We start from the raw sequence: 57671 nt of genomic DNA on the forward strand, positions 1-57671 counted from the left end.
ATGAACCATAAAAAAGCCATAGCATGTTCGCTATGGCTTTCTTATTTCAATTTGATTACTTGGTTTGAGTATCCAGCATCACTTGCCAGTATTCACACTTTGCCAAGAACTCTTTTAAATAAAGCTCTGGGTTAGCGAGCTTCTCTCCGCCTTTAACGTCAGCTCCAGTCACACGCCAAAAACCACGAGTGACTAAGTTTCGATGATAAATAAAATCGTTGATTTCATTGGTCTGCAAAGGAAGTTGCTCACCAAACGCTTGTTCGTATCGGCTCAACGTCGAGGCTTGCTCGCTTGGCTTCTCTCTTAAAAAAGTATCCAAATCCAAACCTAATGACTGTTGCTGCTCTTTTGGTAGAGCTTTAGCTAATTTAGAGATAACACTAAACAGAGCCAACTCAACTTTTTGAGACGCTAATAACGACGCACCTAAAAGCGCATGTTCATTGGAAATGTGTTGCTCTGTTGATGAAACGGTTGCTGTTGTCACTGTGTTAACCTCAAATAATCATAACGGGTGTTACTGAACTGGATAGAGTCTTTTAATTAAGCTGGATCTTGAGCTTGTCATTAAGAAGAATCTTTTAGCTAAGCAGAGTCTTTCAACTAAGCAGAATCTTTTAGCAGAACGCGGTCAGCATCAATAATGGTGAAGCCCGATGCATCTTCATTCTTTTCAACTTGCACTAAACCTTTAAAACCAATCTGCGACAACTTCTGCGCAAGTTGATCCGGTGCTGTTTCAAAAACAACATTCATAAAAGGCAAAGACTCAGCATCAACAAAACCATGCTCGTTAAACAGCTCCATTGCTTGAGATAAATGGTCTGAGTCGGTTAATTCGATAATTTCTACAACTTCTTCCAACAACATTTTCGATTCCATATTCGCCAGAAAGTGACTGACACAAGCCGATTATCTTGCTTGCATACATCCCGATGCCCATAGACACCCCTTTAGTAGTAGGGAGATCATAACATATTAATAATCGTAAAATATGTTTTATTTTTCCTAAGCTATTGGGAATATTAGAAAACAATAGAAAATGGTGAAACATAAGCAACACCAATCGATATCATCGAGAACAACAACTCTAACTTGAGGTGATCAGGCGACCGTTACTTGAGAGTTGCTCGCTTCCACGATCGATTCCTTCAACAAGCCGGCATAGATACCATTGTGAGCCACCAGCTGTTGATGATTACCTTGCTCAACAATTTCACCCTTTTCCAACACCAAAATCGTGTCCGAGTGACGAACGGTACTTAAACGGTGTGCAATCGCAATCACTGTTTTTTCCTTGAAAAGGCGCTGCATTGCTTTTTGAATCAGGTCTTCGGTGATTGAGTCGACCGAACTGGTCGCCTCATCCAGCATCATCAATTGACCACCCTGCGCAACCGCTCGGGCGAATGAAATAAGCTGTGTTTGCCCCACAGACAGGTTGGCTCCATTTTTTTCCAAACAGAAATCATAACCTTGAGGGAGTTGTTCAATAAACTTATCGGCATAAACATAACGTGCCGCTTGCTCAACCTCAGTTCTAGATAAATGTGTCTTGCCCAATGCGATATTGAATTGGATGGTCTCTTCAAACAAGTGCACATCTTGCATCATCATTGAGAACAAATGAGCAGAGTCTTCGCTTGAGATCTGTGACAGCTCAATTCCATTCAACAGAATGCTGCCTTCATAATCTTGATAGGTTTTAGAGATCAAACGCAGAATCGTCGACTTGCCAGAGCCCGTCGAACCCACAAGTGCGATTTGATGCCCTTTCTCCAATACAAACGAGACATTCTTTAGAACGTATGGAGAATCGTCTTTGTAACGGAAGCTCACGTTCTTAAACTCAAGGCTCACAAACTGTTCTAGCTGTTTTTCAACCTTGTTAGAGGGCAGCAGATTACGTCCTTCCTCTTCAGTCGGCTCAACAAACAGCTCTTCAATATGATCAAACGCTGCAAATGAACTCTGAATTGAAGCGATCTGCGAAGTAAAGTCGCGGATAGGAACAAACACTTTCTCTAAGGTGTTGATGAACGCAATCAACACACCCAAGGTAAGTGCCCCTTCTATCACTTGCTCAGAGCCATACCAGATCATAACTGCGATGGTGATAGAGGTGATGCCAGAGATAAACGAGAACAAAATCGCATCGTATTTATTTATCTTCTTCTGCGCTTTTAAAAACTCATCGGTATAGCCTTGGTAGCGTTGTTCTACTTGCTTTTCCGCTCGATACATCTGAACGGTCTTCATACCAAATAAGACTTCTTGCAGAAAGCCAATACCGCGAGCGAGTGAAGAACGAGTGACCTTATATAGAGCGCGAAGTCGGTTTCTCACATACACCGTCAAGTACATCACTGGCGGCATGATAATCAATACAATCATCGTTAACTGCCAATCAATGAAGAACATCATCACCAAAAGAGCAATGGTATTAATGCTGTCTTTAACGAGTCCCACAACCGACTGAACGAACGTCTCGCCGATGGTTTCCAAGTCACTGGTTAGTCGTGAAAGCGTGACACCAATCGGTGTGTTATCAAAATAGCTGCGTGGGAGTTTAAGCACGCGAGCAAACAATACTGAGCGCATGTCAGTTATCGTATATTGCCCCGTTTTACGCAGGTTATATGAATAAGTGGTATCCACCACATAGCTCGCCACCAGCACGACAACGAGATAGAAGACGTACTCAAGCAATCCATCCATATCGCCATGACTCAGTTGTACATCGATCACTTGAATGATCAGCCAAGGGAACAACAAACTCGTGATAACAGAAAGAGGAAGCATCGCGATACCCAGAATCGCAGAGCCTTTGTATTTCTTAGCAAACTTAAAAAAGTGCTTGAGGTACTTGAGATCAACACCTTTTAACATGCTGCAGCCTCCGTTTCATTCTGCTGTAGTTGCCATGTATCGTAATAGTAATCACACGTTTTCAATAACGTGGCGTGGTCGCCCTTCGCGATCACTTTGCCTTCGTTCAACACGATGATTTCATCCATATATTCAAGGGCATTCACGCGGTGTGAAACCACAAGAACGGATTGGTTTTCCAAACGCTTAAACAAGCCTTCCAAGATTTTGCGTTCTGTTTCATAGTCAACAGCCGATAGCACGTTGTCCATGATGATCAGATCGGTGGGTTGTAATAAAGCGCGAGCAATACTCAAGCGCTGCTTCTGACCACCTGACAACATGATCCCTTTCTCACCAACCAAGGTTTGATCGCCATGTTCAAAACGAGTGACGTCACTGGCCAACTGGCTAAGCTCCAGTACTTCATCCACCTGACTCTTTGCCAAATCCGTATCTAAGCTACCAAAACGGATATTGTCTTCGACGGTTGCAGAAAACAGATAAGGGTCTTGAGTCACGGTTTTCACGTAACGGCGCAAGTCACTGCGCGAGAAGCTTGTGACATCTTTGTCGCCAAGGAAAATTGTACCTTTGGGTACGTCTAAATGGTGGTTCAAGCAGTTCACTAATGTCGTTTTTCCTGCGCCGATTCCACCTAATACACCCACTTTCTTACCTACTGGAATATCGAAGCTGATGTCATCGAGAATGACACGTTCTTCACCTGAATAGCTAAAGCTGAGGTTACGAACAGAAAACGTTTTTCCTTTGAGCAATTCAACATCTCGCTCAGACAGTTTGCTTTCATCAAGCTCTGGCACTTTGGCGTTAAGTATGGTTTGTGCACTTTGAATACCGACCATGCCACGCTGATAAATGGTCGCAATTCGGCCAAGCTGCATCAGCGGCATAGCGAGCAACACGGAGTAAGTTAGAAAAGCGGTTATCTCACCAAGTGTGAGTTCCTGCCTCATCAACATGAAACCACCCAGACCAAGAATGATAATTTTCATCAGGTCATTGGCATAATCGAGCACTGGCATAAAGAAGACTTGGATACGAGTGATCTTAAGACGACATTCAAGCAATAGCTGATTAAGCTTTTCAATTTCCGCCTTCACCCAAGGAGACATCTGTTGGCTCTTAATCAAATCAATCCCAGATAAGTAACTCATCAACTGAGCAGATAAGTTTTGTAGGCGTTTCATGTGCTCTAAATGCAACGTTTTCATACGCTTGAAACCCACACGGAAGATCACAAAAGCGATTGAGATAGGAATAATCGAATACAGTGTGAGTTCAGGCGATATGCGCCACATGTAAAGAGGCGTCAGCGACAAAGCAAGCAATGCATTGAAGAACTGCAAGAAACCGACACCAAACATCAGTCGAATACCACTAAGGTCATTATTGATAATCGAGATCAATCGACCTGAAGCAAAGCGTTCGTGAAAACTGCTCGGTAAGCGATTCAGCTTTTGTAAAAGGGTGCTTTTGAGCGCAGCCTCTGTAATTCGCCCCGGATTAAGCGCATAAATACGAGACAAAATCCTCACTACCACCATTGCAACCGACATACCAACGACAATCCAAACATAAGTTTGAAGCTGTTGGTGGCCTGTTGAAGAGGCATCATCAATCAAATCTATCGCCAATTGAATATAACGAGGGATCTCTACTTGTAACCAGTTGACGAGGAAAATGAACACAATCGCGAGTAAGTACGAGGTGCGATTCATGCGCAGGTAATGGGCAACAAACTGTCTTTTATTCATAGTATTCTTTGTTTAGGGCAGGCTCACAGCGAGATTTAGCGACATGACCGGGCAGTATAACTAGATAGGGCCATCGCTGAGGTAAAGATACATCAAAAACACTTAGTTGACAATATCAACCATATTTAATACTTGATTCCGATATGACATTTTCGCATTGCTAGAAAAAACTTTGCCGCCAAAAATGGCGGCAAGTATTTTACTGATTAAGAACGGTGGCTTTAAAGAACAACGTCTACCTGATCATTGTCGATGTCGATTGAACGTTTTACTTCGCTTCCCATTGCTGATGGATACCACACCTCAACCCAAACTTTATCGACATGGTTTGGAAGAAGCAGCGTTGTTGAGAAATCGCTACTGTCGTTAATTGGAACTCTCAATACTTGGGAGGTGTAATCGACGACATCATCGTTAAAATCAGTGTAAAGACTCATAAAGCCCCTTGAGCTTTGTGAGCTCGCAACATCCACAGTCACTTTCACTTCTCTCTCGGTTGAAAAATCAAAACCTTCGGGTATCGACAGCTCAACTGACTTCATTGCAGGAGCTACACTAGACGTCACTGTTGTATTGCTCACAGTCGTTCTGTTACCTGACGATGGCCCATTTGATGGTGGTGCAACAGAACTAGGTGTTGAAGCGGTTGAGCCACCACCACCTCCTCCACCACAAGCGGTAAGGAAGATGACAGTTACACTGGTTAGCATTAGGTTGGTTAATTTCATAAATCCTCCTTGATTAATCTTCAGTTGACCACGTTTTTTCAGAATTCGGGTTCTGATACCACGTTGGTTTCGAGGTACCACCAGAGGTCGCCCATTCGGCAAATTCTGGGTAAGCTTCACTGATATCGATGTACTCTGATGGATGATTCCAAGGAGATGAAATTAAGATACCCCAAGGCATGTTTTGTGTAGTTCGGTAGTACTTATCGCTAGATGGATCTGAATCGTCTTGTGCAATACCGTAGAAGTCACTGACTAACGTGCCACGTGACGTTGGTGGGAAATCGGCTGTATGGATTTCCAAGTCTTTACCCGGCGATGTAGCAAAACTATCACCGTGATATTGGCCTTCTCCCGGACCGAAGATGAACGGGTCAAAACCACTCAATGGCATCAGTGAACTTACTGTTGGCTCACTACCAGAAGCAAAAGGTAAAGAAATGCTGAATGTCATTTGGTCAGCTTCTAAACTTGGACTGCAAGAAGGGTTAGTGCGGTGGAACATACACTCGCCGTGAATCGGCAGATCATTTTTTAGATTCAACGAAGCAACCACTACAAGATCTCCACCTGGTGATGCTACGCTCTTATCCTCACCAGTAAATGGCGAAATATTAACTCTTGTCGCGCCATTCTTTTGCACTCGAGCCGTTTGAAGATCGATGTCTGACTCAGCAAAACCATCAAGCTTCCACCCCAAACCATTACCGTAAGAAGCGCCGTATGCCATTATGGTACCCGTAATATCCATTCGAAGTACGACATCGTCCTTACTTAAAATGGTTGTGCGGTAATAAACCACAACGTCATTTAGGTCGAAGTCACCCACTTCAGGCCAGTTATCCTCGAAAGCCGCGGTGTAGTAATTTGAGTGTTGAACTGTTGTGCCAGGATCAGTGACATTGAACACGTAGTCCTCAACTTCACCATCGCCAACGTAACCGTCGCTTGGAATATTAGGGCTACTCGCTAGACGGAATCGGGTTTGTACTGCACCAACGGCAGCATCGTCACCTACTCGAATCGGGACAACTTGACTTCCATCGACAACTGAATGGTTTTTCAAAATTTGCTCATCATCTTCAAATGAGCCATTCATATCCCAATCAGCCCAAGCTTGCAGGTAGCCGCTCCCCACAACATTGACATTAATCAGGCTGTCTAGGCCGATTTCCAGATTCGTCAACAATGCGACACCGTCATCATCGTTTCCACCAACATCTAAATCGTCACCGTTTGATGACGCGCCAGGTTGACCATCACTATCGGCATCAATACTAGCGCCTAAATACAAGGTCGAAGAGATAGCATGCTCAGCACCGTTGCTCGCTTGTAACGTCCCATAGCTATTAGGAGCATCACCAAAGTCGGATTCGTCTGAACTTTCAATAGGCGTAGTAAAGCCGGTCAAGTCCCAGTTTCCATCAAATGCTGAGAAAATCGGATTCGGAAAACTACTACTGCTGCTCGTGACTGTTTCAAATTGCAGCGTAACGATGGACGTATTTTTGTAGGTAAATTTAACCGCACCTGATGTGTCAGTTTCGGAATAGTTCGTACCAGGGCCTGTGAACAGCACCGATGTTCCATCAGCACTCTCTTCGGCAGTCAAACTCGCGCTAGCACCACCAAGCTGGTAACTGTAGAAACCTTCACTTTTAAATACTCTGACTTGCTCAGACTGAACAGGTTCACCATCAATGTCGTAACCGATCATATCGAACTCGGGCAACGTGTAAGGTTCAGAGAAGGTACCAGATAGGCTATCAGTCCCATCATAAAATTCGAAAGTGTAGATGAGCCCCGCAGAGCCCGCTGAATTAGTTTGATACAGGAAACCAATGTCTCCAGACGGCTGGGTTGAACCCTCTTTGTAATTTGGAGCATGAAACACAAAGGTAGCATCACCGAAAACGCTACTCGATACCTTGGCGTCAATGATCTTTCCATCGTGTGTACCAACGTTGAGAAAGTGCATTACTGCTCCATCGTAGGTTGAACCTGCCCATCCGCTGCTACCATTCGTAGACTCTATATGGTTGGAGAAGTCCAAATCCACCGACGTTGCGTAGGTTGGGACACTGACTGCTGCCGTCAGGAGATATATAACTTGCTTGTATTTCATAGTAAACCTCGACTTCTTCTTCGCATGAGCGATTTCCTTGAAAAGTACGTGAACTCTGAACGGCAAGTTAAAAATCTTAGTTAACCCTGAAACGAAACAATCTATATGTTCAATTATTGGTTTCGTGCCGATAAAGCGAGTCGCCTCAAGTAAAAAAGCAAAAGAGAAGCCAAGTTTTCATAAACTAAAAATAAAGTTTAACTCTATGAAAAATTAGGATTATTTTATTAATTTAAATTTCCAATGAGATTAATACGATCTTTTCTTCAAAATAAGAATCAAATTGATGGAAGGTCAGTCAACTTGAAAGACAGTGAGATCGAGCTGCGTTTAACGCTTTGTGGAAACGAAGTAGATTTGTTGAGAAAGTGGAGAAATATTGATTAAACACGCAAACTTTAGCGTTCAGAAAACGAACAGAAGTTAGGAAGTAAAAAGGTAGGAATTGTCATTCGCTATAGTTAGCAAAACTGTTTAAAAGTTGGTGAACTTTAAACAGTTTTAACAGTTCAAATCTTCAATTTTACTCGCTTATCTATACAAAGCTTTACCATAAACGAGCTATTTAATTGCAAGGTATTTGATGTGAAGAGCTAGGAGTTACAACATTTCTTTTGCGATTAGGTGGAGTAAAAAGGTTTCACGCTCAATACTCATCCCCTTCTTAGGGCTCTCTGCCATCGTCTTTTCGTTGTGAGCGATAGCTTCATGGATATTCATCCACACCGGTTTCATTCCGTTTTTCACTTCATAGTCTTCGTAGGCCGTTTCACCAAGCTCGCGATCAATTTTGCATGAGTAGCAGTAAGAGATCATATGCATTATATCTGCATCGTCTTTATACCAAGGGCGAAACTCTTCAAAAATACCGAACGGCTTGATGCTGTGGATATTCTTAGCGCCAGTCTCTTCTTCTAGCTCACGAACCATACCTGCGATCACATCTTCCCCTTCATCCAAACCACCACCGGGAATGGTGTAGTCGTGGTAACGCTCTGTATAAAGCATCAGAATATCTTCCCCATCTAACACAATGGCACGGGCAGCGTTACGCTTATAGACCGTTTTATTGTCTAGGTGATCGATATCAGGGTGGATGGTTGTTTTAAGGTGTCTCATGATTCTGACCGCTCTACTAAATTTGGCGGCATCATATCATAACCATCAATAGATTCGAGGTTCACAACCTCCAACAAGAGCTTATCGGACGGGGATGTTCCAACTGAACCTTGAATCAACTTAGCTTGATCTAGCACTCAAAAAGTAGTTAAACATGGAGAAATATCAACCTATTTCAATATCTTGACCAAATTAGAACAACCTTTTCTGAAATCTAAAATATACTAATTTCATAGAGCTTCTCATTTGGTTCTGTAGAACTTTAACGTATTTACTTATCGAGTTATCACGTAGGAGATAAACATGAAGAAAATTGGTTTGATGGCTGTATGTGCCGTTGTATTAGGCGGTTGTGCAAACGACTATGCAGAATATAGCGAAGGCCAACGTGTTTCAGTCGCTAATCCAGCAGCGGTTTATTGTGTTCAACAGGACGGTGAACTAGACACGGTTACTGAAAACAATCAACGTACAACTTACTGTGTATTCGATGACGGTGAGCGCATTGAACAGTGGGAGTACTACCGCAATAACCATGAGCAAGAAACTGAAAAGTAATCACTTCTCTTACAGGTTTCCAATCTCAAAGCTTTAAAGCCCTCCCCTAAAAACTCAATTATGTTACGTAAACTGCCTGCCATAAGGCAGCGGTTTACCGTACATATACACCAATTGAACACTGTTTTATTTCTGACACAGCTCTGACATTAGCCTAACTTAGGCCGATAGAATGCCCGCCTGTTACAAAATTTTACACATAGAATTATTATGAAAGTCCAATCAAAAACGAAAGAACAAACTCAAATGTCATTTGAACTGCCAGAGTTCACCCTTTCTCAGTCGACATCTCAAGTGATCTACAAACGCTGCCAAACCGCTCTCGTTGTTTTAGCTATTGGTATTGTCGCAAACCTTGCGCTTCGAATTGATTTCGTATTGTTGAATGGCAATCTTGGTGAGATCTCGGTGACCGAGATGCTACAACAGTTACTGCTTATTATCGCGTCTGGGTCTTTTGCTTATCTAGCAAGAGAGAAACGCGAAGTTAAGCATGCAGCTATGCTCATCAGTGCATTTTTCAGTGTGATGTTTATTCGTGAAATGGATTTTTGGTTTGACAAGATCGTACATGGCGCTTGGGTTGTCCCTGCCCTATTGGTTGCTGGTAGCGCAATCTTCTATGCGATTAAAAATGGTAAACGAACCATTGATCAGCTTGCACTTATTCTTGCTTCCCCACACATGAATCTACTCGTTACTGGTGTAATGCTACTGTTGGTGTTCTCTCGCCTATTTGGAATGGGCAGCTTCTGGCACAATGTCATGGGTGATGATTACGTTCGAGCGGTTAAAAACATCGCTGAAGAAGGCACTGAGCTTCTAGCTTACTGTCTGATTGCCTTTGCAAGTTTAAAGACCGTTATTGGCATCACGAGAAAGAAATAATCATCTATCGCCACCAGCGAGGCGTGTGATCCGATTCCGGATCTAAATAACGATTCAATAAAGTCAGGTTAGTATCTAGTAGAGCTAAGTATCCCCTGACTTTTTTTATGTCTGTACCCACTGACGTTTGCTGGATACAGCTCTCCAATACTGGGAGTAAAGTGTCTACAATTTCAAAGTTAGATGAACGCCCGACGAGTTCTTTTGCAGCTATCAGTGCTTCCAAAGACAGTCTTTCTGGCTCCCGCCTAACCAACTCCAAATCTCGCTTAAATACACCCGCACAAACACCTTCAAGATAGACTCGGTAGGTCGTCAGTACATCCATTAATAAAAACAACTGCCCTTGAGCACTTTCATGAGGGTATGGCACCGCAACATGAGCCTCTAGCTGAGGATCTATCTGTAAATCTACCCCAAGTTCTGAGCACTTCTCGACGAGGACCTTAAGTAAACCCTGTTCGTCCATTAGCGTTTGAATCTCAAATATGCGTTGTAAGTGATAGTCATTAGAAACGAAGGTCACCTGTACACTCTGTCCGCGAGTAAATAGCCCGCTTGCAATCATCTCTGAGGCCAAGTTTTGAATGTTCTCGACAGTGTTGGTTGAGTGCTGCTCAAGTAAAATAGCCCTTAAGGAAAACGGATGTTCACGTTGATTTTCGAGCTTTCTAAAATACTGATGCATTGCGTCCGCTTCAGAGAGAGTTTGTCCTTTTGTTACCCCACCACAAAATGCTACGGCAGTTTGCGGGCTCGACTCTTCTGCCAAAGGCTCTCCCAGATACTCAACTAAAGCATCAACTCGACTGATTCCTTCATCAGTCAATTTATTCTCATTAAGTCGCTTACCCAGCACAATAAGGAGGTGATTAATGCTCATTTTATGTTCAAGTCTCGTTTTGGCGGTTAGATGAAGTGAATTATGTATACAATACTTGTTAACAAAAGTATTTTGAAATTCTTATATGTTGCTCGCAATAATGCTCACTGTTGATAGCGACATCTTAGGTAATACGAGAATAGACGTGTCGCTTTTAAAGCAAACATAGCACGCTCTTGTATTTCATCGCCTTACGCTTGTTAACACGAGTCTCAACAAAAGAGGCGTTTCAAGCAAAGACGCAGCTCAATCGAAGAACTGTTTCACTCAAAGAAGTGCAACTCAATACAAATTTTACACAGAGTTCGTTCATCGAACCGTCTTCACAGGAAGTTACTATGCTGTCTATTTTTGATATCTACAAAATTGGGGTTGGGCCGTCCAGCTCCCACACAAATGGACCAATGATCGCTGGGTTTAACTTTACCCAAAAAATTGATGCTCAGCTTAAACAAGTGAATCGCATTCAAATCGACTTATACGGCTCGTTATCATTGACGGGTATTGGCCACCACACAGACAGAGCGACGTTGTTAGGTTTACTAGGTAACCGTCCTGACACCATAAAAATTACTAGCGCTAACCAAGCAATGCGCAAGGCAATTGAAGACAAGTCTCTATTGGTGAGCGGTAACCATGAAATTCATTTCGATGTAGAGAGCGACCTACTCTTCCACAAAACCAACCTACCCCTGCATGAAAACGGCATGACCATCTCTGCCTTTGACGAGAGTGGCAGCCTTCTGGATATGGAAACCTACTACTCGATTGGTGGTGGTTTTATCGCGACTGCTGATGAGCTTCAGAATGGCAAGCAAGAGTCAGAAACACAAGTTGAATTCCCTTTTACCTCTGCCGATCAATTGCTTGAATTATCTGACCAGAATGGACTGAGCCTTGGTGGCTTAGTCCTGCGCAACGAAGTGTCATTCCAAGGCATGGATGTGATTGACCAGAAAGCCGACCAAATTTGGAAGGTGATGTCTCTGTGTATGCAGCGTGGTTTTGACACCGAAGGTATTCTTGATGGCGGTCTAGAAGTAACACGTCGAGCACCAGCTCTTTTGAAAAAGCTTGAAGCAAATGCCGCCATTGAAAACGATCCAATGGAGATCATGGATTGGATTAACTTGTTTGCCTTTGCCGTGAGTGAAGAAAACGCTGCAGGTGGTCAGGTTGTAACATCACCAACCAACGGTGCTGCTGGAGTCATCCCTGCGGTCTTAATGTACTACCACCGCTTCATTAAAGAATTGGACACTAAACAGCTTAAAGACTTCTTGGCAGTGTCTGGTGCTATCGGCATCTTATACAAAACCAACGCTTCGATTTCTGGCGCAGAGGTGGGTTGTCAGGGTGAGGTTGGCGTATCTTCATCAATGGCTGCTGCAGGCTTAACTGCCCTACGTGGCGGTAGTAACGAGCAGATCTGTATTGCTGCTGAGATTGCGATGGAGCACTCACTTGGTATGACCTGCGACCCAATTGGCGGGCTTGTACAGGTGCCGTGTATTGAACGTAACGCTATGGGGGCGATGAAAGCCATCAACGCATCACGTATGGCGTTGAAGCGCACCAGCAAGTGTCTTATCTCGTTAGACAAGGTTATTGAAACCATGTACCAAACAGGTAAAGACATGAACAAGAAATACCGTGAAACGTCTCTTGGCGGCCTAGCCGTGATCCACATGGCACCACCGTGTGAATAACAGACAAGAACACGAGTGGAGAAAGCCTCTATAGAGACGGCATTCATGTAAACTTAGTTTTCAATATCTCAACAAAGCCAGCTGCCAAGCTGGCTTTTTTATTGGCAAGAATCCTACTGCTAATTGAAAGTGATACTTACTCAAAAGCATTTACCTTATGGCTCTCGCTAATTTTCCCTTTAATAGTTCATAACTTAGCCACAAATAAAGTCGGTTAATTTTTACACAGACACGCATCCACTAGCAAAATCTAATATTGCAAATATCATTCATGAGAAATATGAATGCACTCATAAGAAAAGATATATCGAGCAAAGTCCGGTTTGGGACACATGTTTCAGTTTATGTATTACCAGCAATGGTATTATAATTGGGTAATTACACTACATATTAATACTAATGTGAGAATAAAATAATGTGGAATAGATTAAACAAATCAATGATGTTCTGCCAAATGATGTTCGGACTTTCGTTCTATGGCGTCATGGTGATCTTGACTCGTTTCTTCCTTGAAGACCTTAACTACAATGAAGCCGACACCATGATGGTTGTTGGTGCGTTCTCTGCAATCGGACCACTGTTTGCTATTGCAGGTGGTTTCATCGCTGACAAATTCTTAGGTGCGTACCGTTCTTTAACCATCGCTTTTTTAGGATTCGCGAGCGGTTACGTTTTACTGGTACTTGGTGCTGCAGCAACTAATGTCCCGATGGCATTATGTGGTATTGCGTTAGCAAGTTATGCTCGTGGTTTGATGTCCCCTTCTTACCCAAGTCTTTACAAACGCACGTTCAAAACTCAAGAAGACTTTGAGAACTGCTACCCAATCAACTACTCAGTGAACAACATTGGTGCTCTGCTAGGCCAATACCTGTTCCCGATGCTGGTGCTTGTTGTTGGTTTCCACGGTGGTTTCCTTCTGTCTGCTGTTCTAGCGGGTGCTGCGCTTCTTATGATGATCTTTGTTCGCAAAGGCCTTGTTGAAGCAAGTGCGGAGATCGACCAACAACCAGTAAGCACTAAAAACTGGGCAGCGTTCCTTGGTCTTTCTGCCGCAATGATTGGCTTGGTTTTCTTCATGTTCTCTAACATGGATATTGGCCAAAACATCGTTTACGCAATTGGCGGTGCAGCGATCATCTACTTTGTCTCTTTGATGATGAAATCGAAGAAGTCAGATATGCTGAAAATGGGCACTATCTTAATCATCACATTCCTAACGACATGTTTCTTCGTGTACTACGGCCAAATGATGACTTCGATGACAATGGTAGCTATCAACACAATGCGTGGCGATCTATTCGGCTTCATCCCTGTTGCACCAGAAGCATCAATGGCGATGAACCCGCTATGGTGTATGGTTGCGGGCCCGATCATCGCGGGTATCTTCTCTAACCTAGAAAAGAAAAACATTAACTTCTCTACTGCAACCAAAGTAGGTTTCTCGTTCATCCTGACGGCTATCGCTTTCGGTATCCTTACGATGGCAGTAACAACAGTTGGTGATGATGTTCTGATCCGCCCAGAAGTATTCCTAGCGATTCACTTCTTCCTAGCGTTTGGTGAAGTGATTGTAGGTTCAATGGTTGTAGCCTTCATCCTGTCTGTTGCGCCTAAGCACATCGAGAACTTCTCTGTAAGTTTGTTCTCTGTTGCTATCGCACTGTCAGGTATTGTTGGTGCGGTATTCTCAACGTCTATTGCACTAGAAAAAGGTCAAGAAATCACACAAGAGATCGTGCAAACGGTTTACGGTGATTACTTCCAAATGCTGACTGTACTTGCGGTCGTGATGGTAGGTATCGCAATGGCTGCATCGTTCATTATTCGTAAGATGCTTGAAGCTGCGAAAGCCGCTGACGAAACGATTGAACTAGAACAAGCAAACAGCTAATTTTACTCATTTAACCACGTTTATCCTAAGAGCCCTTTAGTTTTCTAAAGGGCTCTTTTTTGTCGCTTCCGTTTCAGAATAGAATCTATCGCATCAATTTGGCTGTGCATGTGTAAATCAAAGTAAATGATAACTATTAGTATTGAGTGTTTTTTAGTTCAGGATTATGATGTCAGAATCAAAACCTAAGAGAACCTTATATGAGCAAGCCTAGCCCTATCACATTAACCGTTACTCAAACCTCAACAATTACTCCAAACATGCAGCGTCTAACGCTTAGCGGTGAGGGATTAAGTAAATACCCAACAGAATGTGCCGGTGGCTACATCAAGCTTTTATTCTCGCCACTTGGCACGACTGATTTAAGCCAACTGACTGAAGGCGAGCGCCCAACCATGCGCACTTACACTATTCGTCAGTACAACCCTGTAGAGCAGTGGATTGAGGTTGATTTCGTACGTCACATTACTACAGATTTACAATGTGGTTTTGCGGCTCGATGGGCAATGAACGCAAAAATCGGTGACACAGTTTCAGTGGCTGGCCCAGGTTTAATTCAAGGGTTAAACCTTGAGTCGGATTGGTTCTTCTTAGTTGCGGACATGACATCCCTACCTGCTCTTTCTGCAAAGGTAAAAACGCTTCCAGAAACGGCGACGGGGCACGCTGTCATTCAAATCAATTCCGCAGCAGATAAACAAACACTTGAAGCTCCTCAAGGAATCAAAGTAACTTGGTTGATTGAAGATGAAACCTCAGAATCACTTTCACAAACTGTGCGCAACATAGAATGGTTAGAAGGTCAGGTGTCAGTATGGACAGCGTGTGAGTTTGAAAGCATGCGTGAACTGAGACAATACTTCCGCAATGAAAAAGAAGTAGAAAAAGAGAACATCTACATCAGTAGTTATTGGAAGCGTGGCGTCACTGAAGATGGCCACAAAGTATTGAAACAGCAAGATGCTCAAACTTTAGCAGGTTAAGTCTTTAATTAAATACAGCTTCTTACTAGATAATTAGAAACGCCCTTAACGAAATTCGTATCGCTAAGAGCGTTTTAGTTTGAATCCGATGAAGAGCAAGGCTGAAATGTAAAATTAAATACTCTCACCCACTTCGATCTCATAACCGAGATCCAGCTTAGCCACCCATTCTTTATTACCTTGTAAACGCGCGACAACTTGTTGTGCAGCGACTTTACCAATCTGCTCCCTTGGTGTTACCACGGTCGCCAAACGAGGCGTCATCGCCACTGTAATGTCGTGTCCGTGGAAACCTGCAATCGCCATCTGCTCTGGTACTTGAATACCACGACGTACACATTCGTAGAAAGCACCGATTGCTAAATCATCGTTGGTACAGAAAATGCCATTCACTTCAGGGGACTTCTCTAGTAACTCACCAATCAGTTTCGCACCAAGAGTAAACGAGGACGCGTCTTCAGTTTGCAGTGTTACTGGCGCTTTGTCGGCTTCTTGCATCGCATGTTCGTATCCCGCCATTTTTAAGCGAGTTCGCTCATCCATACGAGCGGCTAAATAAGCTATATTGGTGCGTCCTCTGTCGAGCATGGTTTTGGTCATTGCCCTAGCCGCTTCGAAGTTATCAAAGCCGACGGCTTGTTCAATTCTTGGCGATACCGAGTCCATAATCTCAATCACAGGAATCGAAGCTGTCTGTAGCATCTTACGCGCTCTGTCGGTATGCACATTCTCAGATAGAATAATCGCATCCACATTGTATGAGAGCAGCGAAGCGATGCTTTGCTCTTCCAGTTCTGCGCTATAGCCATAGTGGGCAATCATGGTTTGATAGCCCGCAGGCGCGGTAACTTGTTCAATACCACGGATAACTTCGGCGAAAACTTGGTTAGTTAACGAGGGAACAAGAACACCGATAGCATTACTTTTAGCGTTGGAAAGGATGTCTGGTGCACGGTTAGGGATATAGCCCAGTTCATCGACTGCGGCGTTGATCTTGTCTCGTAGCGCTTCTGATACTTGAGAAGAATCTCTCAGACAGCGACTGACGGTCATTTTGGTGACACCAACTAAGTTGGCAACATCTTGTAATGTGGGACGTTTTCTCTTATTCGACATAGTATTTAATTGTTATAGTTATGAATTATGTTACTGGTAACAGTGTATCCAACTGACGTGGAATTTGAAGTCTAATTTAGTAAAATATTGATATAGCGTCATAAATACAAACGCCCTCAGTAGAGGGCGTTATTGATTATTTAAGCGTTAACTTTTACTTCTGTTCTTGGGGGCTGGCTCCAAGTGACATGGAATTTTTCAGCCTCATCTCTATCGACTCGCGAATAAGTGTGGGAGCCAAAATAGTCACGTTGCGCTTGCAATAAATTCGCTGGTAACACTTCACAACGCAACGAGTCAAAGTAGCTTAATGCTGAACTGATTCCCGGCATCGGCACACCATACAAAGCGGAATTAGCCACGGCAATACGCCAAGCAAGCTCACGCTCTTCCACTTGTTTGATGAAAGCCTCATCAAACAACAGGTTCGTGAGTTCGCGATTTTGTTGATAAGCCGACGTGATGCTTTGTAAAAAGGCCGCGCGAATAATACAACCCGCTCTCCAGATCTTGGCTATTTGAGTGAAGTCGAGATTCCAACCCTCCTTGTCTGACGCTGTTTTCAACAAATCAAAACCTTGAGCATAAACAGACAGCTTAGCGCAGTAGAGTGCGTCATGAAGCTCAGAGACGACCTCCACTTTATCCAACTGGCTGACATCCGCAATATTGCCTTTTAGAAGCTGCCCCCCTTGAATACGTTGTGATTTTTGACCACTCATCGCACGAGCATAAACTGCCTGTGCAATGGTTGGTGTTGGACAACCCTCTTGTAGACTATTAACAGCCGTCCACAGTCCAGTACCTTTCTGCCCGGCTTTATCTAGCACAACATCAACAAAAGGCTTCCCAGTAACAATATCGTCTTGCTGAAGAATGTCCGCGCTGATCTCCATTAGGTAGCTATTGAGAACACCGTTATTCCACTGTTCAAAGACTTGGCCAATCTCTCGAGCTGGCATTTCCAGAACATCACGCATGAACTGATACACTTCGCAGATGAGCTGCATATCGGCGTATTCAATGCCGTTATGCACCATTTTTACATAGTGCCCAGTGCCAGAGGGGCCAACATACGCAGCGCACGCTTCACCCGCTTCAAACTGAGCAACAGGCAAACCGTTCGCATCCACTTTCGCAGCAATCGCTTCCCACATCGGCTTCACATACTGCCATGCTGATGGGTCACCACTGGCCATCAGCGCAGGGCCAACACGCGCTCCTTCTTCACCACCAGACACTGCGGTACTGAAGAAACAAAGTTTACCTTTATAATTCTGTTCACGCGTCTCGGTATCAGTCCATAAGCTGTTACCTGTATCGATAACAATATCGTCGCTCTCCAAACCTGCATCAAGCAGATTATTCACGACGATATCGACAGGTTTCCCTGCAGGAACCGATAACGCGATAACACGTGGTTTCGCTAAGCCCTGTAATACATGTTCAAGGCTATTGCCTTTTGTGAACCGCCCTTTACCTTCAAACGTCTCATTGAGTTGCTTAGCTTCCGCACAAGCGCGATCAATGTTGTCGATGTTTAGATCGAAGCCTGCAACGTTAAAGCCGTTATCCAATAGGTTGAGTGCAAGGCTTTTACCCATCACTCCTAAACCAATCATCGCAATGTCATTTTTTGTCTGAGTCATGGTTTAGCCTATCTGTTTAATTTGTTTGAGTGCACTTTCTACTACCTGTTCGACATCTTGTGAGATATCAACAAACAACGCCTCGCGTTCATTCGGTTCAACCAAGGTTGCGAACTGGCTTTTCAACATTTCTTGACCATTAAAGTAATGGTTTTCACGCGCTTTATGGCGGTTCCAAATGGTGTCGAAGCTACCTTGTAGGTACACGATAACTAAGCCTTCATTGTTCCTTCTTAGAATATCGCGGTATTGCGGTTTCAGTGCCGAGCAAGCAATCACAGCACTTGGTTGTTCAATGTATTGCTTGTTGAGTGTTTCTAGCCACCCTTGACGGTCTTCGTCAGTCAGCGGAATACCTTTGCGCATTTTTTCTACATTGCTTTGCGGATGGAAGTCATCGCCATCAAAGAATTGGAGCTCTAAAGCCTGTGCAATACGGCTACCAATCAGGCTTTTTCCGCATCCAGATACGCCCATTACGAGTATTTTTTTGCTTTTCATAAGGCAAGCCTTCCCTAAGCCCCAACCAAAACTGGGGCTGACAATCGAATCTAATAGTTAAACTTGTGTTGCTGCTGGTCGGTTCCTGAACGTTAAATTTCGCTCTGGAACCTTCGTTGTTATTGCCACCAAAGCGCGAGCTGAGGGAAGATAATAACCAGTGCCAGAACTAATACTTGAAGTGCTATGAACGGCAGTAGTGAAGAGAAAATCTCACCTAAGCTGATGTCTTTCGGTGCTACCGATTTCAAGTAGAATGCCGCAGGGCCAAATGGAGGTGACAAGAAAGACACCTGCATGTTTAGACAGAACACAACACCAAACCAAACTGGGTCGAAACCAAGACCAGTAATGATTGGAACGAAGATTGGCATTGTTAGAAGTGCCACACCTACCCAGTCAAGGAACATACCTAGGACCAGCAAGATAGCCATCATGATTAGCAGTGTTACTGTTGCGTTGCCGCCACTGAGTGCAAGGATGGTTTCTTCAACAAAATCAATACCACCCATCAGGTTGTAGATACCAACCAGAGCACTTGCACCGATACCGATCCACATGATCATGCCGCAAGTACGCATTGTTGCGATGGCACTCTCTTTCAACATGTTGAAGTTCAGTTCACCACGGATTAGTGCACTGATCATGATACCAACCACACCTAAAGCAGACGCTTCTGTTACTGATGCGATACCTGTGTAGATACTGCCTAGAACCGTTGCGACTGATAGCAGTGGGAAGAACAGCGCCTTGAAATAGCTAGGCTGATTCGCGATGTCTTCCTCTGTTTCATCATCACTCGGAATAGGAGCAAGAGACGGATTTAGCTTACAACGAATCAATACATAGCCGATGTAACAACCCGCGAGGATAAAGGCTGGTAAGAAAGACGCTTTAAACAAATCACCAATTGATACACTCGCTTTCATGCCATAGATGATCAGTACGATACTTGGTGGAAGCATAGTGCCTAGCGCACCACCAGCACATGTTGTTCCGATCGCAAGCTTACGGTCATACCCTAAGCGAAGCATCTGTGGCAGAGCAAGAATACCAAGAAGAACGGTTTCTCCACCGATAACGCCTGACATTGAAGCCAATAGAACCGCAACTAATAATGTTTGTACCGCAACACCACCTCGAACCTTACGGCCGACAGATTTCATTGCATCAAACAAATCACGAGCAATGCCCGAACGGTCTAGTAAAGCAGCCATCAATACAAACATCGGTACTGCGAGGAACACATAACCAGAAGCAAAGCTGTAAGTGCGACTTGCGATCAAAGGTAATGCATCTGGGCCAAACCAGCACAGAGTGAAGAAGATCGCGACGAAGCCTGTTACGAACGCAAGCTGCATACCCGTTAGTAGTAAGCCAATCATCATAATCAGCATGAGCAAACTGCCCCATGCGATACCAATAGAAGATAAATCAAACATCGTCATTCTTCCTTAGACCCATCAACTCTTGGATTAGGTGCAATACAAACTGGACAACAAGAACACACAAAACGACAAAGATCAGGCCTTTCAGCAGCGCAGGATAAGGCGCGTTTAACACTGAGCCTGATGTTTCAAGGCGAAATTCGCCCCATGGTGCAAACCACGCTTCTTCTGCAGTGAAGTAAGCCGCGTAAGCAAGCATGCCAGCAAAAGCCAAACCAACAATGTGGTGAACAAGATTAAGATATTTACGTGTTTGGTTAGAGACTGAATCGTAGATAAGAACCACACGTACATGCTTATTCGCGGCAAAAGCATAAATGCCACCAATAATGAATAAAGAACCACCGATAAAAGAAGCTGTTTCATGTACCCATGTGGTCGGGGCATCAAATGCATAACGCATCACAACTTCGTAAAATGAAATCAATACAGTAAAGATAAACAGCCAGCTAACGAGATTACTGAACTTTATAATAAGACGATCAAGCACGTTTCTTGGCTGTTCGTCGTTTTCAGCTGGGGCGTGGGGGATTTTGTCTGTCATGGGCCAAATTTCCTGGGAGAATACGGGAGAGCAATGCCCTCCCCCGTCAGTAAGCTAAGTTTAAGTTACAGTAAGCCGTTTTCTTCTAGGAACACAGTCACTGAGTTATAAACTTTCTGTGCGTTATCAGAACGCTCTGCGAAGACTTTCCACTGACCTTTAGCGATTTCACGGAACTTCTTACGTTCTTCTTGAGACCAGTCGTGGATAGTGATTTCTGGGTTCGCTTGTGCTTCTTTAACTGCCGCTTGGTCAGCCATCTTCAGCTGAGTCGTCATGTCGTAAGAGAAGTCACGAACTGATGTTTGTAGAATTGTTTGTAGATCAGCAGGCATCTTGTCCCACTTCTTCTGAGAAACAGAGATATCGATCAACGGCAGCGAGTGGAAGCCAGGTTGAACTGGGTGTGTCGCAATGTCGTTCATGCCCGCTTTTTGATTGGTAGAAAATACCGTGTAGTCAGCAGCATCAATTACGCCCTTGCTTAGACCAGTAAAGACTTCAGAGCCAGGTAGGTTTACAGGTGTTGCACCTGCAGCGGCAAATACTTGTTGAACTAGACCTTCTGGTGCACGCAGTTTAAGACCTTTCAGATCATCAACACCGTCGATTGGCTTTTTAGAGATGAAAGACTCAACACCTGTTGTTGAAGCACCAACGAACTGAACACCGTAAGGCTTGTAAAGCTCAGTCATTAGCTCGTTACCACCACCGTAGTTCATGTACTGAAGCAGTTGTGTTGTGTCTGACCATGCGCCAACCATGTTGCCGATAAGGCCGAATGCTGGATCTTTACCAGAGAAGTAACCTGTTGCTGTGATATGACCATCAAGGATGCCCATCTTGATCGCGCCCAGCGTTTCCGTGTGTTTAACCACAGCGCCTACAGGCAGAAGGTCGATGTCGATACGTCCGTTAGACATCGTCTCTACACGCTCAGCCCACTTCTGCTGAACCTTGAAATTCAAATCACCAGATGGATCTGAAGATTGAATCTTAAGTTTAAAGTCTGCAGCCATTGCTGATGTAGCAAATAGGCCAGTGAGGGAAGCAGCAATCAGCGTTTTAGTCAGAGCTTTCATTTGGGTATCCTTATGAGTTTCACAGAGTCCGGTTTGTTGTTATATGTTACCGGTAACGTCGAGGTGGATATTACCGGTAACTTTACAGCCTTGTCTATGAGAAGGATCACATCTTTAACATTAGTAAAACGTTTGCTATCAATAAGAAAAATGTGATTTAAAAGTCACATTATACGTTGGAGGTGTGAATTAATTTCTTTTTAAGTCAGTGAGATAACTAAGCCTACAATAATAAAAGAGACGCCTACACCGCGAGTCGCGTGCCACTTTTCCTTTAAAAAGTAGATCCCCATCACTACGCCGAAGATGATGCTCACTTGCCTAAGTGCAACAACCAAACTGACGTTCTCTGTCATAGTCATCGCAAACAACACCAAGCCATAAGTTGATGCCATCATGATGCCAGCAAGTGTTGCTCTTTTGCGCAATAACCAAGCATTATAAAATTCGATGTTTTGATTCGACACGAGCAACCAAACACTCAGCGGAAGCACAATTGCCCAAAACTGAATGCCTAGATAGAAAATCGCGGTGTGCTTGTTAGTTATAACTGGTGTGCTCAAAGGATCGAGTAACAGAAGCGCTTCTTTATCAATGATGGAATAGCCCGTGGTACCTATTGCGGCGATTAGCGCCCACAACACGCCAAGGTTTAGGTAGGCCTTAAGCCTCAACTCAGAGAATTGCTTCAACGGGACAAACAAACAACCCAAGGTAATCAAGGTGAACCCAAGCCATTGATTAGGTGACAGCTCATAGCCTATCAACACCGTGCCTAAACCCACCATTAACACGGGCAGTGCTCTTGCCATTGGGTAAATCACGCCGATATCAGCCTGTTTATAGGCTGCGCCCAAGCCGATCAAATAGATGATTTGGCAGATCCCACTAAAGAAAACCAGTTGCCAAAATGGAAGTGAGATATTTAACAGGCCAACACTGTAAACATACCAAATCAAATATGGCGTCAATATCGCGGCAGCGGCAAAGCCAGAAGCAAGGAAAAAAGATGACCCTGAGCCTTGATTAGACTTACCTAGAACATTCCACCCCGCATGAAGCAGAGCCGAAACTATCACGATAACGATGGCGGAAAATTCCATTTCATTCCTAACTTATTGACTAATAAAAGCAGCCGTAGAAAACAGGGGATAAAAAAGGCCTCCAGATAAGAGACCTTTGATCATTCCAGTTGGGCAAATCCCCAAAGTGAGGTGTGCAAGTGTTCTAACGTTCGACTAACGCTCTAACTGCGCTATCGACTCGATACTGATCGCGTCATGACGCCAATACTCAATATCGCAGTCAATCAAATCGCCGTTTTGATTATAATTTACACGCTCTACCACCATTGCAGGAGAGCCCGAAGTCGCGCGCAATGCTTGCGCTGTTTCGCCCAGCAAGGATGTTGTACTCACGCGGTAACGGATCTTCTGATATACCACACCAAAGTGCTCGCGGTAGATGTCCGTCAGTGATTTAGATAAGTCGTAATCAAGCAAGTTAGGGAACAACTCTGGTCGAATGTAGTTGGTTACATACACAACAGGCCTGTCTTCAAGGTAACGAACTCTATCGACTCGATAAACGTCCGAGAAAGGTGGTAACTCTAGAAGCTTGGTCGCTTCCTTGGTTGCCAACATCCCTTTCGCTGCCACTAACTCAGTTTTCGGCTTACGATTCTGCGCCAGAGCCATATTAGTGAAGTTCAGTGTTTGTGTTGGGTCATAACGAAGCGGCTCGGGAGAGATAAACCATCCACGTCGGTCTTCCCGATAAATGCGCCCTTCCGCTTCAAGTGAAGACAAAGCTTCACGTAAGGTAACTCGGGTCGTATCAAACGATTCAGCCAGCTTACGTTCTGCAGGCAGCTTCTGTCGCGGTGTTAACATCCCCGATTCTATCTGCTCTACGATGACATCTTTGATTTTTACGTACTGCACTTAATTTCCTTTCATTCTTGTTCTTGTCGTCAGCCACTCCTTGGCCAACTGCAATATAAAATGGTTCGCTAGCGTTTGCGCCAAGCTTGGGTGCGCTTTTCGAATAACTTGTTGATTAGCATATGAATCAACTTCGCACTCGCCGCAGATATCATGATCATCACTGCCATGGCTGCTGCTGCCCCCGTTTGACCCGCATCGTCCATATTCAGCACTGAAACTGACGCTGGAATCGTATTGGTAGAATACAAGAATACTACCGCAGATGTCGTGGTAAGTGCATTAATAAACAAGTATGTCGCAATATCTAAAATCGCAGGCAGACAAACCGGCACCGTCACCTTAAAGAACAACTTGTATTGCGGTAAGTTCACCGAAGCCGCCGTTGCCTCAATTTCAGAAGGCAGCTGTTTCAATGCCGTTAATGCCGTCATGTGCCCTACAGTGTAATAGTGAACCACCGTATTGATTACCAAGAACGCCATCGTGCCATATAAGAAATTGAGTGGGTTACTCAAATCATTAAAGTAGAAGATATAGCCCAAACCCAACACCATACCCGGAACAGCCATCGGAACAACGCTGAGCATTTGCATTGCTTGACGAACAGGGCCGAAGGCGCGGCCTTTCTCAATGCAGTATGCCCCTAGGAAAATCAAAACCGTACCAATAATCGCAGTCCAAGCACCAAGCGTTAACGAGTTAAAGAATGGCGCCCAACCATAGGTACTCATTTCCGCAAAGTTGTAATTGTTTAGCGTTAGCGCCTTATTCCAAGGCCAGAAGGTGACCATAGAACCGTATATCGCCATACCCAGAACGATAACCACAGCAGCAGAGATGACAGTGCAATAAAGGAAACACAAGCCATCACGTAACGTGCTAGGTTCAGGTTGGTACGCGACAGAACGAGTATCAAACAAGCTCTTCTGCTTCTTTTGCACCCAGCGGTCAACGGTAAACGCAAGCAACGCAGGCAACAGCAACAAAATACTGGTCACAGCCCCCATAGAGAAGTTCTGTTGCCCCACCACTTGTTTAAAGATGTCAGTCGATAGAACGTTATAACTGCCACCAATCACCTTTGGCACACCAAAGTCGCAAACCACCAACGTAAACACAACGATCAAGGTGCTGATCAAACCGTATTTTGCCGCAGGTAACGTCACCATGAAGAAGGTTTTGAACGACGAGGTATTGAGTGCACGTGCTGCCTCATAAAGGCGAGCATCAGACGTTCTTAACGAGGTGGTCAGAATCATCAAGGCGTGTGGAAACGTCCAGAATATCAAGCCAAGTGATATACCAATCAAACCGTATACCGAGTTTCCACCGAGGATTTCTTTGGCGATACCTTGGTTGCCAAATAAGAAGATAAGACTGATAGCAGGGAGCAGAGACGGAGCAAGAATAGGCGCAGAACCCAGCACTTGAAAAAGCCCCTTGAAAGGCATGCATGAACGAGTCAACGCATAAGCATAACCAAATGCCAAAACACCAACGACAACCGTTACCAGCAAGCCGAGCGTAAAGGTGTTACCAACTGACTGCCACAGGCTTTGAGATGCAAAATACGTTGCGAAATTCTGTAAACCTACAAATTCTCCGTCTGCGTTCTGAACACTCTTTTTCAACATTGCCCACAGTGGCATCAGGATAAACAACGTCATGACCACAGACAAAAAGGCCAACAGCCCAAATAAAATTACGTTGTCCTTGCTTAACCGAGCCAGAAAAGGCTGTACTCGTTGTTGCACTAGCAGCTTAGATTGCATCATTTGAGTCGATTCCATGGTTGTTTACGCCGCCTCGTCTTTCATCACTTGCAGGCTTTTCGATGGATAAGCTCTAAGGCCTTCTTGATCAAACGCCACGTAACGAATATCACTGCGACGCAGCTTTAGTCGATTGAACTCTTTGACGGGTACATCAACGATGATCTCTTTCGCCGTTGAATCATGTTGCAATTGACACTCAACACGATAAAACGCCCCTAAGAATTCGCTTGATACAATTCTCACGGGTAAGGATTCACTAAAACGATCAACAAACTGAACTTGCTCTGGACGAACGGCAATATCAAACACGTCACCCAAATTTGGCGTAAGGTTATCTAAGCCAGGTAACGGCAGCATTGACTCAGCAATACGCATCTTGCCTTGCGCCGCAACAGAAGCTTGAATGAAGTTCATGCTGCCAACAAACTCAGCAACAAAACGGCTGACTGGTTTTTGGTAGATCTCTTGTGGAGCACCTACCTGCTCGATAACACCGTGATTCATCACCACAATGCGGTCGGCCATGGTTAGGGCTTCATCTTGATCGTGCGTCACCATAATAGTAGTGATCCCCAGCTTGCGTTGCAGTTGGCAGATCTCATCGCGCAAGTGTGTTCTTACCTTCGCATCCAATGCAGACAGTGGTTCATCCAGCAACAACAAGCCTGGAGACAGTGCCAATGCGCGAGCAAGAGCAACACGCTGCTGTTGTCCACCAGACAACTGATTCGGATACTTTTGGCCTGACGTTGGTAAGCCGATGGTTTCTAACCAAGACTCAACGGTCTCAAGGGCTTCTTTAGTCGACATGCCTTGGTTTTTCAGACCAATCGCAATGTTTTCTTCCACAGTAAGGTTGGGAAACAAAGCGTAAGATTGGAACACAATACCAAAGTCACGCTTTTCTGGGGGCAAAAAGGTCGTATCATTGCCGTTCTGCTCAATAGAGCCTGAAGTTGGTAAATCTAGGCCTGCAATCGCACGTAATAAGGTGGTTTTTCCACAGCCTGATGGGCCAAGGAAGCAGACGAACTCGCCTTTATCTATCGATAGGGAGATGTCTTTTAACGCTGTAAATTGGCCAAATTGCTTTACAACATTTTCAATATTCAAATAAGTTTGGTTGCTCATACTACAGCACTCTCTATGTGGTATATACCAAATTTAAACTGAGAATATTGCAGTTGAGTGACAAATTTATAGTAGCTAAATGACAGTTATATTGCAGATATAATAAGCATTAAAGATAAGTGTTCACTCAGCATAACGAGCCCTCCGAAACGATAAAAACTTACTTGAGGGCTGAGTTTATGTCTTAATTTAGATAACCAGATTAGCCTATGATTCCACCTTGTCGGCTTTACCCGCTGCGCCTGCGAGTTTGGATAATTGCTTATCGAGCCACAATGGCGTGTTACCCGAATCTTCCGCGTTCTCTTTTCTTCGTACCGCATCACGAACCATCATCGCACCTACCCAACGAAATGGCTCTGGTGGGAAGTGTCCTAATGGGCCTTTAGTTAAACCGCTTCGTGTCCAAGCATTGTCTATATCGAGTACCATTGCTGACAAAATCTTCCCGCCCATACGGGTTTGAGCAACGCCATTCCCTGAATAGCCGAGCCCATAATAGATGTTGCTTTGGCCTTTTAGATTACCGAAAAATGGCAATCCGGTGACCGAACGATCTGAGCCGCCCGACCAGTTGTAATCGAATTCACTTTGCTCCAACTTGGGGAACAGCTTTTGGAAAGATTGATTGAGAATTGGCAAGTAGTGAGTGGTTTGGTTAAACATGCTTTCAACTTGATTGGCAAACGAAAATTTATTACCACCTTTGCCCAACATGAGTCGTCCGTCCTGGGTATCTCGGTAGTAGTGGACAAAGATACGCGAATCCACCACCGCCGCGCCTTTCTCTGGGCCAAACTGCGTGAGCTTTTCAGGAATAGGCTTAGTCACCACCATGTCGGAAGAGACAACCACAATGCTGCGTTTGAACTCTTTAAAGTGATCAAGCATCCACGCATTGAGCGCCAAAATTACTTTATCCGCAAATACGGAACCGCCTTTGGTTTGAATTCGAGCTGGAGAGCCATAGTAGAGTGAGGTCATCTCTGTATTTTCGTGAATTTCGACACCCAGTTCGAGTGCGACTCGGCGCAAACCTCTAGCCAATAACGCAGGTTGTACACTGCCCGCAGCTTCTGAGTAATAACCCTCAATGTGGCGAGCAGACCCAGCTTTATCAGACAAAGAGTTGTCACACTTCTTCCAACTATTGATGCCTTGCTTGACCAACTCATTCACAACAGGCTCCATGCCACCCTTTTGAGCTTCATTGGTCGCTGTATAGTAAGTACCGCTTCGATATAAATGCGCGTCGATGTTATGTTCGCTACAGAAGGCTTCGATCTCGTATATAACCTTTTCTGATTCCTTAACCAACCATTTCGCTTGTTCTTTTCCGTAGAGCTTTTTCAACGTTGGATACTTAGTCGACCACGTCAGCATGCAACCGCCATTCGCGCCAGAAGCACCGCTACCACATAGGCCTTTTTCAATCACGACAACATGTTTTTCAGGTTGCTGCTGTTTGATTAGAATCGCCGTCCATAACCCTGTGTAACCACCGCCAACAATGGCGATACCACAGTTGACGTCTTTTGAGAGCGGCTTAGCCGAACCTAGCCCCGCATTGATGGTACCAAACTCTTGTTCCAACGCTTGCTTGAACCAATATGAATAGTGCTTTGTCATTTCTTGTACCTTACTTAAAACCTAAATGCATAAAATTAAAAAAGGAAGACCGAAGCCTTCCTTTACTGATTTCAAACTTCTAATGAACTGAATAGGTCGTCAGATTAAGATTTTGGCTCTGATTTAGCGTCAAACTTCTCAGACCATGTTTTAAGAACGTCGGCACGCTCGCTGCCCATGCGAGCGAAGTCCATTTTTGCCATGTTCTTTTCTACATTAGGGAAGTTCTCTGCTTTGCCTGTCACATCTTGGTGGCCAACAACTGGGTACATTTCGATGTAAAGCTCATTTGCTGCTTTAGAAATAGACCAATCAACAACGCGTTGTGCTGCATCAGAAGGCTTAACAAGGCCTACCGCTTCAGATTCCCAGCCGATACCTTCAGGCGTAATCACGGAAAGTGGCGCGCCTTGAGTTTTCAGCTTAGCACCACGGCTCGCCATAGAAATGCCTATAGCAACCTCCCCCATACCCGCTTGAACACATGGCTTAGAGCCTGAGTGTGTGTAGTGAGCGATGTTTTGGTCTAGCTTCTGCATGTAGTTCCAACCTTGGTCTTCACCCATGTTTTGTAGCCAAGCCGAAACCTGCATGTAGCCCGTACCAGAAGACGCTGGGTTTGGCATTGCAATGTGGCCTTTGTAGATAGGCTTGGTTAGGTCATCCCAAGACTTAGGTGCTGGTAGGTTCAATTGCTTAGCCACCACTTCGTTAAAGCAAACTGCATTGAAGAATGCATCGTTGCCATACCAAGCTTGAGTAGACTGTGGGTCGTTAAGGTTAGCGCGTAATGCTTCTACACCTTGAGGCGTGTACGGTTTAAGAATGCCCTCTTCCTTAAGCAGAGCCATTGAAGAGCCTGCAAGTCCCCAAACTACCTCTGCGCGAGGGTTGTTTTTCTCAGCCAATAATTTTGCCGTCATGATCCCAGTTGAATCACGAACCCATTTGATGTTGATGTCTGGGTTTTCACTTTCAAAGGCGTTTTTGTATTTCGCCAAGATGTCAGTTTCAAATGCGGTGTAAACCGTCACTTCCTGTGCTGCATAAGCATTGCCAGCCAGTAGAGTGACTAATGCTGCAAGTGATCCTTTCATAAAACGGTTTTTCATCATTTTCTCCAATCAGGCCCGGTGCCAAGGTTAGAAATTGCCAAGGTTAAAGTTGTTCAAGCTAGAAACCTCACCAAGAGGCGTCTATATCCATAAATTCATTTAGGTTGTTAGTACACGTCCTTTTATTGGTATGTACCAGTTTGCGAGTATTAACCTAATCGACTTTTATGACGGTTAAATGAACAAAAAATGGCAGTTTCGAGATCGGAAAATTTCTCAACAAAAATGACAAATTTGAATATTAAGCTTTTGTGAAAATAACGTTTGGGCTATTTACGACCGTTTAAATTGGTTGTTAAAGTAATCGCAAATATTGGTATAGTCCAAAATGAAAATCACGAGAATAGAACATGAGAAATGATTACTTATTACTGACACCTGGCCCACTATCTACTTCTGAAACCGTTCGCCAAGCGATGCTAAAAGACTGGTGTACTTGGGATGATGAATACAACAAAGACGTTGTTGAAGTGATTCGTAGCAAACTAGTCACTTTGGCGACTAAGCAAACGGGTTATACGAGCGTGCTCATGCAAGGTAGCGGCACCGCTTCAGTAGAAGCAACAATCGGTAGTGTTATCTCTAAGAGGGGTAAACTTCTTGTTGTTGACAACGGTGCATATGGTGCTCGTATTGCTCAAATCGCAGAATACTTAGACATTCCATGCCATGTCGTTTCCCCAGGTGAAACATCACAGCCTGACTTGAACGAAATGGAAACGGCATTGGCCATGGATTCAGGCATTACTCACGTTGCGATTGTGCACTGTGAGACCACCACTGGTATGCTGAATCCAATTGAAGATATTGCCAAATTGGCAAAACAGCACAACAAAACCGTCATTCTTGATGCTATGTCGAGCTTTGGTGGCATCCCTATGGATATTGCTGACTTAGGTATCGATTACATGATCAGTTCAGCAAACAAGTGTATTCAAGGTGTACCGGGGTTCGGCTTTGTTATTGCCAAGCAATCAGAACTGGAAAAGTGTAAAGGCCAAGCTCGCTCATTAAGCCTTGACCTGTTTGACCAGTGGCACTGCATGGAAAGCAACCATGGCAAATGGCGCTTCACCTCTCCGACTCATACAGTGCGCGCTTTCTACCAAGCTCTTCTTGAACTAGAACAGGAAGGTGGTATCGAAGCTCGTCATAATCGCTACCAAACCAACCAAACCACATTGGTTGCAGGCATGCGTTCTCTTGGCTTTGAACCACTACTTAATGATGATCTTCATTCACCTATCATTACCTCTTTCTATTCTCCAACTCATAGCGATTACCAATTTAAAGAGTTCTATGACCGTTTGAAAGAGCAAGGTTTTGTGATTTACCCGGGCAAGGTTTCAAACGCAGACTGCTTCCGCATTGGTAACATCGGTGAAGTGTATCCGTCAGATATTGAAGCCCTTATTGGAGCAGTGAAAAACGCTATGTACTGGGATATCAAATAATGACGACGACCAATCAAGACCCCGTTCTTAAGGCGACACACTTTCGAAGTGAAGGCGATGTGAACACCACGCCAGCCCGTGAAAAGTGGAATGAGTCGTTAAACGATGAGGCGACTCAAGCAATGTTAAAACGCGACTCAGACGTGTTTCTTCATCAAGCGATGTCAACACCTTGCCTAGACACGCTTGAAGCCGCTGAAGGCATCTACATTCAAGATGCGACGGGTAATAAGTATATGGACTTTCACGGCAACAATGTTCATCAGCTAGGTTATGGCCACCCACATATTATTAATAAAGTGACTCAGCAAATGGCGTCGTTGCCATTTTCACCACGTCGCTTCACCAATGAAACTGCAGTTCAGTGCGCTGAAAAGCTCACACAGATCTGCGGTGGTGGTTTGAATCGCGTGTTGTTTGCTCCGGGTGGTACATCGGTGATCGGTATGGCACTCAAACTGGCTCGACATGTCACCAACAACTTCAAAGTAGTGTCGCTATGGGATTCATTCCACGGCGCGTCACTGGATGCAATTTCAGTGGGTGGCGAAGCTTGTTTTCGTGAAGGTATGGGGCCGTTAATGGCAGGCGTAGAACGTATTCCACCAGCTGTCTCTTATCGTGGTGCTTTCCCGCTTCGCGGGCAAAGCTCAGACGATAACAATGAGACCGCATGTGATGTGCACTACGCCGATTACCTTGAGTATGTGATTGAAAAAGAAGGTGGCATTGGTGCTTTCATTGCCGAAGCCGTGCGTAACACAGACGTGCAAGTTCCAAGCAAAGCTTATTGGAAACGCATCCGTGAGATCTGTGACAAACACAACGTCATGTTGATCATTGATGACATTCCAAACGGTATGGGTCGCAGTGGCGAATGGTTTACACACCAAGCTTTTGATATCGAACCTGACATTCTTTGTATCGGTAAAGGTTTTGGCGGCGGCTTAGTACCAATCGCAGCTATGATCACTAAAGACAAATACAACACGGCAGCGCAAGTATCACTGGGGCACTACACACATGAGAAAAGCCCCATTGGCTGCGCGGCAGCACTGGCCACCATGGAAGTGATTGAGCAAGAAAATTTACTTGAAAAAGTCCAAGAGGACAGCACATTCGTGCATGAACAGCTGCTTCAAATGAAAGAGAAGTATCCAGTCATTGGTGACGTTCGCGGCATCGGCCTGCTATGGGGCGTGGAGTTGGTTACCGACCATATCACTAAAACCCGAGCATTCGATGAAGCAGAAGCAGTACTTTATCAATGTCTGAACGATGGCCTGAGTTTTAAGGTGTCACAAGGTAATGTGATTCAGTTGAGCCCACCATTGATCATCAGTCGCAGCGAACTAGAAATCGCTCTGTCTGTACTTGAAAATGCGATAGCAAAAGCCTGCAAAGACTTTGAATACCTTTAGTTCATTCTCTAAATCAACATTTAAACCAATAACCCAAAACAATCATTCGTCCTCCCAGAACTTTACAACGGGAGTGACACAAAAATAGGACACTCTTATGAACACAACATCACCTATCCAAGCGGTTATCTTTGACTGGGCTGGCACTATTGTTGATTTTGGATCGTTTGCTCCAACCAGCATCTTTGTTGAAGCATTCAAACAAGGTTTCGACTTTGACATCGACTTAGCTGAAGCTCGTGAACCTATGGGTATTGGTAAATGGGATCACATCCAAGCTGTGGGTCAAATCCCTGCGGTTGATGCTCGTTGGAAGGCTCAATTCGGACGCTCGATGACCAGTGAAGACGTTGATGCGATCTACGCGGCATTCATGCCTCTTCAGAAAGCAAAAGTAGCAGACCACGCTGCGCCAATTTTAAACGCGATTGAAGTAGTCAATAACCTAAAAGAAAAGAATGTAAAAATTGGCTCTTGTTCTGGTTACCCACGTGAAGTGATGGACGTACTGATTCCAGCGGCAGCAGATTACGGTTATCTTCCTGACAACGTAGTTGCAACTGACGACTTACCGCAAGGTGGTCGCCCAGCTCCATTCATGGCGCTTAAAAACGTGATTGACCTAGGTGTAACTGGCGTTGCTGCATGTGTAAAAGTAGATGACGCGGCACCAGGTATCGACGAAGGTCACAACGCAGGCATGTGGACGGTTGGACTTGTATTATCGGGGAACGAGGCAGGCTTAACCTATCAAGAATATTTAGATGCCGATGAAGCAACACTTGCAGCTGCACGTGAAAAAGCAAGCGTGAAGCTAAACAAATCAAACCCACACTACCTAATCGACACCATTGCAGACCTACCAGGTGTCATTGCAGATATTGAAAAGCGTTTGTTAGCCGGTGAGCGCCCATAACGGTAATCACCAAACATTCAGTACACATAAAAGAAACCTCGTATCACCTAAAAATGATACGAGGTTTCTTTATTTCCAACATTTGAGACAACAATTAATTGACAAAAACCTCTGTAAATAGCACCTTAAATATATAAATTACAACAACTTCATTGACCCCAATAAGCAACTAAACTAACAATATAACAATAATAGTACCAAGATAGGTTCGACCTGAAACTACGCCTGAACGACTTACTGTTGCAGTGTCCCAAACAATAAATCGCCGCTTTAAAGGCTAGTTCAGATAACAATAAGAGTTAATCCAAGGATAAGATTATGAAAAGACTGTCAAGAATCATGTGTGCTGTGGTAGCTGCTTCAGGTTTCGCTGCTGCTCCATCAATTGCCGCAACGACATACGTAGGCGCAAAAGTTGGCATGGGTTGGCTCGATAGCGCTTGTGTCGACAACATTGATTGTGAAGATGATTCAGTTGCGGGTGGTATTTACGGTGGTTACAACTTTACCGATAACATTGCTCTAGAATTAAATGCAGATTACTTAGGTGATTATGACACCAGCTTTAACTATAACGGAGCGACTCAAAGATACAGCGATTCTATCGTAGCCATTTCTTTGAGCCCAATGTACCGACTAGCGATTAAACAACAGTTTGATATATTCTTTAAAGCTGGTCCCGCTTACATCATGCACGATGACGAAGACGATGTTGTATTAGCACTAGGTATCGGTGCTGAGAAACAGCTATCCGACGACTGGGCACTTCGAGTTGAATACCAATACTTCGACGATTTTGACGATAAGATCATTCAAGACCTCAACTCTAACCTTGTTACCGTTGGTCTAAGCTACAATTTCGGTACAGGTAACACGACGGCGTCAGCCGCAACAGTAGCTGCTGCTGCCGTAACACAGGCTCCAGCTGAACCTATTGCAGAACCGGAAGCCGTTGTGGTTGAAGAAGAGACTGTTGTAATTAAAGCGCAAACAGAAAGCTTCTCGCAAGGTATGTTTGAGACAAACAGTACTGAATTGTCTACAGAAGGTAAAACAGCACTGACACCATTGGTAGAAGTGCTGCAAACTTACCCTCAATCATCAGTTAATGTTGTTGGTCACACCGATTCAACAGGCTCTGCTGAGTACAACATGATGATCTCTAAAAAACGAGCTGCCGCTGTAGCCGCATACATTGAAGAGCAAGGTATTGAAGCAGACCGTATTACGGCTACAGGTGAAGGTGAGGAAAACCCAGTAGCAACAAACGATACTGCTGAAGGTCGTGCGCAAAACCGTCGTGTTGACGCAACAATCCCAAGCTTCGAATACCAAGAAGAAGCGCAAATGGAAGAAGTTATTGTAGAAACGGCTGAATAATAGCACTCTACTCTAGTTAGAATACTAAAGGGCGGGACACTTTAAAGTGCCCCGCCCTTTTCTTTATCTGACTCTACTCATAAGCCGTAAGAATTAGCCTATCGCCAAAATATACAATCAGAAGGCTAAACGATTTCCCAACTGTGGGTCATCTCTACGCCAGCACCTAGCATTAAGCATACTGAACAGTATTTTTCTAATGAATCAGCACAAACCTTAGCAACAAGCTCAGGATCAAGGTGGTCACCCGTTACTTCGAAATGAATATTAATCACAGTGAAGATTTTTGGTGCTGTTTCACGACGTGTTGTTTCAAGCTTTGCGTTACAGCCTGTGATGTTCTGGCCTGCAGATTTCAAACCATCAACTACATCAACAGAACTACAACCACCAGCAGCCATTAACACCATTTCCATAGGGCTTGGAGCGGTAGCACCACCACTTCCATCCATAACGACAGAGTGACCTGATTGAGATTGACCAAGGAATTTAAAACCTTCGACCCATTTAACTTCTGCTTGCATGCTGTTCCTTAGATGTACGAAAAGCGTCATCATTAACTATTATTTTATATCAATGCCTACACCCTACTACTGGCAGCATTTATGAGCAAGATTTTCTAGGTAACACATTTTTTTTGTGAATGATGCAATTTTTTCCATCTTAAACCTGTCTCTATTCGTACATTCAAAATCGAATGAAAAGAACGTCAAGATGAGGTATCTATGAATAAATTATCTAAAATATTGGTATCACTCGTGGTTGCGCTACCACTGATTTCGCTGTTTGTAAGCCAGACTGGCACTGCCAATACAATGGATAAAACAGCAAATTCAGGTAAAAGTGAAATCGCGACACTGGCTGGTGGTTGTTTCTGGTGTACAGAATCCGACCTAGAAAAACTGACCGGCGTCACCGACGTTATCTCTGGGTACTCTGGTGGTGAATTAGAAAACCCAACCTACAAACAAGTGTCCTCAGGTAAGTCTGGTCACATCGAAGTGATCAACGTGACTTACAATCCTGATATTGTTAGTTATGAACAGGTTCTTGACCAATTCTTCAGACATATTGACCCAACTGATGACAAAGGCTCCTTCGTAGACCGCGGTCCACAGTATCGACCTGCTATTTTCTACCGTAACCAAGAGCAAAAAGCCGTAGCTCAGAACTTCATGATGGAGATCGACAAATCTCAGATTTTTGGTGAACCACTGAAAACAGAACTGATCGAATTTGAAAAATTCTGGCCAGCGGAAGACTATCACCAAGACTATTACAAAAAGAGTAAGGTTCGCTATAACTACTACCGCTATGCTTCGGGTCGTGACCAGTATCTAGATAAGATCTTCGGTGAGGATAGAAAAGAGAATCCGAAAACACTTCGTCAGATCATCGACAGCAAAAATGCGACTGCCAATGCTAAGACCTATGTCAAACCATCTGACGCAGAGATCAAAGCAAAACTCACCTCACTGCAGTACGATGTAACACAAGAAGATGCAACAGAGCGCCCATTTGACAACAAATACTGGGATAACAAACAGGAAGGTATTTACGTCGATATCGTAACGGGTGAGCCACTGTTCTCTTCAAAAGACAAATACAAATCAGGCACAGGCTGGCCAAGCTTTACACAGCCAATTAGCGAAGCTTATGTCGTAACAACGACCGACTACAAACTGATTTACCCAAGAACAGAGGTTCGAAGTAAGTTTGGTGATTCTCACCTAGGACATGTGTTTAAAGATGGTCCTAAACCAACAGGCTTACGTTACTGCATGAACTCAGCTGCAATGCGCTTTATCCCAGCAGATAAACTGGTTGAAGAAGGGTATGAAGAATACGTTGAAATGTTTCAGGGCTAAGTATTAAACAATTGACGCTAGATCTACCGCAAAGCCAGCATGTCGCTGGCTTTGCTTTCTCTAACTCGCAAACAAGTCGCTAATCCTAACCGGTTAGCACGGTATCTTCTGGATATTTGAGTAATGAAGGTTCTGGACGCGCCAACATGTAAGCTAAGGTCAAGGGACCTATCCGTCCAATCACCATAACCACAATCATGATGTATTTTCCTGGCTCAGTCAGATTCGCGGTTAAACCTGCTGTTAATCCCACCGTTGCAAAGGCTGAAATCACCTCAAACATCACTCGATCAAACGCCGCCTTTTCAGTCAGCATTAACAAAAACATTGCGGTGGTTAATAGCGCCCCACTTACCACAATAATGGCCAATGACTTTGTTACCGCTTGCCAAGTCACCGTACGCTTAAACATCACGACATGCTTTTTCTGACGTAGGAAAGTCCACGTTGCGACAAATGCGACCGCAAAGGTCGATACCTTAATACCACCACCAGTGGAAGTCGAACCAGCACCAATCAACATTAGTACTATCATCACCAATAATGCCGGTTGCGTATACTGAGACAAGTCCACACTGTTGAAACCAGCGGTACGAGCACTCGCCGATTGGAAAAATGCGGCTAACCACTGACCTTGTATAGAGAGGCCTTCCATCGTTGCTGAGTTATTCCTCTCCAATAACCAAAACATCACCGTACCCACCAACAACAAAGTTGGCGTTGCGGTCAGCATGATCTTGGTGTGCAGATGCAAGTGCTGGAAGCCTTTACGCCAGTTACTCGATAAGTCCCCCACTACCGTGAAGCCTAATCCACCAAAGATGAATAAACCCGCCAAAGTACAAATCACCAATGGATCATCAACAAAACTCATCATGCTGTCTGAGAACAGCGCGAAACCTGCGTTATTGAATGCAGATATAGCGTGAAAGAGTGCATAAAAGCTTCCCGTTGCCCATCCCATTTCTGGAACCCAACGGAAACAGAGCAATACAAACCCAACCAACTCCGCCACCAACGCAAAGATGATGATCTTCTTAACTAATTTGCGGAGATTGATCTTACGATCTTGACCCAACGCTTCCTTCGCCAATGCTTGTTGCTTGAGACTTAATCTAACGCCAAACATATAGAGCAGCACTGCAGACAGGGTCATCTGCCCTAAACCGCCGACTTGCATCAAAAACATCAGCAGTATTTTGCCCGCCAGAGTGAAATGTTCACCCGTATCGACAACACCCAAGCCTGTCACACTGATTGCGGATGTGGCAGTAAACAGCGCATCTGTAAAACTAAGTCCAGTTACAGAAAAGACTGGCAGCGTCAACAAGATTGCAGAAGGGATAAGAACACCTAAGAAACTCGTAAGGATAATCTTTGGCTCTGAGCCTTTGCGCGGCTTTTTATCTGTCTTGAGCGTGTAGAAAGTACCTTTTCGTTTCAACGAATTCATACGGTTACCTTATTACCAATTACTTATTACCAGTTACCAATTGCGTAGCTTTCTAGACAAGGTCTCTTTCGGCCCTGCAATGATCACCACATCACCGATCTCTAAACTGACATCAAGTTCAGGTGCTTTGGTTAGGTTCGGGCCGCGCTTGAAGCCAAGTACTTCAACCCCTACCTCTTTGCACAGCTTTAGGTCGCGAAGTTGCTTGCCTAAAAACTTTGAGCCAATAACGATTTCTGTCATCGCTAAGCCACTGCCAAGGTCGATAAATTCGAGAACGCGTCTGTCCAGCATCTTACGAGCAACACGAATACCCATATCTCGCTCCGGCATGATGATATGGTCAGCACCAATCTTAGAGAGGATCTTGCCGTGGAACTTATCATTCGCCTTAACCCAAACTGCTTTTGCTCCAGATTCTTTCACCACCAGCGTTGTGAGAATACTGGAGTTAACATCAGAGCCAATAGATACCATCACCATATCGTAATCGTCGAGTCTTAACTCTTTAACTGTCTCTTCGCTTGTACAGTTCGCAACAATCGCTTGTGAAACAAAAGCCGCCGCTTCTTTCACTCGCTCTTCATCAATATCGACGGCTAATACCTGTGCCCCAGAACTTTGCAGCTCTTTGCAAACAGATAAACCAAAACGCCCTAAACCGATAACTGCATATTGTTTGTCGCTCATTTGAAATCCTGTTTAGAAATTTTAATTACACGGGGTAGCTAAACCTACATTAGTTTCTAACTCAAAAAAAGTTAGTTCTGCAATAATAAGGTTATACTATTGTTATAATCGCTTGATTTATAAAGGTAGAGAACATCTCGAGTTTCTGCTAATTTCCAATTCATAATTTCTGCGGCAGCACACACAATGAATGAATTCTTAACCCAAGTACAAACCTACATCAATCAGAGCCATAGTGACTGGGCGAATAGCGTCCTATTCATCACTATTGCGAGTTTTTTAGCTTGGGTAGCTTGGCGAATTATCCACAATCGCTTAGAAGTTTTGGCACAAAGAACCCACTTCCACTGGGATGATTTGCTACTAGAGGCACTGAAAACTCCTGTCAGTACGTTACTTTGGTGTTGGCCCGCGACCGTTTCTATCGGATTAATTCTTCAAGATCAGTTTGGCAACGAAATCAATTGGTTAAAAACGCTCAAGCACATATTGATCATATGTACCTTCGTTTGGTTTACCTTACGAATGATCACTAATGCTGAAGCGTACGTCTTAGAGCAAAACAACAGAGATGAAACGACTGTACAGGCGATTGCAAAAGTCGCTCGTCTGTTCTTTATGGTCATGGGTGGCCTGACCATCATGCAGGCGTTCGGACTCAGTCTTTCCGGCTTACTGACCTTTGGTGGTGTAGGTGGTTTGATTGTCGGTTTGGCAGCAAAAGATCTGCTCTCGAATTTCTTTGGCGGTATGATGATTTACTTCGACCGCCCTTTTAAAGTCGGTGATTGGATTCGCTCTCCCGACCGTCAAATCGAAGGCACTGTCGAACGCATTGGCTGGCGCATGACCATTATTCGCACCTTCGACAAACGCCCGTTGTACGTACCAAATTCGGTATTCAGTAACATTGTGGTGGAAAACCCATCGCGAATGCTGAACCGCCGAATCAATGAAACCTTCGGGCTTCGTTACGAAGACGCGAGCAAGCTGGCTCTCATTGTTGATGACGTAAAAGCCATGCTTGAAACGCATCCAGATATCGATGCTAAACAAACACTCATCGTTAACTTTGATAAATTTGGTCCATCTACACTGAACTTCTTTATCTATACCTTCACCAAAACCGTCAACTGGGTTAGATACCACGAAGTTAAACAAGATGTTTTGCTGCAGGTGTTGACGATCATTCATAAGCATAATGCAGATATCGCGTTCCCAACACAAACACTCAAAATCGACCCACAAGGCTTTAGTGACGCTCAAGATATGGTTACTTCTAATCCAGCAGGTCACCAATAAGCAACTCCTCTGATGTTTATAGATAAGTAAGTGGGTTATCGATAATTAAAAAAGGTGAAGCGTGGTAACATGGGGCCAATATTTTAAGGCACCCAATTACCACGCTATGATTTTACCTGTCATTCTAGCCGGCGGCTCTGGTAGCCGCCTCTGGCCACTGTCTCGCGAGCTTTACCCTAAGCAATTCCTCAATATTGCTGGCGAGCAATCGATGCTTCAGCAAACCCTTTTGCGTTTGCATGGCCTTGAATCGCACTTAAGTGATACCGAGTGTGCTGCTCCCTTCATTATCTGTAACGAAGAACACCGCTTCATTACTGCGGAGCAAACCCGATCGGCTAACATCGAGCACAGTGGTATTTTGCTAGAACCTGTCGGCAGAAACACGGCGCCCGCCATCGCACTAGCAGCATTACAAGTCTTAAGCCACTCAAACAACAACCAACATAACGAACCAGATCCAATATTATTGGTACTGGCAGCCGATCATCACATCGCCAAAACGACCGAATTTCAACAAACGGTGGCGAGAGGCGTTGAATACGCGAAACAAGGTAAACTCGTCACATTTGGTATTACTCCGAGCGCACCCGAAACTGGCTATGGTTATATCAAGCAAGGAGAGCCTCTCTCCCAAAATGCTTATGCGATTGAATGTTTCGTTGAAAAGCCCGACCTAGCAACAGCAGAGCAGTACATTAATTCGGGACAATACCTATGGAACAGCGGTATGTTCATGTTTAGAGCATCACGCTACCTTGAAGAACTCGCCGAACACCACCCTGAGATATTAGCGGCTTGTAAGCTAGCTCTTGAGAAGCAAAGTACCGACCTCGACTTTATCCGCATTGACGCTGAAGCATTCAAAAGTAGCCCGAGCGACTCTATAGATTACGCTGTGATGGAAAAAACGTCACACGCTGCTGTGATTCCGATGGATGTTGGTTGGAATGACATTGGATCGTGGTCTGCTATTTGGGATGTCAGTGATAAGGATGAGCACAACAACGTCATTGAAGGCGATGTGTTGACTGTCGATTCTCAGCACAACTACATCCATGCTGAAAATAAACTGGTTGCGACTGTCGGTGTTGAAAACCTAATTATTGTCGAAACCAAAGACGCCATACTTGTCGCCAATAAGGACAATGTTCAGGGTGTGAAATCGATTGTCAGCCAGTTAAATCAAGCCGAACGCACAGAGCATGTCCATCACCGAGAAGTGTTTAGACCCTGGGGTAAATACGATGTAGTCGATATAGGCAAGCGCGACAAAGTTAAACGTATCACCGTAAAACCCGGTCATAAGTTGTCGTTACAAATGCACTACCACAGAGCGGAACATTGGGTTGTTGTGGCCGGCATCGCGAAGGTAACTAATAATGAAAAAACGTACCTAGTCGGGGAAGATCAATCCACTTACATTCCATTAGGTCACATTCATAACCTAGAGAATCCAGGGAGCATCCCACTCGAAATGATTGAAGTGCAAACAGGCAGTCATTTAAGTGAAAACGACATCATTCGATATCAAGACAGCTATGGGCGAGATGTGCTCAATCAACAAGTTCACTCATCTAAGCACAACCAAACAAAATAAAGCAGCCACAAATCGATGAAATCAACATTAGACCTTAGCTGCTTTAAGAACAACGATATCCGCGGCATCATTGGTCAACAAATCAATGAGCCGCTAGCCTATCTACTCGGCAAGGCATTTGGCGAATACGCACTGTCCGCCGCACCTAAAACCTCATTCGATGACTTGGTTCAGGTAGTCATTGGTCGTGATAACCGTGAAACGTCCCTTTCATTACAAGAGGCTATGACCAAAGGCTTAATCAAATCAGGGATAACCGTGATAGATCTAGGCTTGACAGGCACTGAAGAGGTCTACTTTGCGACTCGCCACCTAAAAGCAGTTGGCGGCGTTCAAATTACAGCAAGCCACAATCCAATCAATTACAACGGAATGAAATTGGTCGGTGTAGACGCAAGCCCGATAAGTAAAAACTGTGGTTTGGATGAAATCAAACAACGCATTGAAGTACTGAATCAAGAACTGAACAGCGGTTCAACTATCGGTCATGCACACCCCACTAACTCTAGTAGATCGACCAGTATTCTCGCTCCTTATGTAGACCATCTACTCTCCTATATTTCTCCGTCTAAGCTTTCACCAATGAAGATTGTGGTCAACGCAGGAAACGGCGTTGCAGGGCATGTCATTGATGCTTTAGAGAACAAGTTTAACAAACTCAGCGTCCCTATCACTTTCGTCAAGGTTCATCATACAGCCGATGGAAACTTCCCTAATGGTATTCCAAACCCATTGATTAGAGATAACCAAGCAGCCACTCGAGATGCCGTTTTAGGATACTCTGCCGACCTTGGAATTGCTTGGGATGGAGACTTCGACCGATGCTTTTTCTTTGATGAGAAAGGCAATTACATCGAGGGTTATTACATTGTCGGATTGCTTGCTGAAGCATTCTTGACTAAACAACCTAACGCGACTGTATTGCACGACATGCGCATGACATGGAACACGATTGAAGTCGCCAACACACATGGTGGCAAAGCGATTGGGATTAAAGCGGGACACGCACTTATCAAAGAGAAAATGCGTGAAACAAATGCCGTCTATGGTGGCGAAATGAGCGCACACCATTATTTTCGTGATTTCGGATATTGCGATTCAGGCATGATTCCTTGGTTACTGGTTATTGAACTGATGTCAAAAACTCAACAATCTCTTCACCAATTGACAAGTACCAGTATGCATAGATTCCCCTCTTCCGGAGAGATAAATCGCAGAGTTTCAGACCCCGAACAGGTCATGGCTTACGTGTTATCGCACTACCGAGATGATGCCATTGAGATCGATCATACAGACGGTATCAGTATGGACATGGGAACATGGCGTTTTAACTTAAGGCAATCGAATACAGAGCCATTGATACGTCTCAACGTAGAAACCAAGAAAGATAAAAATTTGTTGTCACGTAAAGTCGACGAGTTACTGTCTTTTATCATTTAAGAGTACAAGGTACTTCCGGTTTACAACTAAGAACCACAAAAAAGCCCTTACTAACGATTGCTAGTAAGGGCTTTCAGTTTTCAGTCGCTTAGTTATTGACTGTAATTAGCCTATTTGTTGCGGCGAGCTTCAACTGCACCTGCTAGTTGACGAAGTACAGCTTCAGTATCTTCCCAACCAATACAAGCATCAGTAATCGACTGACCGTATGTGGCAGCTTTACCGTCAACTAAGTCTTGGCGACCTTCAACTAAGTGAGATTCAATCATCACACCAAAAATAGCTTTGTCACCACCAGAGATCTGCGCGCTTACGTCATCAGACACGTTCATTTGGCGCTTGAACTGCTTAGAGCTGTTTGCGTGACTGAAGTCGATCATCACTTTTTGTGGAAGACCAGAAGCTTCTAGCTCCTCTTTGATCTTGCCAACATGTTCTGCGCTGTAGTTTGGCTCTTTACCACCACGTAGGATGATATGACAATCTGGGTTACCAGCCGTTTCAACGATAGCTGAGTGGCCGTATTTAGTTACCGACAAGAAGTGGTGAGAAGCGCTTGCAGAACGGATTGCGTCTGTTGCGATCTTGATGTTGCCATCAGTACCATTCTTAAAGCCAACTGGGCAAGATAGACCCGAAGCCAGTTCGCGGTGAACTTGAGATTCAGTAGTACGCGCACCAATTGCACCCCAACTGATTAAATCAGCAACGTATTGAGGCGTGATCATGTCTAGGAATTCGCTTGCGGTTGGCATTCCCATGTCAGTTAGGTCAAGCAGTAGCTTACGACCTAGTCGAAGACCATCATTTAGCTTGAACGTATCGTTCATGTACGGGTCATTGATTAGACCTTTCCAACCAACAGTTGTACGTGGCTTTTCAAAGTAAACGCGCATTACGATTTCAAGGTTATCGCCAAGCTCGTCGCGCAACACTTTCAAGCGCTTACCGTACTCAAGAGCGGCCTCTGTGTCATGAATAGAACATGGGCCTACAATAACAAGCAAGCGGTCATCGCTTTCTTCTAAAATATTGTGGATCGCTTTGCGGCTTTCAAAGGTTGTAGAAGAAGCAACTTCAGTCGCTGGAAACTTTTCTAAAACAGCAACAGGGGGTAATAACTCTTTTACTTTGTTAATTCTTACATCATCAGTCTGGAACATTGCTTACTTCTTCCTTTTTTCTATCCTTGAGCTGAATGTACGTTGTCTCACGTCACTTTCTATCAGCACTAATCTTCTTGTTCCCTGTAACTTAACTAGTAAAAACCCCAGTTTCAATCACTAATTGAAAATAAACGCAATTTTTTTTGTGTTTTATATTTATAACACCCTGTATATCATTATTTACACGCTATCGATTGCGTATTTTATAGGAAGGTAAGAAGAACCATCCTTCAAGTTTCATCATGCATGTAAAATTGGGTCGAACTCAAAAACAAAAAAACGGGCTATCATAGAGAATGCCCGTTTTATTATTTCGGTAGTCGCTTACTCTGCGATAGGCCATTCGATTGTAATATCAAACGAATTGATAGCTACTACCTCACCCAGCAAATTACCATCCTCGCCATTCCCATTGTCGTTATCACCAAAGCGAAGTATAAAGTTAGTGTTTAACTTCGTTCCTTCAGCAAGCCCTTTCACTTTTGTATCAAAGTAAGCAGCTTGAAAAGAGTCATAACTTGAATATACTTCTTGCCCTTCGTCTTCACGATGAGTTCGCTGAACAACTTGTCCTTTAAGCTGGCCAGAAACATATAACGAAAATGTTTCTGTCGCGTTCCAACCATCAAGGTAGATACTGATATAAGCATCTGAAGCGGCCTTATCCGAAAATGTATCAGAAACTTCTACATCTACATCAATAGATACCTGACCTAAAGTCGGTGCGTCGCCTTCCTTAGCCGGAAACTTGGTATCGGTATAAACCCAAAGTGGATTGTCAACGCTTGATTGACGGTTACCAGTAAATTCAATGTCTACACTATGGTTAGTATCATCGATTGAATCAAGGATTGTTCCACCAACCAACTGTTCTGAACTTAAAACAGGTGCTAACTCTTTAACCGTGTATTCTTTAACTGTAAACTGTAAATCACCTACATCATTATCGTCAGCAACACGAATAATAAAGTTAGTCTTAAACTTCAAACCATCTATTCGAGCATCCAACCTGTAATGACCATAATCTTTAACAAAATCAGCCTTACTTATACCCTGAGGCCCACCTTTAATATCTACATTACCATTTGGATAATAAACAACACGAACCAGTTCACCCGCCTCATCCAACAGGTAAATATCCATATGAGACTTAAAACTTTCCGGTACATCTAGAGAATAGCTAAAGTCGTACTGCTTCAATGTCTTCTCACCCGCCACAAACTGCACCTCTGGATACAACCAAGGTTCAGCTAAATCGTTCCTATTAAGGACCGTTTTGAATATACCAAACCCACTTTCATCAAAATGAACTAACTCAGCGTTATCAACCTGGGATGGCTTAATTACTGGCGCAACGGGAGTCGGAATAATCTCAATCGGATCCCCAAAATCTGGCGGAGTGATAATAATCTCACCTGACTTAGGATCAATTTTTAACTCACCAAGATTGAAATGCCTCATTGGTTCAAATTCAATAGTACTTGGAACAGACGCACCATTGAACGCGGTAATCAAAACGACCGCATCCTTATCAATATAACGGTAAGCATGCGTACCATAATCACTACCGATCGAACCCTCAATCTCACCAGAATAGGTTGCGCCAAAATTCTTTGATTCCTCACGAGTCTCAGTAATAGTTGAATGGTAAAAATCAATATCTTCACGGTCAGCAACAGTGAATGTCACGTAGGAATAGTCCTTATTATCCACATGAATCACTACATGCGTTTTGTCTGCCCCCAGGACCTCTTCACCTTCTACCAGGTAATATGAATAAAACTGATTGTATTCACCTTTCACAATTTTAGGTTCAATCTTAAAGGTCGCTTCACCAAAAACCTCAACATCCTGTATGCCATCAACAACAATATCGTTGATATCGTATGTATTCGTGCCGTACATATCCGTCACTACCAAACTGTAATCATTCGTTCGTACATAATGAACATTGCCATCAAGGTCCTTTACTGCACAAACATTATTATCGAACCCCTGCACACTAACGACTTTATCTTCAGGTAATTCAATATCCTTTAGACAAGTATTCGACAACGCGTTCATTTCGGTAATGTTAGCCATTGTTGCACCAACGGTAACCGTTCGAGCTTGTGACACTGGTGATTCTGGTGATGTCGAAGTTGAACTGTCATCACAGCCAACCAATACTAAATTTGCCGCTACCACTATTGAAGATAAACTTACTTTATTCATGTATTCCACTCGCAATTGGTACTAGTACTCATTGATAATAAAAAATTTAACCTTGAGCCTTTCCTCAACCAGAAAGCCGTCTTAGTCAACTGGGAAGCATATTAATTAGTACCAGTACCAATTGCAAGTGTTATTTGGTACTGGTACTAAAAGTTGTTTGTAACCAAGGAAATCTGTATGCTGTAGCTCACCAAACACTAATCGGTTGAATCTAATGGCGCGAATTACCGCTGAAGAAAGAAGGCAAAAAAAAGAAAGAATGGACGAGCGCATTGTTAAAATATTTCTTAACGAAGGCTGGTCATCAGTTACCTATGACCGTCTTGCCAAAGAGTTCAATGTCCGAAAGAGCAGCATCCAAGCTTATTACCCCAATAGTATTATGTTCGCCACAGCACTCCAAGGGGTGGTTTTCCCTATCCTCCTAGACATCCTAGACTTTGAAACAAAGGACAAATTTATTGATTCATGGATAACAGCTTATGAAGATCCCAATAACCATGTCTTTAGAGAAGTTATTGAGATGCTTCTACAGAACATTTTAAAGGATGGGACGAGTCCATATTCTCGTGGCGGTGTGCTCAGGTTAAAGCAACATTTAGCTCAAACAATTGGCGAGACTGAGGCAACCGAGGCTATAAAGTCAGTATTTGGCGAGTTAGTCTTTCGAAAAATGTTTGATTAAACCCCTCCTCTGTTCAAAAATCGCTACACGACTTTAGTTATAAACCTTTGGGGTGATTAAGCTTAAGTGGCTTGACGACACTATCAAGCCCTTCAATTTTCAGAGCAAGGCACAGCTTTAACAAGTCACCTAGCTCACCAGACGGGAATCCCTTCTTATCGAACCACAGCAGATATTCTTCAGGTAAATCAATCAATGTACGACCCGCATACTTTCCAAATGGCATCTGCATTCGAGCCAACTTAATCAGGTTCTCTTTCTCTAACATTATTCGGTCTTTCTATGCGTCATCTATGTTCTGTAGAGTATCACCTAAACGTTCAACCCAATAGTTGATCGCATCTTTGGCATCATCTAACGAATCAATCATAGTTGAAAAGTCTTTGTTGCCCGCTTCACGATCGATTGCAGCAAACAGTGGCGTACCATCTTGAGCATCACTGACCAATAACTCTACACTCGCACTCCCAACATTGGTGTGCTCGCCTGTTGCCACCTTAGAGATAGTAGACATCGCAAGACCAAACGGCAGAACACTGCTCGTCACAGCCAAAATAGGGTTTGGGGTTTCTACGTTACTTAGAGCGATACTCAAGCGTAACGTCTTGCCTGTTGGTTCATCGACAATCGTTTTATGAGGCGATATTTTATCTTCTAGGCGATTAACCATGTGAACGGTAAGCTCTTGAATATCTTGCTGATCTAACGAACCTTCTTCAGCAAGAACAAAGATTTGGTCGATCACTACTGAGTCATAGCCGTCCAACTTACCTTTTAAACGCTCTGCATCACGCAGGCCGATTCTGGCCCAAACTAAGTCAACACCACCATCCGGACCTGGCTGAAAATCTTCATAACTGGTGAATTTGGTTGCGGTTTTAATTGGACCGCCTGCACAACCAAACAAAAAAATGCTGGTTGCAACAAGCAAGAGAAGTTTAAAAGGTTTCATAGCGTACTTAAATTAAATAGAAGAACCCAATTAAGTATACCATACCCTATATCGAAAGATTGTAGAAAAAAGGGTTAAAACTCAGAGCTAGCTCTAAAATTAGTCATGTTGCACAGTGTGCGCATACTCTACAATCACCTGATTCCCTTCGATATAGGCATTTTGGATCTCACCATCGACACTCATTCTACTTTTCAGATAAACCACTTTAGGCCCTGATTCATTGCCTTCTTTAAGTGAAGGAAATACGTTCCTTGGCTCTAAATGAAGCAAACGACAAAAGTGACTCACGAATGACATGGTTAAAGGCGTCTCCCCTCTTAGCACTCTAGAGAAATCAAGTTGGTTCATTCCTAGCTTTTTTGAAAACTCCATCTGCGTAATCCGCATTCTCGATTTTTGTGACATCCATGTCTGATACAACGCGTCTCTGTCTAGTTCAGTGAATTCCATGACAACTCCTTTATATAATTCATACCAATTAATTGTCCGGCTTTTCATACATGGCGTGTCAGGGTTTGGTTAGTGGAAACCAAAGGTTTGGTTTTGATATGCGCGCAATTGTTGTACAGAACAAAACGCAATAACTCAAAACCATTCACAAAAGCGATTAGAGCAAATGCTTTCTTTATTTATATCAATAATTTATACGTTAACGAACTAAACATATAGCAAGTTAATTTGTATTAAGAATTAAAAGTTCGAGATTGGCATTCCACATTTCAATCTATTGATTCGCATTTATAAAACTGGTTGGCTACATTTCGCTTGCTCAAAGGCACTTCTGGCAAACTATTTGAAAGAATAGGACGCAAAGCCACCGGTCTGTCGACAAATATTCTGTCTATGATAGCGGGGCCGCCACTTAATAGAATTTAAGTGCAAATGCATGCCGGAGTGTTCTCTTTTTTGTCGGCCAAATACAGTAAGGACAAATAATGAAACAACTCCCAAAAAAATCACTCATCGCGTTATCGCTACTTAGCGTCAGCGGTGCTAGCTTCGGTCATGGTTATGTCTCTGCATACAACAATGGTGTAGCAGAAAGCCGTGTCGCACTATGTAAGTTTCCAGCGAGTGATACACAACAGAAAAACACCAACTGTGGTGGTATCCAATACGAACCTCAGAGTGTGGAAGGCCCTGAAGGCTTCCCTGAAGCCGGCCCTGTTGACGGAAAAATTGCCAGCGCCCAATCTTCTTTAGCAGCAGCACTAGATGAGCAAAAAGCAGATCGCTGGGTTAAACGCCCTATCAAGTCTGGCTCTCAATACTTTGAGTGGACGTTCACAGCGAACCACAAAACCCGCGATTGGAAATATTACATTACTCAACCAGACTGGAACCCAAACCAACCTTTGGCACGCAGCTCTTTTGATTTAACGCCATTCTGTGTTGTTGAAGGCAATATGGATCAACCACCAATGCAAGTAAGTCACTTATGTAATGTACCAGAGCGCGAAGGTTATCAAGTGATCCTTGCTGTGTGGGATGTGGGTGACACAGCTGCAGCTTTCTACAACGTTATTGATGTGAAGTTTGATGGCGACGGCCCTATCATTCCTGATTGGGATCAAGGCGGTCAAATCAACCCAACTCAAGACTTGAACATTGGTGATGCGGTTTACACTCGTGTGTTTGATCAATCTGGTGAGAATGCTTCATACAGCACTGAGTTGGTGATTGAGACCAAAGAGCAAGGTAAGGCAAACAACTGGTCTTACGCACTTGCCTCTAAGATCAATCAAGAGCAGACGCAAATCAAAGCAGGTCAATTGAACGACCAAGGTGATTTCGCACCAATTTACGGCACTAACCCTGTATATCTAAAAGCAGGCTCTGGCTTTAACAGTGTAGAGATCGGCTACAAGATCGATACTCCAGAACCAAAACATGAGCTGGAAGTAACAGGCCTAGAGCCAGAGTATATTATTGACGAGAGCCAACCTACTCAGCTTGATCTTACGTTAGCGGCAACAGGCGACATTCAAGCAGAACTGACCGTGTACAACCATCACCGTGAGGCACTTGCCTCTCAGAAATCAGAGCTAACCGATGGACAAGTTGAAGATATTCAACTGACACTTTCTAAGTCTGAAGCAGGCCACCATATGCTTGTGGTTGTGACGAAAGATGACCAAGGTAACTTAGTGGATCAGAACACGCTTGATTTCCACCTGATGGACGAGCAAACACCGCCACCTGCGGGCGATTACGACTTCGTATTCCCAGAAAGCATTGATTCTTACACAGCCGGTACTAAAGTACTAAGCAGCGATGGTGGCATTTATCAGTGTAAAGAGTTCCCATACTCTGGTTACTGTGTTCAATGGGCGCCAACAGCAACTCAGTACGAACCAGGTGTCGGTTCACACTGGCAAGATGCTTGGAACAAAGTGGACTAATGACTCACAGATACTCACTGTCTAGTAGGTGAGCTTGTGTAATTAGCCAGACAAAAACGGATGCTCAAAGCATCCGTTTTCTTATTCAACGACAGCAGAAATGTGGTTATCAAAGTAGATAATGGTCTGCCAACAAAGCAACAAACAAGATCATTAAATGATAAATAGAAAACTTAAAGGTCTTCATCGCCATATTAGGCTCATCACGATACTTAAGTACCCAAGCGTGATAAACAAACCCAGCGTTGAGCACCAATGAAGCGCTCAAATATATCCAACTACTCATGCCGACCAAAACAGGCAATATACACACTATGCTCAACAACAAGGTATACAGCAAAATCGAAGTCTTGGTGTATTCAATTCCATGGGTCACAGGCAGCATGGGAATGTTCACTTTGGCATACTCGTCACGACGATGAATTGCCAATGCCCAGAAGTGCGGAGGCGTCCAGATAAAAATAATCATCACCAACAACCAAGCGTTTGAGTGCAGTTCATTGGTGACCGCCGTCCACCCCAATAGTGGAGGCATTGCACCAGCTATCCCTGCAATTACTATGTTCTGCGGCGTCGCTCGCTTCAAGTACATGGTATAGATAACCGCATAACCCAATAAGCTCGCAAAGGTTAACCACGCCGTCAGTTGATTGACCCATACCACTAGCGTGGCGAAGCCGAGTAAACCGATACCCGCAGCAAAGCTGAACACGCGTACACTACTCAGCTCTCCAGATGGCAAAGGTCGTCGGTTTGTACGAGTCATCTGACCGTCGATTTTTTTGTCGATCAAGTGATTGAATGCAGCCGCTGAGCCCGCCATTAAACCTATCCCGATCATTCCGAACAAAGTTTGTTGTATAGGCAATCCATTCGGCACGGCCAAACACATCCCAACCAATGCCGTCAGCAACATCAAAGCCACGACTTTAGGCTTGGTCAGCGTTAAATAAACTTTCCAAGCAGCTTTGTTTTTTGCAGCCATTTCGTTGCTTAAAGCGATCTCATTGTTGGCTGCTATTTTATGACTTAAGGTTGCGTCTTGAACCACCACTTCATGCTGCGTTGACGTTCTACTGACCATGATTACCTCCTTGTAATACACTGTTCTTTGCCAAGCTCTCACTCGGTTTGCGTTGCCACACCACAAAATTGGTTACAACCATGCTGATGAGCAACATCGCCGCTACTAGGTTATGCAAAACCGCAACTGAGATTGGCAGGTGAAACCATACATTGCTGATCCCAAGGCTGATTTGAGTAAACAACACGATTGCGACAATCACGCTCAGTTTTTGGTGAGGCGATTGGCCAAAGTTCCATAGCTGATACACGATCATCAACACCGTTAACGTCGCCACAATAGCTCCAAACCTATGCATGACATGTATAGTCAGCCTTGCAGGGTACTCCAACACCCCAAACTCATAGTTGTCATGACCATGCTGTGCAAAGTCGAACGCATTTTTGAAATCGATATAGTCCACCCAGTTGCCTTCACAGATGGGCAATTGAGTACATACCAAAGCGGCATAGTTTGACGATGTCCAACCACCGAGTAGTATCTGCCCGACCACAATAAGTAATCCAAAGAGCGCCGAGACTTTAAGTGCTGAAGAATAGGAAGACTCACCAAAATGGGTTTGGAATTGAGATAGACGACAGTACAGCAGACACAGCAGCGACAATAGTGTGAAGCCCCCCATCAAATGCGCCATAACCACAACTGGCATCAATTTAAGGGTCACCGTCCACATTCCAAGCAAAGCCTGAAATATCACGGTCGCAGAGATAAGTAATGGAAGCCCAGCAGAAGTAATATTCTTCTTGATACACCAAGCGACTACAACAAAGATAAGAAGCCCTAATGAGCCAGCAAAGTAGCGGTGTATCATCTCTATCCAAGCTTTGTCTGCTTCGAAAGCACGTTCAGGAAAATGGAGGTTGGCTTGATTCACCGCTTGTGCATCCGAAGGAACAGTGATCTTACCGTAACACCCCGGCCAATCAGGACAGCCAAGACCAGCATCAGACAAGCGTGTATAAGCTCCGAGAACGATCACGGTAAGGGTTAACAAGATAGTTAACCTCATCACGAGCATCAGTAAATCAGGGGCTTTATTCTGCATCACTTATCTCCCTATACTTGTTCCCTTTCGCTGCTTACACTCGAGCGTTAGCGCCATCTGGCAAAGCCTAACAGCCCAAGCTTTTACACTACCCAACTCGTGACAGCTTAAGTAGCTTTCTTAAATCATGGATCATGCCTTTAGATTGACCAACTAGCTGCGACGGATCCGAAACGCTTTTGTACTCCATAACCAACTGCCCTAGAGGGTCAATAATGACAATGGAAGCCGGCGCAAACTCGGTGCTTAACTGATCACCACCAGCTAACAAAGACAGATCAGGCTTATCGAACGAACCCGATAACGAGTTACCTTCCGATACAAAAACAACGGCGGTTACTCTCTCTTTGTTTTTCCCTAACGCTAAGTAACTTTGATTCAAATAATGAAGCTGTTGTTCACACAAGCTTTCGCACTCCATCGGAGCGATATAACCCACAACCCAACCCTCTCCTGCCATGGGCAGCGCTATACCGAAATCCGCGAGTGTCGTTCTTGGTTCTACCAATTCGCCCGAGTTAGTCACACCAGAGGTATACCAGTTCTGCTCCAATACAGTTTTGGCAATAATTGCAGGCAAGGCAAAAATCAAAACTAATCCGAGTAATACCAAGCGCCCTTTAGTACGACGGCTTTTGAGCTCTGCCAGGTTTGGCTCGGTAATTTCCCTGTTCACTTGTGCTTGAGACTTATCCATCCTTGTTCTCCGTGATAGGTGGTGCTTTTAGGTACCGATAACCAATTAACAGCATCAAAAACAAAAGTACAGCTGCCATTACGAACCATTGAAACGAGTAACCAAAGTGCTTTTCAGATTTCATCGCCGTTGGTCGCCATAACAACTCATAAGGCCAAGAATCTAAGCTCTGAGGTTGAAAGACAAAGGGCAGCACTTCTTGCCCTGTGTACTGTGTTAACGCTGCTATGTTTAGGTTTTGGATTCTATTCGGTGTCGTATTTTCTAAACCCAACTCATTACTTAAAGGGTTAACTGAACGTGTGTACAAACGCCCTGACATGTTGGTTGGTAGTGTGATGCTTCCTAGTTGTGGAAGCTGTCTTCTGTCACTGCTTGCCGCAACAAACCCAAGATCGATCAACAATTTTTTTTCATCCACTAAGGACTGGTTTCCATCTTCAAAACGAATCGTACCCAACATGTAAATCACATACCCAACCGTTCCTTGGTTTATCTGGTTGTCTAACAAGAGTATCAAACCACTCGTATTTACTAATTCAACATCAGCCTTTAGCCCATTTAGGGTTTGAGGGGGCATTGACTCTTGACCAGATAAACTCAACTCTCGCAACTCAGAAATAACAACAGCCAAGGGTTGTGACGCTGCCTGTGCTCTCTCTGTTAATTGCTGTTCATAACGCAATTTCTCGTTACCACGATCGAGTTGCCACAAACCTAACTTGATTAAAGCGCCGACTGAAACCACAGTTAAAACAACCGCTATCCAAATACCTTTACTGCGGAACTTGTGTTCATCATCAATCAATCGGTTTGGAGTTATCACTATGGCGTCATCTACCTTTGTGTTGTTATTTAAAGTCGTATTAGTCGCTTTGTTGTTTTTTATCGCTTTCAATTTAATGAAAGGTCTAATCCAAATCGCCTCAGGCAAACACAATGGAAAAAAACTTAGTCACTTCTTGGGTCGTCGTGTGATGCTTTCAGCCATCGTGGTGCTGTTACTTTTACTGGCCCTAGCCTCTGGCGTCATCACTCCCAATCCACGACCTTATTAACCTATTCAAACTTGTGTAACTTTTAAAAACTTACTCTCCCAAGCTTGTCTTAAAGCAGTTCAGTATTCCGTTAGAGCACATAGACAAACACGAATAGGCCTAACCAAACCACATCAACAAAATGCCAATACCAACTACCGGCTTGAAACGCAAAGTGGTCTTTCGGCGTAAAATGATCCTTCGCCACCCTTGCCAACAAGACAATCAGAAAGATCGTCCCCAAGCAGACGTGCAAGCCATGGAACCCAGTCAGTAAGAAGAATGTGTTGCCATAGATACCTGATTGAAGAGTCAGCCCCATCTCTTGATAAGCGTGTAGGTACTCTTCAACTTGGAAGAACAGGAAGAAGCCCGCGAGAACAATGGTTATCTCCAACCAGACAATCAAAGCCATACGCTTGTTTTGTTCAAGACTGATATGTGCCATATGCAACGTCATAGAGGAAAGCAAAAGAATAATAGTGTTCTTAAGAGGGATTCCTTGCCAAGGCATGGCTTGTGTCGTTACGCCATCAGGGGTGGTGGTTAGCGGCCATATTGATTGGAACATCGGCCACAATACTTCATGAGTCATTTCATTGTTGCCCGCACCGCCAATCCAAGGCACAGAGATCATTCGAGCATAGAAAAGCGCGCCAAAGAAAGCACCAAAGAACATAATCTCAGAGAAGATAAACCAGCTCATTCCTTGTCTAAAAGAACGGGATATCTGCTCAGAATAGAGACCACTTAAGGATTCCGTTATCACGTTGCTAAACCAACCTGCGAGCATGTAAAGCAGCACAGCAAACCCGACTAATAACACCGCTTTGCCAAATACACCACCGGCGGCATCAGTACCCATGTGTTGCACCGTCAAGCCAGCACCAACCGCGACAAGAAACAGCGCAACGGCACCCACTAACGGCCAATGGCTTTGATGTGGAACGAAATACACTTCCTTTTTAGAACTCATCGCTCAACTCCTTTTGTTGATTCTGGTTCTGTAATATCTTAGTTACTTGCGAGCACATTAGGCTCAGGTTTATTGGCCGCAGCACCCACCTCATTCGTAATATTAAATAATGTATAAGAGAGCGTCAGCGTGTGTATCGATTCTGGAATATCGGGTTCAATGTAAAATATCAAACCCATTTCTGCGCTCTTGTGCCCGTCCAATGGCTGCTGATTAAAGCAAAAGCATTCCATTTTGTTGAAGTAAGTTGCGCCCATACCAGGAGACACCGACGGTACAGCTTGGCCAACCAATGTGGCCCCAGAAAGGTTTTTTGCAATGTAGTTAGTTTGAACTACCTCACCAGGATGAACCTCTAACACTCGAACCTCTGGTGAAAACTGCCATGGCATATCTGGATTGATGTGGGACATGAATTCAACTCGGACTTTACGAGAATAGTCGGGCTGCATTCCCTGAGGTTGAACTGCGGAAACAGTATTGGTTTTTCCATTGATCCCTAAAGCCTCACACATCACATCGTAGAGCGGTACCAAAGCGAAACCAAAGCCAAACATCGCCACCACGCTCAACACCAAGTAACCTGTCAGCTTTTTAGTCGAACGTTTGGATTGGTTATTATCCATATCGCTTTGCTTATCACTCATGATTCTATCCTTTAATCCACTTTAGGAGGATGAGTAAAGGTGTGGTGAGGCGCAGGGCTTGGTACTGTCCATTCAAGGCCTTCAGCTCTATCCCAAGGCTTGCTTGGAGCAGGCTCTCCCCCTCTCACGCACTTAATAGCTAGCCATAAGAAAATCAACTGAGACAACCCAAAGGCAAAGCCACCAATCGACACCACTTGGTTAACATCAGCAAACTGAATGGCGTAATCAGGAATACGACGCGGCATACCCGCTAGCCCTAAAAAGTGCATCGGGAAGAACAACACGTTGACTGAAATTACCGACGTCCAGAAGTGCCACAGGCTGAGCTTGTGATCGTACATATGCCCTGTCCACTTCGGCAACCAATAGTAAGCGGCGGCCATAATCGAGAACACGGCGCCTGTTACCAGAACATAGTGGAAGTGAGCCACAACAAAATAGGTGTCGTGATATTGGAAATCGGCTGGCACGATAGCGAGCATCAATCCAGACAACCCACCAATCGTGAACAAAACAATAAAGGCAATCGCAAATAGCATTGGGGTTTCAAAGGTTAAAGCCCCCCGCCACATGGTCGCCACCCAATTGAAGACTTTCACACCTGTCGGCACCGCTATCAACATGGTGCAATACATGAAGAACAGCTCGGCAAAGACTGGCATACCTGTTGTGAACATGTGGTGCGCCCAAACCAAAAACGACAACAATGCGATACTACAAGTCGCGTATACCATGGAATGATAGCCAAACAGACGCTTACCACTGAATGCAGGGATGATCGCCGAGACAATACCAAAAGACGGCAAAATCATGATGTACACTTCGGGGTGTCCAAAGAACCAGAATATGTGCTGAAACATCACAGGGTCCCCACCACCAGCGGCATCAAAGAAGCTTGTTCCAAAGTATTTGTCAGTTAATACCATGGTCACTGCACCCGCGAGAACAGGCATCACGGCTATCAACAAGAAAGCAGTAATCAACCAAGTCCATACGAACATCGGTAGCTTGAACCAAGTCATACCCGGCGCTCTCATGTTCACGATGGTCACGATCACGTTAATCGCGCCCATGATCGAGCTGATCCCCATAATATGAACTGAGAATACAAATAGCGCCGTGCTGTCTGGGCCGTAAGTTGTCGAAAGTGGCGCATAAAATGTCCAGCCAAAGCTCGGACCACCTCCCTCAGTAAACAAAGAACCGATTAAGATTAGAAAAGCAAAAGGCAAGATCCAGAAACTGAGGTTATTCATTCTCGGCAGCGCCATATCTGGAGCACCGATCATCATCGGGATCATCCAGTTAGCCAAACCCGTGAAAGCAGGCATTACTGCGCCAAACACCATGATTAAACCGTGGACTGTGGTCATCTGATTGAAGAAATCTGGCTCAACGAGTTGCAAACCCGGTTGGAATAGCTCAGCACGGATCACCATTGCCATGGCACCACCCGTTAAGAACATCGCAAAACTGAACCACAGATAAAGTGTACCGATGTCTTTATGATTGGTTGAGTACAGCCAACGCACCCAACCTTTAGGTGCCGCATGTGAGTCGTGATCATCAACAGGCAAATCATTATTGCCTAGTGTACCTTCCGCAGAATGGCTCAGTGCTTGGTCTTCTGCTGGAGCCGATTTCACCGGCTTATTGATTGGTGAACTCATAACTGCTCCTTAGCATCGTTTTGTGCTTCATCCATTAAGCCTTGCGTTGCATCCGTAGAACCTTGCGTTTCGTCCGTTGAACCTTGTTCGTCAG

At 44.2% G+C, this 57671-nt stretch carries 52 protein-coding genes and 1 riboswitch (1 of these 53 running past the window's edge); of the genes, 16 read left to right on the forward strand and 36 right to left on the reverse strand.

The window, feature by feature from the left end:
* Positions 1-55 precede the first annotated feature (55 nt).
* The 7 genes from BCT34_RS12910 to BCT34_RS12940 all read right to left on the reverse strand — a co-directional run bounded on the left by BCT34_RS12910 (position 56) and on the right by BCT34_RS12940 (position 8621).
* A complete protein-coding gene (locus BCT34_RS12910; RefSeq protein ID WP_076652125.1) occupies positions 56-490 on the reverse strand; it encodes a hypothetical protein in 435 nt (144 codons plus the stop codon).
* 116 nt (positions 491-606) lie between these two features.
* Positions 607-873, reverse strand: coding sequence for a hypothetical protein (locus tag BCT34_RS12915; RefSeq protein WP_076652122.1), 267 nt, complete (start codon positions 871-873; stop codon positions 607-609).
* 234 nt (positions 874-1107) lie between these two features.
* Positions 1108-2892: an ABC transporter ATP-binding protein gene (locus BCT34_RS12920; RefSeq protein WP_076652119.1), complete on the reverse strand. Its 1785-nt coding sequence runs from the start codon at positions 2890-2892 to the stop codon at positions 1108-1110.
* Positions 2886-4649, reverse strand: coding sequence for an ABC transporter ATP-binding protein (locus BCT34_RS12925; RefSeq protein ID WP_076652117.1), 1764 nt, complete (start codon positions 4647-4649; stop codon positions 2886-2888). Before BCT34_RS12925 ends, BCT34_RS12920 begins: the two co-directional genes overlap by 7 nt.
* Before the next feature lie 221 nt (positions 4650-4870).
* A complete protein-coding gene (locus BCT34_RS12930; protein WP_076652114.1) occupies positions 4871-5377 on the reverse strand; it encodes a hypothetical protein in 507 nt (168 codons plus the stop codon).
* Between the two features lie 13 nt (positions 5378-5390).
* Positions 5391-7502: an LruC domain-containing protein gene (locus BCT34_RS12935; RefSeq protein WP_076652111.1), complete on the reverse strand. Its 2112-nt coding sequence runs from the start codon at positions 7500-7502 to the stop codon at positions 5391-5393.
* Positions 7503-8102: 600 nt separating this feature from the next.
* Complete coding sequence (locus BCT34_RS12940) at positions 8103-8621, reverse strand: NUDIX hydrolase (RefSeq protein ID WP_076652109.1); 519 nt, start codon at positions 8619-8621, stop codon at positions 8103-8105.
* 303 nt (positions 8622-8924) lie between these two features.
* Between BCT34_RS12940 and BCT34_RS12945 the strand changes: the two genes are divergently transcribed.
* Complete coding sequence (locus tag BCT34_RS12945; protein ID WP_017079683.1) at positions 8925-9179, forward strand: DUF333 domain-containing protein; 255 nt, start codon at positions 8925-8927, stop codon at positions 9177-9179.
* A gap of 210 nt (positions 9180-9389) precedes the next feature.
* Positions 9390-10067 carry a hypothetical protein gene (locus BCT34_RS12950; RefSeq protein WP_076652106.1) on the forward strand — a complete coding sequence of 226 codons (678 nt, stop codon included), beginning with the start codon at positions 9390-9392 and terminating at the stop codon, positions 10065-10067.
* A 4-nt stretch (positions 10068-10071) separates the two neighbouring features.
* On the opposite strand, the gene BCT34_RS12955 is transcribed toward BCT34_RS12950, so the two are convergent.
* Positions 10072-10950 (reverse strand): YdcF family protein, encoded by an 879-nt coding sequence (locus BCT34_RS12955; RefSeq protein ID WP_076652103.1) that lies wholly within the window; start codon positions 10948-10950, stop codon positions 10072-10074.
* 338 nt (positions 10951-11288) lie between these two features.
* On the opposite strand from BCT34_RS12955, the gene BCT34_RS12960 reads away from it, so the two are divergent.
* The 3 genes from BCT34_RS12960 (at position 11289) to BCT34_RS12970 (ending at position 15536) form a co-directional block, all read left to right on the forward strand.
* Positions 11289-12659 carry an L-serine ammonia-lyase gene (locus tag BCT34_RS12960; RefSeq protein WP_076652100.1) on the forward strand — a complete coding sequence of 457 codons (1371 nt, stop codon included), beginning with the start codon at positions 11289-11291 and terminating at the stop codon, positions 12657-12659.
* Positions 12660-13074: 415 nt separating this feature from the next.
* Positions 13075-14553, forward strand: coding sequence for a peptide MFS transporter (locus tag BCT34_RS12965; RefSeq protein ID WP_048669525.1), 1479 nt, complete (start codon positions 13075-13077; stop codon positions 14551-14553).
* Positions 14554-14753: 200 nt separating this feature from the next.
* Entirely contained in the window at positions 14754-15536 is a 783-nt protein-coding gene (locus BCT34_RS12970; RefSeq protein WP_076652097.1) for a siderophore-interacting protein, read from the forward strand.
* Between the two features lie 114 nt (positions 15537-15650).
* On the opposite strand, the gene gntR is transcribed toward BCT34_RS12970, so the two are convergent.
* The 12 genes from gntR to BCT34_RS13030 form a co-directional block, all read right to left on the reverse strand.
* Complete coding sequence (gene gntR / locus BCT34_RS12975; protein ID WP_076652095.1) at positions 15651-16652, reverse strand: gluconate operon transcriptional repressor GntR; 1002 nt, start codon at positions 16650-16652, stop codon at positions 15651-15653.
* 140 nt (positions 16653-16792) lie between these two features.
* Positions 16793-18301: an NADP-dependent phosphogluconate dehydrogenase gene (gene gndA / locus BCT34_RS12980; RefSeq protein ID WP_076652092.1), complete on the reverse strand. Its 1509-nt coding sequence runs from the start codon at positions 18299-18301 to the stop codon at positions 16793-16795.
* Between the two features lie 3 nt (positions 18302-18304).
* Entirely contained in the window at positions 18305-18802 is a 498-nt protein-coding gene (locus tag BCT34_RS12985; RefSeq protein ID WP_076652089.1) for a gluconokinase, read from the reverse strand.
* A 119-nt stretch (positions 18803-18921) separates the two neighbouring features.
* Entirely contained in the window at positions 18922-20244 is a 1323-nt protein-coding gene (locus tag BCT34_RS12990) for a TRAP transporter large permease subunit (RefSeq protein ID WP_076652087.1), read from the reverse strand.
* On the reverse strand, positions 20237-20794 hold the full coding sequence (locus BCT34_RS12995) for a TRAP transporter small permease subunit (protein ID WP_048612933.1): 558 nt from the start codon (positions 20792-20794) through the stop codon (positions 20237-20239). Before BCT34_RS12995 ends, BCT34_RS12990 begins: the two co-directional genes overlap by 8 nt.
* A 65-nt stretch (positions 20795-20859) precedes the next feature.
* Positions 20860-21876 (reverse strand): TRAP transporter substrate-binding protein, encoded by a 1017-nt coding sequence (locus BCT34_RS13000; protein ID WP_060981577.1) that lies wholly within the window; start codon positions 21874-21876, stop codon positions 20860-20862.
* 200 nt (positions 21877-22076) lie between these two features.
* Positions 22077-22979: a multidrug transporter gene (locus tag BCT34_RS13005; RefSeq protein ID WP_076652085.1), complete on the reverse strand. Its 903-nt coding sequence runs from the start codon at positions 22977-22979 to the stop codon at positions 22077-22079.
* Between the two features lie 135 nt (positions 22980-23114).
* Complete coding sequence (gene phnR, locus BCT34_RS13010; RefSeq protein ID WP_076652082.1) at positions 23115-23819, reverse strand: phosphonate utilization transcriptional regulator PhnR; 705 nt, start codon at positions 23817-23819, stop codon at positions 23115-23117.
* Positions 23820-23887: 68 nt separating this feature from the next.
* Positions 23888-25612 carry a putative 2-aminoethylphosphonate ABC transporter permease subunit gene (locus BCT34_RS13015; protein ID WP_076652080.1) on the reverse strand — a complete coding sequence of 575 codons (1725 nt, stop codon included), beginning with the start codon at positions 25610-25612 and terminating at the stop codon, positions 23888-23890.
* A gap of 6 nt (positions 25613-25618) precedes the next feature.
* Positions 25619-26728 (reverse strand): putative 2-aminoethylphosphonate ABC transporter ATP-binding protein, encoded by a 1110-nt coding sequence (locus tag BCT34_RS13020; RefSeq protein ID WP_076652077.1) that lies wholly within the window; start codon positions 26726-26728, stop codon positions 25619-25621.
* A 207-nt stretch (positions 26729-26935) separates the two neighbouring features.
* Positions 26936-28357: an FAD-dependent oxidoreductase gene (locus BCT34_RS13025; protein WP_076652067.1), complete on the reverse strand. Its 1422-nt coding sequence runs from the start codon at positions 28355-28357 to the stop codon at positions 26936-26938.
* A 104-nt stretch (positions 28358-28461) separates the two neighbouring features.
* Positions 28462-29472 carry a putative 2-aminoethylphosphonate ABC transporter substrate-binding protein gene (locus BCT34_RS13030; protein ID WP_060981582.1) on the reverse strand — a complete coding sequence of 337 codons (1011 nt, stop codon included), beginning with the start codon at positions 29470-29472 and terminating at the stop codon, positions 28462-28464.
* A gap of 350 nt (positions 29473-29822) precedes the next feature.
* Between BCT34_RS13030 and phnW the strand changes: the two genes are divergently transcribed.
* The 4 genes from phnW (at position 29823) to BCT34_RS13050 (ending at position 34643) form a co-directional block, all read left to right on the forward strand.
* Positions 29823-30926: a 2-aminoethylphosphonate--pyruvate transaminase gene (phnW, locus tag BCT34_RS13035; RefSeq protein WP_076652065.1), complete on the forward strand. Its 1104-nt coding sequence runs from the start codon at positions 29823-29825 to the stop codon at positions 30924-30926.
* The gene (locus BCT34_RS13040) at positions 30926-32347 is read left to right on the forward strand and encodes an aspartate aminotransferase family protein (RefSeq protein WP_076652062.1); all 1422 of its coding nucleotides are present in this window, start codon (positions 30926-30928) and stop codon (positions 32345-32347) included. Before phnW ends, BCT34_RS13040 begins: the two co-directional genes overlap by 1 nt.
* A 97-nt stretch (positions 32348-32444) precedes the next feature.
* Positions 32445-33263, forward strand: a complete 819-nt coding sequence (phnX, locus tag BCT34_RS13045) for a phosphonoacetaldehyde hydrolase (RefSeq protein WP_076652060.1) — start codon at positions 32445-32447, stop codon at positions 33261-33263.
* Between the two features lie 318 nt (positions 33264-33581).
* Positions 33582-34643 carry an OmpA family protein gene (locus BCT34_RS13050; protein WP_076652058.1) on the forward strand — a complete coding sequence of 354 codons (1062 nt, stop codon included), beginning with the start codon at positions 33582-33584 and terminating at the stop codon, positions 34641-34643.
* Between the two features lie 125 nt (positions 34644-34768).
* Here BCT34_RS13050 and BCT34_RS13055 read toward each other — a convergent pair whose 3' ends face one another.
* Complete coding sequence (locus tag BCT34_RS13055; protein WP_076652056.1) at positions 34769-35167, reverse strand: OsmC family protein; 399 nt, start codon at positions 35165-35167, stop codon at positions 34769-34771.
* 201 nt (positions 35168-35368) lie between these two features.
* Here BCT34_RS13055 and msrB point away from each other — a divergent pair, with 201 nt between their 5' ends.
* Positions 35369-36511, forward strand: coding sequence for a peptide-methionine (R)-S-oxide reductase MsrB (gene msrB, locus BCT34_RS13060; RefSeq protein WP_076652054.1), 1143 nt, complete (start codon positions 35369-35371; stop codon positions 36509-36511).
* Positions 36512-36596: 85 nt separating this feature from the next.
* On the opposite strand, the gene BCT34_RS13065 is transcribed toward msrB, so the two are convergent.
* On the reverse strand, positions 36597-37964 hold the full coding sequence (locus BCT34_RS13065; protein ID WP_076652051.1) for a TrkH family potassium uptake protein: 1368 nt from the start codon (positions 37962-37964) through the stop codon (positions 36597-36599).
* A 33-nt stretch (positions 37965-37997) separates the two neighbouring features.
* Entirely contained in the window at positions 37998-38654 is a 657-nt protein-coding gene (locus tag BCT34_RS13070) for a TrkA family potassium uptake protein (protein ID WP_017106229.1), read from the reverse strand.
* Positions 38655-38840: 186 nt separating this feature from the next.
* On the opposite strand from BCT34_RS13070, the gene BCT34_RS13075 reads away from it, so the two are divergent.
* The 3 genes from BCT34_RS13075 (at position 38841) to BCT34_RS13085 (ending at position 42996) form a co-directional block, all read left to right on the forward strand.
* Positions 38841-39956 (forward strand): mechanosensitive ion channel family protein, encoded by a 1116-nt coding sequence (locus tag BCT34_RS13075; RefSeq protein WP_076652048.1) that lies wholly within the window; start codon positions 38841-38843, stop codon positions 39954-39956.
* Positions 39957-40062: 106 nt separating this feature from the next.
* On the forward strand, positions 40063-41556 hold the full coding sequence (locus BCT34_RS13080; protein WP_076652046.1) for a mannose-1-phosphate guanylyltransferase/mannose-6-phosphate isomerase: 1494 nt from the start codon (positions 40063-40065) through the stop codon (positions 41554-41556).
* A gap of 15 nt (positions 41557-41571) precedes the next feature.
* The gene (locus tag BCT34_RS13085; protein WP_076652044.1) at positions 41572-42996 is read left to right on the forward strand and encodes a phosphomannomutase; all 1425 of its coding nucleotides are present in this window, start codon (positions 41572-41574) and stop codon (positions 42994-42996) included.
* A gap of 110 nt (positions 42997-43106) precedes the next feature.
* Here BCT34_RS13085 and aroG read toward each other — a convergent pair whose 3' ends face one another.
* Together aroG and BCT34_RS13095 are read right to left on the reverse strand one after the other, a co-directional pair.
* A complete protein-coding gene (gene aroG / locus BCT34_RS13090) occupies positions 43107-44159 on the reverse strand; it encodes a 3-deoxy-7-phosphoheptulonate synthase AroG (protein ID WP_076652041.1) in 1053 nt (350 codons plus the stop codon).
* 327 nt (positions 44160-44486) lie between these two features.
* The gene (locus BCT34_RS13095) at positions 44487-46376 is read right to left on the reverse strand and encodes a hypothetical protein (protein WP_076652039.1); all 1890 of its coding nucleotides are present in this window, start codon (positions 46374-46376) and stop codon (positions 44487-44489) included.
* 214 nt (positions 46377-46590) lie between these two features.
* On the opposite strand from BCT34_RS13095, the gene BCT34_RS13100 reads away from it, so the two are divergent.
* Positions 46591-47061: a hypothetical protein gene (locus tag BCT34_RS13100; RefSeq protein WP_076652037.1), complete on the forward strand. Its 471-nt coding sequence runs from the start codon at positions 46591-46593 to the stop codon at positions 47059-47061.
* A gap of 37 nt (positions 47062-47098) precedes the next feature.
* On the opposite strand, the gene BCT34_RS13105 is transcribed toward BCT34_RS13100, so the two are convergent.
* The 3 genes from BCT34_RS13105 to BCT34_RS13115 form a co-directional block, all read right to left on the reverse strand.
* A complete protein-coding gene (locus BCT34_RS13105; RefSeq protein ID WP_076652034.1) occupies positions 47099-47329 on the reverse strand; it encodes a DUF3820 family protein in 231 nt (76 codons plus the stop codon).
* A 12-nt stretch (positions 47330-47341) separates the two neighbouring features.
* Positions 47342-48013 (reverse strand): DUF3313 domain-containing protein, encoded by a 672-nt coding sequence (locus BCT34_RS13110; RefSeq protein WP_076652032.1) that lies wholly within the window; start codon positions 48011-48013, stop codon positions 47342-47344.
* A 99-nt stretch (positions 48014-48112) separates the two neighbouring features.
* Positions 48113-48466: a hypothetical protein gene (locus tag BCT34_RS13115; RefSeq protein WP_017066796.1), complete on the reverse strand. Its 354-nt coding sequence runs from the start codon at positions 48464-48466 to the stop codon at positions 48113-48115.
* A 323-nt stretch (positions 48467-48789) separates the two neighbouring features.
* Positions 48790-48879: riboswitch (cyclic di-GMP riboswitch) on the forward strand.
* Between the two features lie 72 nt (positions 48880-48951).
* Between BCT34_RS13115 and gbpA the strand changes: the two genes are divergently transcribed.
* Positions 48952-50418: an N-acetylglucosamine-binding protein GbpA gene (gbpA, locus tag BCT34_RS13120; RefSeq protein WP_076652029.1), complete on the forward strand. Its 1467-nt coding sequence runs from the start codon at positions 48952-48954 to the stop codon at positions 50416-50418.
* Positions 50419-50527: 109 nt separating this feature from the next.
* Here gbpA and cyoE read toward each other — a convergent pair whose 3' ends face one another.
* The 4 genes from cyoE to BCT34_RS13140 all read right to left on the reverse strand — a co-directional run bounded on the left by cyoE (position 50528) and on the right by BCT34_RS13140 (position 54184).
* On the reverse strand, positions 50528-51502 hold the full coding sequence (gene cyoE, locus BCT34_RS13125) for a heme o synthase (RefSeq protein ID WP_076652027.1): 975 nt from the start codon (positions 51500-51502) through the stop codon (positions 50528-50530).
* On the reverse strand, positions 51492-52547 hold the full coding sequence (locus tag BCT34_RS13130; RefSeq protein WP_076652024.1) for a COX15/CtaA family protein: 1056 nt from the start codon (positions 52545-52547) through the stop codon (positions 51492-51494). Before BCT34_RS13130 ends, cyoE begins: the two co-directional genes overlap by 11 nt.
* An 88-nt stretch (positions 52548-52635) precedes the next feature.
* On the reverse strand, positions 52636-53244 hold the full coding sequence (locus BCT34_RS13135) for a hypothetical protein (RefSeq protein ID WP_076652022.1): 609 nt from the start codon (positions 53242-53244) through the stop codon (positions 52636-52638).
* On the reverse strand, positions 53237-54184 hold the full coding sequence (locus tag BCT34_RS13140) for an SURF1 family protein (RefSeq protein ID WP_076652020.1): 948 nt from the start codon (positions 54182-54184) through the stop codon (positions 53237-53239). Before BCT34_RS13140 ends, BCT34_RS13135 begins: the two co-directional genes overlap by 8 nt.
* Here BCT34_RS13140 and BCT34_RS13145 point away from each other — a divergent pair.
* A complete protein-coding gene (locus BCT34_RS13145) occupies positions 54072-54302 on the forward strand; it encodes a DUF2909 family protein (protein ID WP_032500197.1) in 231 nt (76 codons plus the stop codon). The two genes, BCT34_RS13140 and BCT34_RS13145, sit on opposite strands and share 113 nt — an antisense overlap.
* 70 nt (positions 54303-54372) lie before the next feature.
* Here BCT34_RS13145 and BCT34_RS13150 read toward each other — a convergent pair whose 3' ends face one another.
* The 4 genes in view from BCT34_RS13150 to coxB are tightly spaced (at most 38 nt apart) and all read right to left on the reverse strand, a layout consistent with a single transcriptional unit that may run on beyond the window.
* On the reverse strand, positions 54373-55257 hold the full coding sequence (locus tag BCT34_RS13150; RefSeq protein ID WP_076652017.1) for a cytochrome c oxidase subunit 3: 885 nt from the start codon (positions 55255-55257) through the stop codon (positions 54373-54375).
* Positions 55258-55295: 38 nt separating this feature from the next.
* The gene (locus BCT34_RS13155; protein ID WP_076652015.1) at positions 55296-55904 is read right to left on the reverse strand and encodes a cytochrome c oxidase assembly protein; all 609 of its coding nucleotides are present in this window, start codon (positions 55902-55904) and stop codon (positions 55296-55298) included.
* Between the two features lie 11 nt (positions 55905-55915).
* Positions 55916-57577 carry a cytochrome c oxidase subunit I gene (ctaD, locus tag BCT34_RS13160; protein WP_076652012.1) on the reverse strand — a complete coding sequence of 554 codons (1662 nt, stop codon included), beginning with the start codon at positions 57575-57577 and terminating at the stop codon, positions 55916-55918.
* Positions 57574-57671: the end of a cytochrome c oxidase subunit II gene (gene coxB / locus BCT34_RS13165; RefSeq protein WP_076652009.1), read on the reverse strand. 1162 nt of this gene lie beyond the right edge of the window; the window shows 98 of its 1260 coding nt (coding positions 1163-1260); its start codon lies off the right edge, out of view — the gene reads right to left on this strand; the stop codon is at positions 57574-57576. The genes ctaD and coxB overlap by 4 nt, the downstream gene beginning before the upstream one ends.

Source organism: Vibrio sp. 10N.261.45.E2 (assembly GCF_002875705.1).
In the GTDB taxonomy this organism is placed as follows: domain Bacteria; phylum Pseudomonadota; class Gammaproteobacteria; order Enterobacterales; family Vibrionaceae; genus Vibrio.

Bases quoted from the DNA above. Each gene is read 5' to 3' on its own strand.
- BCT34_RS13015 (WP_076652080.1), bottom strand. From the start codon at position 25,612: ATGGAATCGACTCAAATGATGCAATCTAAGCTGCTAGTGCAACAACGA.
- BCT34_RS12940 (WP_076652109.1), bottom strand. From the start codon at position 8,621: ATGAGACACCTTAAAACAACCATCCACCCTGATATCGATCACCTAGAC.
- BCT34_RS12965 (WP_048669525.1), top strand. From the start codon at position 13,075: ATGTGGAATAGATTAAACAAATCAATGATGTTCTGCCAAATGATGTTC.
- aroG (WP_076652041.1), bottom strand. From the start codon at position 44,159: ATGTTCCAGACTGATGATGTAAGAATTAACAAAGTAAAAGAGTTATTA.
- BCT34_RS13005 (WP_076652085.1), bottom strand. From the start codon at position 22,979: ATGGAATTTTCCGCCATCGTTATCGTGATAGTTTCGGCTCTGCTTCAT.
- BCT34_RS13000 (WP_060981577.1), bottom strand. From the start codon at position 21,876: ATGAAAGCTCTGACTAAAACGCTGATTGCTGCTTCCCTCACTGGCCTA.
- BCT34_RS12945 (WP_017079683.1), top strand. From the start codon at position 8,925: ATGAAGAAAATTGGTTTGATGGCTGTATGTGCCGTTGTATTAGGCGGT.
- BCT34_RS13100 (WP_076652037.1), top strand. From the start codon at position 46,591: ATGGCGCGAATTACCGCTGAAGAAAGAAGGCAAAAAAAAGAAAGAATG.
- phnW (WP_076652065.1), top strand. From the start codon at position 29,823: ATGAGAAATGATTACTTATTACTGACACCTGGCCCACTATCTACTTCT.
- gndA (WP_076652092.1), bottom strand. From the start codon at position 18,301: ATGACTCAGACAAAAAATGACATTGCGATGATTGGTTTAGGAGTGATG.
- BCT34_RS13130 (WP_076652024.1), bottom strand. From the start codon at position 52,547: ATGCAGAATAAAGCCCCTGATTTACTGATGCTCGTGATGAGGTTAACT.
- BCT34_RS12920 (WP_076652119.1), bottom strand. From the start codon at position 2,892: ATGTTAAAAGGTGTTGATCTCAAGTACCTCAAGCACTTTTTTAAGTTT.
- BCT34_RS13025 (WP_076652067.1), bottom strand. From the start codon at position 28,357: ATGACAAAGCACTATTCATATTGGTTCAAGCAAGCGTTGGAACAAGAG.
- BCT34_RS13040 (WP_076652062.1), top strand. From the start codon at position 30,926: ATGACGACGACCAATCAAGACCCCGTTCTTAAGGCGACACACTTTCGA.
- BCT34_RS12935 (WP_076652111.1), bottom strand. From the start codon at position 7,502: ATGAAATACAAGCAAGTTATATATCTCCTGACGGCAGCAGTCAGTGTC.
- BCT34_RS13050 (WP_076652058.1), top strand. From the start codon at position 33,582: ATGAAAAGACTGTCAAGAATCATGTGTGCTGTGGTAGCTGCTTCAGGT.
- BCT34_RS13115 (WP_017066796.1), bottom strand. From the start codon at position 48,466: ATGGAATTCACTGAACTAGACAGAGACGCGTTGTATCAGACATGGATG.
- BCT34_RS13095 (WP_076652039.1), bottom strand. From the start codon at position 46,376: ATGAATAAAGTAAGTTTATCTTCAATAGTGGTAGCGGCAAATTTAGTA.
- gbpA (WP_076652029.1), top strand. From the start codon at position 48,952: ATGAAACAACTCCCAAAAAAATCACTCATCGCGTTATCGCTACTTAGC.
- BCT34_RS12955 (WP_076652103.1), bottom strand. From the start codon at position 10,950: ATGAGCATTAATCACCTCCTTATTGTGCTGGGTAAGCGACTTAATGAG.
- BCT34_RS12930 (WP_076652114.1), bottom strand. From the start codon at position 5,377: ATGAAATTAACCAACCTAATGCTAACCAGTGTAACTGTCATCTTCCTT.
- BCT34_RS13155 (WP_076652015.1), bottom strand. From the start codon at position 55,904: ATGAGTGATAAGCAAAGCGATATGGATAATAACCAATCCAAACGTTCG.
- BCT34_RS12970 (WP_076652097.1), top strand. From the start codon at position 14,754: ATGAGCAAGCCTAGCCCTATCACATTAACCGTTACTCAAACCTCAACA.
- BCT34_RS13055 (WP_076652056.1), bottom strand. From the start codon at position 35,167: ATGCAAGCAGAAGTTAAATGGGTCGAAGGTTTTAAATTCCTTGGTCAA.
- BCT34_RS12995 (WP_048612933.1), bottom strand. From the start codon at position 20,794: ATGACAGACAAAATCCCCCACGCCCCAGCTGAAAACGACGAACAGCCA.
- BCT34_RS12950 (WP_076652106.1), top strand. From the start codon at position 9,390: ATGAAAGTCCAATCAAAAACGAAAGAACAAACTCAAATGTCATTTGAA.
- BCT34_RS13080 (WP_076652046.1), top strand. From the start codon at position 40,063: ATGATTTTACCTGTCATTCTAGCCGGCGGCTCTGGTAGCCGCCTCTGG.
- BCT34_RS12990 (WP_076652087.1), bottom strand. From the start codon at position 20,244: ATGTTTGATTTATCTTCTATTGGTATCGCATGGGGCAGTTTGCTCATG.
- BCT34_RS13145 (WP_032500197.1), top strand. From the start codon at position 54,072: ATGGCGTCATCTACCTTTGTGTTGTTATTTAAAGTCGTATTAGTCGCT.
- BCT34_RS13030 (WP_060981582.1), bottom strand. From the start codon at position 29,472: ATGATGAAAAACCGTTTTATGAAAGGATCACTTGCAGCATTAGTCACT.
- BCT34_RS13135 (WP_076652022.1), bottom strand. From the start codon at position 53,244: ATGGATAAGTCTCAAGCACAAGTGAACAGGGAAATTACCGAGCCAAAC.
- BCT34_RS13105 (WP_076652034.1), bottom strand. From the start codon at position 47,329: ATGTTAGAGAAAGAGAACCTGATTAAGTTGGCTCGAATGCAGATGCCA.
- gntR (WP_076652095.1), bottom strand. From the start codon at position 16,652: ATGTCGAATAAGAGAAAACGTCCCACATTACAAGATGTTGCCAACTTA.
- BCT34_RS13070 (WP_017106229.1), bottom strand. From the start codon at position 38,654: ATGAGCGACAAACAATATGCAGTTATCGGTTTAGGGCGTTTTGGTTTA.
- msrB (WP_076652054.1), top strand. From the start codon at position 35,369: ATGAATAAATTATCTAAAATATTGGTATCACTCGTGGTTGCGCTACCA.
- BCT34_RS13085 (WP_076652044.1), top strand. From the start codon at position 41,572: ATGAAATCAACATTAGACCTTAGCTGCTTTAAGAACAACGATATCCGC.
- BCT34_RS13150 (WP_076652017.1), bottom strand. From the start codon at position 55,257: ATGAGTTCTAAAAAGGAAGTGTATTTCGTTCCACATCAAAGCCATTGG.
- BCT34_RS13110 (WP_076652032.1), bottom strand. From the start codon at position 48,013: ATGAAACCTTTTAAACTTCTCTTGCTTGTTGCAACCAGCATTTTTTTG.
- BCT34_RS12985 (WP_076652089.1), bottom strand. From the start codon at position 18,802: ATGAAAAGCAAAAAAATACTCGTAATGGGCGTATCTGGATGCGGAAAA.
- BCT34_RS13020 (WP_076652077.1), bottom strand. From the start codon at position 26,728: ATGAGCAACCAAACTTATTTGAATATTGAAAATGTTGTAAAGCAATTT.
- BCT34_RS12960 (WP_076652100.1), top strand. From the start codon at position 11,289: ATGCTGTCTATTTTTGATATCTACAAAATTGGGGTTGGGCCGTCCAGC.
- ctaD (WP_076652012.1), bottom strand. From the start codon at position 57,577: ATGAGTTCACCAATCAATAAGCCGGTGAAATCGGCTCCAGCAGAAGAC.
- cyoE (WP_076652027.1), bottom strand. From the start codon at position 51,502: ATGGTCAGTAGAACGTCAACGCAGCATGAAGTGGTGGTTCAAGACGCA.
- BCT34_RS12915 (WP_076652122.1), bottom strand. From the start codon at position 873: ATGTTGTTGGAAGAAGTTGTAGAAATTATCGAATTAACCGACTCAGAC.
- BCT34_RS13075 (WP_076652048.1), top strand. From the start codon at position 38,841: ATGAATGAATTCTTAACCCAAGTACAAACCTACATCAATCAGAGCCAT.
- BCT34_RS13065 (WP_076652051.1), bottom strand. From the start codon at position 37,964: ATGAATTCGTTGAAACGAAAAGGTACTTTCTACACGCTCAAGACAGAT.
- BCT34_RS12925 (WP_076652117.1), bottom strand. From the start codon at position 4,649: ATGAATAAAAGACAGTTTGTTGCCCATTACCTGCGCATGAATCGCACC.
- phnX (WP_076652060.1), top strand. From the start codon at position 32,445: ATGAACACAACATCACCTATCCAAGCGGTTATCTTTGACTGGGCTGGC.